Genomic DNA, 56,468 nt, shown 5'->3' with positions numbered 1-56,468 from the left:
GGTTGTAGGTCAACGATCGGCCTCCGATTGCTTGAGGTTGGAGGCGGTCGCGTGATCGAATGGGCGTGCCATCCGGGGAGTGTGTATGCCCAAGCAGCAGTACCAGGTCCTCGCAGACGAACTGCGGGGAAAGATTGAATCAGGCGAGTGGCCGCCCGGCACGAAACTGCCGAGCCGGTCGCAGCTCTGCAACGAGTACGGCGTGTCGGACACCGTGGTCGGCAAGGCCATGATGATTCTCCGCGCGACCGGGCTGACCGAGACGCTGGAAGGTGTCGGCGTGTTCGTAGCAGAGAAGTCGTAAAGATCCACTCGACTTTCAGGAAGTCGGGGTGTCCCGCTCCGCCGGATACCCGGCTTCAATGACCCGAGTGGATCATGGCCATTGAGCTGCGCCGGCGTCGGTCCGAGGAGGGCTGTCCCGCCAAGATCTGCGCTCTGTTCACAAAGCGGTAGCCTTGGAGGGTGCGAGTACGTGTCGAGCAGACCGCCTTACCCGGGATCGGGGTACGTCACGATCTGGTGACGGAGTCCGGACGTCGCCTGGGCGTCGTTTCCCACCGCAACGGCCGCCGTGATCTCGTTCTCTACGATCCCGACGACCCCGACGCCTGCCAGTCGGACATTCCGCTGACCGACGACGAGGCCGAGGCTCTGGCGGACATCCTCGGCGCGTCGCTGATGCTCGGCCAACTCTCCGGGCTCCGCGAGCAGGCCGCCGGTCTGCTCACCGAGCAGATCGCCATCACGGCCGGTTCCCCGTACGTCAACCGGAAGCTCGGGGACACCAAGGCGCGTACCCGCACCAGCGCCTCCATCGTGGCTGTACTGCGTGAAGGCGAAGTGATCGTCTCGCCACTCCCCTCCTTCCGCTTCACGGCCGGCGATGTGGTGGTCGTTGTCGGGACCCGTAGAGGTCTCGACGGCGTTTCCGCCATCCTCGCCGACAGTGACCCGGACGGCTGAGGCGGATGCACGATTCCACCACTCTGCTCGTCGAAGTCGGCGCGCTGCTGTTACTGCTTGGCGTCCTCGGTCGGCTGAGCCGCCGGGTAGGCCTGTCACCCATCCCCCTCTACCTGCTCGCCGGGCTGGCCTTCGGGCACGGTGGGCTACTTCCGCTCGCCGCCAGCGAGGAGTTCTTCGCGGTGGGCGCCGAGATCGGCGTCATCCTGCTGCTGGTGATGCTCGGCCTGGAGTACTCGGCCAACGAACTGGTTGGCAACCTCCGTTCGGCGGCCCCGGCCGGGCTGATCGACGGCGTGTTCAACGCGCTGCCCGGCGCGGCCTTCGCCCTGCTGCTCGGCTGGGACTGGATCGCCGCCCTGGTGCTCGGCGGCATCACCTGGGTCTCCTCCTCCGGCGTGATCGCCAAGGTCCTAGCCGACCTGGGACGACTCGGTAACCGGGAAACCCCGGTGATCCTGTCGGTCCTCGTGATCGAGGACCTGGCGATGGCGCTCTACCTGCCGCTGGTCACTGCCGTCCTGGCCGGCACCGGCCTGCTCGGTGGCGGCATCGCACTCGCCGTCGCGGTGGGCACGGTGCTGCTCGTGCTGGTCGTCGCCATCCGGTACGGCCACCTCATCTCCTCCGCCCTGTCGGCGAAGGACCCGGAGGCGCTGCTGCTCGGCGTACTCGGCCTGACCCTGCTGATCGCCGGGCTCGCGGCGAAGCTCCAGGTCTCGGCGGCGGTCGGCGCGTTCCTGGTCGGCATCGCGCTCTCCGGCCCGGTGGCGCACCACGCGACCGAGCTGCTCTCGCCGCTGCGGGACCTGTTCGCGGCGGTGTTCTTCGTCTTCTTCGGCCTGGTCACCGACCCACGGGACATCCCGCCGGTGCTGCTGCCGGCGCTCGCATTGGCCGTGGTCACCATGGCGACGAAGACGCTCACCGGCTACCTCGCCGCCCGCCGGGTCGGCATCGCGGAACCCGGTCGATGGCGGGCCGGCCTGGCACTCGTACCCCGAGGTGAGTTCTCCATCGTCATCGCCGGTCTCGCGGTGGCTGCCGGGAGCGTCGAGCCGCGGTTGGCAGCGCTGGCCGCGACGTACGTCCTGATCACCGTGGTGACCGGGCCGATCCTGGCTCGACTGCCCGACTTCCCGTGGTTCAAGCGGTGGCTGCGCAACCGCGCGGCGGCCCAACGGCGGGAGCCGATCCCAGTCGTCGACTCACTGCAGTGAGCTTCACCTGAACGCCGCAGTCTGACGTGGACTGTCACAGGAGCATCATCGGCCGTGCTGTCGATGCAATGGACCCGCCCGTGCCAACGGTTGCGGAATTGCTCCTCACGGGTACTACCGCAGCACCCGACGGCGGGTTACCGTTTCGCCGCAGCAGCCAGGGTCCGCAGGCAGCGTTGCCAAACGCGGGCGAGAGCGGAAGGTTGGCCGGTGAGCGTGCAGGAGTCGACGTTCCACGGCTTCGCCAACCCCGTCGATCCGACTCCGGCGGAGTTGCGAGCTTGGGCGTACAAGCCCGATTCGGTGCCGTTGGCCTCGATGCCACCCGACTGGGACCTGCTGGTCTCCGGCGACCGGCTGGTGTTGACACTCTTCGAGTTAGCGATGGATCCAACCTGCCCGGCCCGACGTTTCGCGCTGCACTGCCTCTACATCTACGCGGCCGACGGCATCCGGACGAACTTCCGCGCCCACCCCAAGCGCCGCTTCCGCAAGCTCGTCGAACAGGCCGAGCGTGACGGCGACGAGCTGATGAAGGTCTGGGCACACAACGGCCGGGTGCTGTTGGCCCGACCGGACCTCTTCGTCTACCGGGACTGGTGCGAGGGCGGCCTGGTCCGCGAGAACCGCCGCCTCGGCTGAGACGGCTCCCTCGTCAGCGGCTGTGGGATGGCTGTGCTGTTTGCAGCCCTTTGAAGCTGATGTCGCAAACGATTCAGCTCGAAAGGACCTGCGAGTCGGCCTGACGCCCAGGAGTCGGCGTCACCGGTCCTCGGTCGGAAACGGCGAACGAACTGGGACCCCCGATTACGGCCGCGGGCCGGGACCCCCGATCACGGCGAACGGGCCGGGACCCCCCGTGGGTCCCGGCCCGCACGTCGGTCACCGGTCAGTCCTGCTTGCGTTCCGTCTCGGCTCGGCCCCGTTCGCCGGCATGGTCGCCGTCTTCGGCGAACCGGCCCGCGATGACCCGGTCCCGGTAGGTCCCGTCGGTCACCTTGTCGAACTTCTTGCGGACGGTCTCGGCCAGGTTCTCCAACCGGTCCTCGGTCTGCTGGGCCACCTTCTTCGCCGGTTCCGCCATCGCTCCCCCTCGCCATGCCGGTAGGTCCGGATTAAGCCGATTGGACCCTTATCGACAGGCTAACCGAAGCGGCCCGGACCGCGCCGGGAATCCAGCGCGGTCCGGGCCGAGAAGACAGATCCGGGTGAGCGACAGGTCAGCGATCGGGCGTCCGGCGGGGACGCCACACCACCAGGGCGGTGGACGTGCGGTTGGTCGGCACCAGATCCCGGCCCGGGAAGCGAGCCAGCGACTCCAGCTCCGCCACCCGGCGGTACGCGGCGTCCAGCTCCGCCTCCAGCCGGGCCACCCGCTGCTGCGCCTGCTCCAGCAGCCGCTCCAGCCCGATGATCCGCTTGACGCCGGCCAGGTTGATCCCGTCGTCCTGGCTGAGCCGCTGCACCTCGCGCAGCAGCACCACGTCCCGGACGCTGTAACGACGCCCGCCACCAGCGGCCCGGCCGGGCTGCACCAGCCCCAGTCGGTCGTACTGGCGCAGGGTCTGCGGGTGCATCCCCGCCATCCGTGCCGCTACCGAGATCATCAGCACCTTGGCCTCGTAGGCAGGGTCGCCCGAACCGAGGAACTCGCCCGACATCCCGCTCACCTCCGCGTCCATTCCACCGGACTAACTGACTCGACGCACCCGTGCGTCGAGATGTTCCCGGGCCGCCGGCGGGGTCTGCTCGGCGAACGACTCCAGCGCCGTGCGCGCCTCGTCCGACAATCGGGCCGGCACCACCACGTCCAGCGTGACCAGCAGGTCACCAGCCTGCCCGTCGCGGCGGACCACACCCTTGCCCCGGGCCCGCAGCACCCGCCCGCTCGGCGTCCCCGGCGGCACCCGCAGGGTCACCGCGCCGTCGAGCGTGGGCACCCGCAGGTCCGTGCCGAGCACGGCCTCCGCGAAGGTGACCGGCACGGTCAGCGTCAGGTCGTCTCCGGTACGCCCGAACAGCTCGTCCGGCCGAACCTTGACGTGCACGAAGAGGTCGCCGGCTGGGCCACCGCGCTCGCCCGGCTCGCCACGCCCGGCCAGCCGGATGCGTTGACCGTCGGCCACACCGGCTGGGAAGCGCACATTCATGGTGCGGGTCTTGGTGACACCGCCGCTGCCGTGGCACTCCGGGCACTTCTCCTCGACCACGGTGCCGACGCCCTGGCAGTTGCGGCACGGCTCGGAGAAGCTGAACGACCCCTGGTTGCGGGTCGTGACGCCGGCACCATGACAGACCGGGCAGGTACGCGGCTGGGTGCCGGGCTTGGCCCCGTTGCCGTGGCAGGTGTCACAGACTCCCGGCGCGCGCAGCGTCAGGGGCAGCGTCACTCCACGCACCGCGTCGCCGAAGTCCAGCGCCACCTCGGTCTCCACGTCCCGACCACGGGCCGGACCGTGTGGTGCGGCCTGCCCACCGGCCTGACCGCCACTGAAGATCGAGCTGAAGAGGTCCTGGAAGCCGGCGCCGCCGAAGCGACGATCGCCGCCTCCGCCTCCGCCGCCGAACATGTCGGAGACGTCGAACGGCATGCCGCCGGGCTGACCCCCACCCCGGGCGTTGCGCCGGAACGCGCCCGAGCCGAACAGCGAACGCATCTCGTCGTACTCGCGACGGCGGCCGCTGTCCGACAGCACGTTGTACGCCTCGGACGCGGCCTTGAACCGCTCCTCGGCCTTCGGGTCGCCCGGGTTGTGGTCCGGGTGCGACTCCCGGGCCACCTTGCGGTACACCTTCTTGATGTCATCCGCGGAGGCGGCCTTGTCCACGCCGAGCACGGCGTAGAAGTCCTTCTCGATCCAGTCCTTCGAACTCACCGGTCCACCTCCTTCCGACCCTGGTGGCCCGGCCGTCCCGCCCACCGCTGAGCGGTGGGCGGGACGGCCCGGTCACTGTCTGGCACTATTCCGGATCCGCGACCGCGACCAGCGCGGGGCGCAGCAGCCGCTCACCGAGCTGGTAGCCGCGTCGCATGACCTGTACGCAGGTCGGCTCGCTGACGTCGGCCGAGGTCTGGTGCGCGACCGCCTCGTGCCGGGTCGGGTCGAACGGGTCGCCCTGCTCGCCGAAGGCGTTCAGGCCGAACTTGCCCAGCGCGGTGGTGAGTTGTTCCGCCACCGTGCCGAACGGCCCGACCAGGTCGCCGTGTTCCCGGGCCCGGTCCAGGTCGTCCAGGATCGGCAGCAGCGCGGCCAGCACCGAGCCGGTCGCCTGCTCCTGTACGAGGCTGCGGTCGCGGTCGACCCGCTTGCGGTAGTTGGCGTACTCGGCCGACACCCGCTGCAGATCCCGGGTCCGCTCGTCGAGCTCGGCCCGCAGCGCCTCCAGCTCGGCGCCGAGCGAGGTGCCCGTGCCGCCGCCGTCCACCGGCTGCGCCGGGGCGTCCACCACCGGCGGACCGGACGGCTCCGGCCCGTCGGTGGAGTTGACCTCGACCTCGATCTCGTCGACCACGACCTCGGCGTCCTCGACCAGACCCTCGGCCGGCACACCGGTCTCCGCGTCGGCGGCGGTCCCCTCCGGCTCGGCGGTGTCGACGAGCTTGCGGTTGTTGCGGATGACGACCCGCTCCCCGTCGCCGGTCGGCTCCGTGGTCGCGGAGCCACCCGGCGTCGACCCGGTGTCGCCCGGGTCGGCGGCTCGTGGCTTCTGCGTCATGCGGCTACCTCATCCCCTTCGCGGTGGAAACGTGTCGGAGGCCGACGGTCACTTCTTGCCGTCCTCGTCCACGATTTCCGCGTCGACCACGTCGTCGGCGCCGCCGGCCTGCGCGCCGGTCGCACCGGTCGCACCGGTCGCGCCGGTCGCACCCGGGCCGGGCTCGCCACCCGGCTGCTGACCCTGCTCGGCCTGCTGCGAGTAGAGCAGCGAACCGGCCTGCTGGGAGACCTGAGCCAGCTTCTCGTGCGCCGACTTGATCTTCTCGATGTCCTGACCGCCGAGGGCGCCACGCAGCTCGCCGAGCGCCTCGTTGAGCTGCTCACGGTTCTCACCGGGCAGCTTGTCGCCGCTCTCGGCGAGGAACTTCTCGGTCTGCCACTGGAGCGCCTCGGCCACGTTGCGGGTCTCGGCGTCGTCGCGGCGGCGCTTGTCCTCCTCCGCGTGCTCCTCGGCGTCCCGGCGCATCCGCTCGATGTCGTCCTTCGGCAGCGAGGAGCCACCGGTGATCGTCATCTTCTGTTCCTTGCCGGTGCCCAGGTCCTTGGCGTGCACGTTGACGATGCCGTTGGCGTCGATGTCGAAGGCGACCTCGATCTGCGGCACGCCGCGCGGCGCCGGCGGGAGGCCGGTCAGCTCGAAGGTGCCGAGCTTCTTGTTGTACGCCGCGATCTCCCGCTCACCCTGGAACACCTGGATCAGCACCGACGGCTGGTTGTCATCCGCCGTGGTGAAGACCTCGGAACGCTTGGTCGGGATGGTGGTGTTGCGCTCGATCAGCTTGGTGAAGATGCCGCCCTTGGTCTCGATGCCCAGGCTCAGCGGGGTCACGTCGAGCAGCAGGACGTCCTTGACCTCACCCTTGAGCACACCGGCCTGGAGGGCGGCACCGACGGCGACCACCTCGTCCGGGTTGACGCCCTTGTTGGGGTCGCGACCGGTGAGCTGCTTGACCAGGTCCGTCACGGCGGGCATCCGGGTCGAACCGCCGACCAGGATGACGTGCTCGACGTCGGAGATCTTGATCCCGGCGTCCTTCACGGCCTGCTCGAACGGGCCCTTGCAACGGTCCAGCAGGTCCTGCGTCATCCGCTGGAACTCGGCGCGGCTGAGCGTCACGTCGAGGTGCAGGGGGCCGGCCGCGCCGGCGGTGATGTACGGCAGGTTGATGTTGGTGGTGGTGGCGGCGGACAGCTCGATCTTGGCCTTCTCGGCTGCCTCGCGGAGCCGCTGGAGGGCCATCTTGTCCTGAGCCAGGTCGATGCCGTGCTCACCGCGGAACGTCTTGACCAGGTGGTCGATGATCCGCTGGTCCCAGTCGTCGCCACCGAGCTGGTTGTCACCGCTGGTCGACTTGACCTCGACGACGCCCTCGGCCAGCTCCAGCAGCGACACGTCGAAGGTGCCGCCGCCGAGGTCGAAGACCAGGACGGTCTGCTCCTTGGAGCCCTTGTCCAGCCCGTACGCCAGGGCGGCCGCGGTCGGCTCGTTGACGATCCGCAGCACGTTGAAGCCGGCGATCTCACCGGCCTCCTTGGTGGCCTGGCGCTGGCTGTCGTTGAAATAGGCCGGAACGGTGATCACCGCGTCGGTGATCTGCTCACCCAGGTACGCCTCGGCGTCCCGCTTGAGCTTCATCAGCGTCCGGGCCGAGATCTCCTGCGGGGTGTACTTCTTGCCGTCGATGTCGACGGACCAGTTCGTGCCGACCTCGCGCTTGACCGACCGGATCGTCCGGTCCGGGTTGGTCACCGCTTGGCGCTTGGCGACCTCACCGACGAGCACCTCGCCGTTGCGGGCGAACGCGACGATCGAAGGAGTCGTCCGCGACCCCTCAGCGTTGGCGATGACGGTGGGCTCACCGCCCTCGAGAACGCTGACGCAGGAGTTCGTCGTGCCGAGGTCGATACCGACCGCACGTGCCATCTTCGCTTCCTCGCTTCGTAAGGTTGTGCAGGTGACGGGCATCGCCCGTGGGCTGCTGGCGAGCACCGCCCGCAGCGGGCCCCACCACAAGTTGAGTGAACTTGACTCAATAGTGCCACGCGTTGGCCAATCGTCAAGTTGACTTGAGTCAACCCGACGCAACCCAGCCGTTATTACCGTCCGGTTGTCTTCCCTTGCATCGGTCGGGCACGCTTTAGCGGTGACGACGCACGGCGATCCCGCCACCCGTTCCGGTGCGCCCGCCGTCGCAGCCCGCACCGACCCGCCGGACGCCGCGGAGGAGCCGCCCGCCACCACCGGGGACGACAGCCTCCCCGGCGCACTGTCGGGCCTCCGGGAGGCGATCGGCGCGACCCGGTATCCCCTCGCGCTGCCCTCCGCCAACTCTGCCCGGCACAGCGCCACAGCACTCACCGACCAACTCGACGACTACCTGCTGCCCCGGCTCGCCCGGTTGGACGCCCCACTGCTCGTGGTGGTCGGCGGCTCCACCGGCGCGGGTAAGTCGACCCTGGTCAACAGCCTGGTCAAGGCCCGGGTCAGCGCCGCCGGTGTGCTCCGGCCGACCACCCGCTCACCGGTGCTGGTCTGCAACCCGTCCGACGCGGCGTGGTTTCGGCAGGGTGACCTCCTGCCCGGTCTGACCCGCACCACCGAGCCGAGCGACGATCCGCGCGCCCTGCACCTCGTCACCGCCCCGGCCCTGCCCGCCGGGCTGGCCTTCCTCGACGCGCCCGACATCGACTCGGTCGTCGACGCCAACCGGGCGCTCGCCACCCAGCTGCTGGCCGCGGCCGATCTGTGGCTCTTCGTCACCACCGCCGCCCGGTACGCCGACGCGGTGCCCTGGGAGCTGCTGCGCAGTGCCCGGACGCGCGGCGCGGTGATCGCCATGGTGCTGGACCGGGTGCCCGCCGAGGCCACCGACGAGATCGCCGCGCATCTGACCGGAATGCTCGCCGAGCAGGACCTCGGGCGTGCGCCGCTGTTCGTGTTGCCCGAGACCTGGGTCGACGGTCAGGGGCTGCTGCCCGAGGGAGTCACCGCCCCACTGGCCGACTGGTTCGCCCGGTTGGCCGCCGACGTGGACGCGCGGGCGGCGGTGGTCCGCCAGACCCTCGACGGGGCGCTGGCGGCACTCCACCCCGCCGTGGAGGATCTGGCCGACGCCGCCGACGAGCAGCTCGCCGCCGCCGACGGGCTGGACGAACGGGTCCGGGCCGCGTACCGGGGTGCCGAGCGCACCGTCGAGCAAGGGCTCCAGGACGGCCGGCTGCTCCGGGGTGAGGTGCTCGCCCGCTGGCAGGAGTTCGTCGGCACCGGCGAGCTGTTCCGCACGCTGGAGGCACGGATCGGCCGCCTCCGGGACCGGGTCGTGGCCGCCGTCACCGGTCGGCCGGCGCCCGCCGCCGAGCTGCGCAACGCCATCGAGTCTCAACTGGTGACGCTGCTGCGCGGGGTGGCCTCGGAGGCCGCCGAGTCCGCGTACACCGGGTGGAAGGCACACCCGGCCGGCGCCGGGCTGCTCGACCCGGCGCTCGCCCACCCGAGCGACGACCTGCCCGAACGCGCCGAGCGCATGGTCCGCGACTGGCAGCGCGGAGTGCTGGAACTGGTCCGGGTCGAGGGCGGTGACAAGCGGTTCGTGGCCCGCACCGCCGCGTACGCTGTGAACGCCACCGGGCTGGCCGTGATGATCGCCGTCTTCGCCTCCACCGCGTTCATCCCGACCGGGCTGGAGCTGGCCACCGGGGCCGGTACCACTGTCGCCGCGCAGGCCGTCCTCCAGGCGATCTTCGGCGACCAGGCGGTGCGCACCCTTGCCGCCAAGGCCCGCGCCGACCTGCTGGACCGGGTGCGGACGCTGCTCGACGCGGAGGCCGACCGCTTCCTGAGCCGCACCGCCGACGCCCGCCCCGCCGAGGACGCCGGCGACGGGCTGCGCCGGGCCGCCGGCCGGGTCGAGCTGGCCCGGCACCGCAGCGGCCTGTCCGCCGCCGACGAGGAGGGTTCCCGGTGAGCAACATCGCCGGCCGGGTACGCGAGGTGTTCCGCGGGGACCAGCGGGTCGACGCCGACGCGCTGATCGCCCGCCTGGACGCGGTACGCCGGTTCCTGACCGCCGTGGACGGTCTGCTGCCGGACGCCGACCTGGTGCCCGCGCACACAGTGGTCGAACGGGCCGGCACCCGGCTAGCGCTGTCCCGGGACCACACAGTGGTCGCCCTGGCCGGTGCCACGGGCAGCGGCAAGTCCAGCCTCTTCAACGCGTTGGCCCAACTGGAACTCTCGCCGGTCGGGGTCCGCCGGCCGACCACCGGCGTCACCCACGCCTGCGTGTGGGGGCCGCTGGAGGGCGCCAACCATCTGCTCGACTGGATCGGCGTACTGCCCCGACACCGCTTCGTCCGGGAGAGCGCCCTGGACGCGGACGACGAGACGGCCCTGCACGGGCTGATCCTGCTCGACCTGCCCGACTTCGACTCGGTGCAGCGATCGCACCGGCTCGAGGTGGACCGACTCCTGGGCCTGGTCGACCAGGTGGTCTGGGTGGTCGACCCGCAGAAGTACGCCGACCGGGTCATCCACGACAGCTACCTGCGCGAGTTCCACCGGCACCGCGAGGTCACAGTGGTCGTGCTCAACCAGGCCGACCGGCTGCCCCCGGCCGAGGTGCCCCGAGTCCTGGACGACCTGCGTCGGCTGCTCGACACCGACGGGCTGACCGGGGTGCCCCTGCTGGCCACCACCGCCATCGATCCGGCCGGGATGGTCGGGCTGCGCAACGCGCTGGAGCGCACGGTCGCCGAGCGGCAGGCCGCGTTGCGTCGGCTCGCGGGTGACGTCGACACGGTCGTCGCCGGCCTGGACGAGCTGGTCGGTTCGGCCCGGCCGTCGGGCGGGCCGGACGACACCGCCGTCAACGGGCTGAACCGGGCGCTGGCCGGGGCGGCCGGGGTGCCGGCGGTGACCGAGGCCGTGGAGCGGGCGTACCGGCACCGGGCCGGCGCGGCCACCGGCTGGCCCGTGGTGCGGGGCTGGCGGCGGTTGCGGCCCGACCCGCTGCGTCGGCTGCACCTGCCCGGCCCGACCGGCGACCAGGCCGACCCGGCGGAGAGCCTGGTGGCGGCCACCTCGGTACCGGACCCGACGGCCGCCCAGCGCTCGGCGCTCGGTCTCGCCATCCGCGCGGTGGCCGACCGGGCCGCCGCCGACCTGCCCGCCGCCTGGCCCGGGGCGGTGACCTCCGCCGCCCGGTCCCGCCTCGGCGACCTACCGGACGCCCTGGATCGCACGATCGCCGGCACCGACCTCGGCCTCGACCGTCGCCCGCTGTGGTGGCGGGTCGTCGGCGGTGTGCAGTGGTTGGTCACCCTCGCCGCCGTGATCGGGCTGGGCTGGCTGGTGCTCGGCTACGCGCTGCGGGCGCTCGGCCTGCCCGCGCTGGACAACCCGATGGTCGGCCAGGTGCCGCTGCCGACCGTGCTGCTGCTCGGCGGACTGCTGGCCGGGCTGCTGGTGGCGGCGTTGACCCGGCCGGTGGTGCGCTGGGCCGCCCGGCGCGCCCGGGCCCGGGCCGACCAGCGGCTGACGGCGCGGGTCGCCCAGGTGGGCGACGAGTACGTGCTGACACCGGTACGGATCGTGCTCGGCTCGTACGCGCAGGCACGCGACGCGCTGCGGGACGCCGCACGCCGCTGACGCTCCGCGCGGCTCGCTACCGCTCTGCGTACGCCTCAGGCGGCGTAGGGTCGGAGCATGGCCACGCCTCAGACCCCCTACGACGCGGTGCTGCACGCCGCACGCGACGTGACCAAGCTGGAGTCCGCTCTCGACGCCGAGATGCTCGGCAGCGCCCTGCTGGGCAGTGTCTACGCGATCGCGGAGACCGACCGCGACGCCGCCGTACGGGAGTTCGTCACCGGCTTCCTCGCCGCCACCGCCCGCCGCAGGGTCGCAGCGGCGACCACCATCCGGCAGGTCTTCGCCACGCTCGTCCCGACTGCCGAGGGCACCGATCGGGTGCGCCCGGGCAACCAGGCGCCCACCTGGACGGCCCAGCTCGGCCGGGTGCACCTCACCGGCACCTGGGCGTACGGAGACGTGTACGGCGACCAGACCTCCTACCTCGCGACCTTCGCCTACGACGACGAGTCGGGCGGCTCGGAGCACGCGCTGGTGGCCCTGGTGGACCACAACATCGGGATCACCAAGGACATCTTCGTGGGCGGGCCGGCCGAACGGATCCTGGACCAGGTCCGGCAGATGTGCGCCGACGACGAGCTGACCTGGTTCCGTACCGAAGATCCAGCCCGGTTCCGGGGCGAGGTGGCTCGCCATCTGGCGGTCACCGACGACCTGGGCGAGTTGCCCGGCGAGGGGTCACTCGCCACCGACCGAGCGTTGGTCGGGGCCCGGTTGGCGATGCTGCCCACCGCGGCCGCCCCGACCGGTCCGGCGGAGGTCGAGCCGCTCTCCGCGGCCGAGCGCACCGACCTGGTCCGGCGGTTCCTCGCCGCTCCGGAGGCTGCCCGCTTCGGGCTGGACGCCGTCGACGGCCCGGAGTTGGCCTCCCTGCACTTCTGCCTGAGCCTGCTGCTGGACCACTCGGCGAGCTTCCCGGATGCCGATCCGATGCGCTGGAGTCCCGCGGTGTCCGGGCTCTTCCTGCTCGACTGGGTGCACCGCCGGGCTGTGCTGGACATGGACGACGCGGCGATGCTCCCCCGGGTGCTGCGGGCCTGGGCGCGGTACGCGTCGCGCCAGCGCGGGCTGCCCGAGGCGGCGGCGACGCGCACCGACGAGGCGATCGAGGAGATGGTGCCGGAGTTCGCCCGCCTCTACTCGACCGGTGAGCGGCGCAGCGCGGCCACCGCCGCGGTGGCGCAGCTGATGGCCGACGGGGTTGACCCGGACGACCCGGCCGCACTGGACGCGTGGATCGAGGCGAACCGCCACCGCCTCGCCGACGACGGCGCCTGACGGCGTCCGAGGGTGGGCGGCTACGCGCCGCCCACCCGGGGCGGGTCAGCACAGCGGACCCTGGATGGGGCTAGCGCAGCAGGCCGAAGATCACCGCGGCGATCACGGCGCCGAGCGCACCTCCGGTCAGCACCTGCGCCACCGTGTGGTCCCGCAGCCGTACCCGGGACCAGCCGACCACCGCCAGCAGCGGTACGGCGACGACCAGCCGCGTCCCGAAGGTCAGCATCAGGATGACCAGCGTGCCGGCGGCCACCGCCGAGTGGATCGACATTTTCCACCAGTGGCTGACCGACACGGCGACGACGAGGCCGACGAGGCCGGACACCGCCAGTGCCAGCACCGGGCGGGGCGCGCCGAGCACGGCGAGCAGGGCGAGCCCCGCCGCAACCGAACCGAGGCCGACCAGCAGCGGCGCCCGGCGCTGCTCCCGGCGGCCGACGTGGTGGTCGGTGAGCCGGCCACGGCGGACCCCGCCGACGATGTAGGCGAACGGAATGCCGGTGACGAAGAGAGTGGCGAGCAGACCCCAGACGAGGCCCTGACCGGGGCGGCTGGCGCTGTGCCAGCTCACCGTGATGATCAGCAGCGACACGAGCACCGCCGGGGCGGTCACCTCGGTGACCAGCCGGGCGATCCGCAACCCCGGGCCGGGCCTGGTGGTGACCGGGCGGGGTTCCGCACCGCCGCCCACGCCACCCCCTCCGGTACGCGCCTACCGCCGGACGCCGCCGTCGCCGGACGGGCCGCGCCTGATCGTCACCGTACCGTCGGCGACACCACCGGGTACGTCGGTCCGGCCAGTGGCACCGGGCTGACGCGGGGCTTCGAGGCGACGGCCGACGGCGACGGGATCGCCGGATTGGGTCGGCGGGTCGGTATCGCGGGCGGCGTGGGTGTGGGGGCCGGGACGGACCGGGTGCTGGTCGGCACGGCGGTCGCGGTCGCGTCGTCGGTCGGCGTGGGTGTCGGCCCCAGCGTCGGGTCCAGTGTGGGCGTCGGGTCCACCGTCAGGGTCGGGGTCGGATCGGGATCGGCCGAGTCGGTCGGGTCCGGGTCGGTGGGGTCCGGGTCCGGCGAGTCGGTCGGGTCGGGGTCCGGCGGATCGGTCGGGTCGGGGTCGGTCGGGTCCGGGTCCGGCGGATCGGTCGGGTCGGGGCCGGTCGACGGCGGCGGAACGACGGGCGGGGGCACCGGCGGTGAGGTGCTCCGCGTGGGTCTCGGTGCCACCGGCGGGGCTGTCGTCCACCGGGCGGGCCCGGGATCGGCAGCGGCGGGCCCTTCCCGTTGACGCGACGGGGCGGCCGGCAGCCAGCCGCTGGTCGGGCCGACGCTGGGTGTGCCGAGCGGGGGAAGCGGCGGTTGGCTGGTCATCGGCATTGGGATCACCACCGGCCCGACGGACGGGGTCGGCATGAACGGAGTGCTGCTGTCCGGTAGGGCGGTGCTGCCCGGGGTGGCCGAGCCCGCGCTGATCGCGGCGAGGATGGGCATCGACGCCGTTCCGGCCAGCAGCGCGACGGTGAGCAGGTAACCGCGGGAGGGGCCACCGGCGCCGGCGGCCCGGTGGACACCGACCATCCGGCGATAGCCGCCAGCCGACCGGTGCCGACCAAGCGCTGGTGTGCCGGGACCGTCACCTGGCTCGTACACCGCACACTCCTAGTCGTCGGCCGTCGGAGGACATGAATGGACGCCGCCGGGGGCAAAAACCCGACAAATAACCCGATAGGCGCGATCCTGCGGGAATCAGCCTCGCGCAGTCACAGTGGGTCAGCCAACCTCCACCGCGTGTCGACACGCGGTGCTGCCCGAACGGTGACGAATCGTGCCGCAACGCATGGGAAACGCGGGCCGGCATGATGGCGACAAACGGCGTCAAAGCATGGGCGGTCGGATTGCGGAGGCAGGCGTACTGTGGGCGCGCTCACCTGCTCTGCGAATATGGAGCACGACGGCAACGCAGCCGTGACCTCCGCGCACCCTCGCGGCAGGCGCGGTTGAGCGCCGGCGCTCCCGATCCGGGTTCGGCCAGAACCCGGATCACGCCGTGCGGCAACCCCCACCGGGGCTAGGCGCGGCCGCCAGGAACCGGTCCGGCAGCAGCCGGGCAGGCGCACGAGTTGCGCGGCCGGGTGACCCCCCGGTGCCGACGCAGACACGACAGGGAGAGACCGATGGCAAAGGGCGACCCCGGGGGCACCACCCGCAGCAGGCGGGCTGCATCCCGCTCCAGGAAGGGCGCGGCCGGCGACCCCGCGCTGGTGCAGCTACTCACCCCCGAAGGCGAGCGGATCGACAGCGCCACCGGGCCGGACGGCACCGAGTACCGCGTCGACTTCACCGACGAGGAATACCGCGGTCTCTACCGCGACCTGGTGCTGGTCCGGAAGCTGGACGCAGAGGCGACCGCTCTCCAGCGTCAGGGCGAGCTGGGCCTCTGGGCCAGCCTGCTGGGCCAGGAGGCCGCCCAGGTCGGCTCCGGGCGGGCGCTGCGTACCCAGGACATGGCCTTCCCGACCTACCGTGAGCACGGCGTCCTCTACTGCCGGGGCATCGACCCGATCATGCCGCTCGGCCTGTTCCGCGGCGTCGACCAGGGCGGCTGGGACCCGAACGAGTTCAAGTTCAACATGTACACCATCGTCATCGGCGCGCAGACCCTGCACGCGACCGGCTACGCGATGGGAATCACCATCGACGGCAAGACCGGCACCGACGACGGCGAGGCGGCGATCGCCTACTTCGGCGACGGCGCCACCAGCCAGGGCGACGTGAACGAGGCGTTCGTCTGGGCCAGCGTGTTCAACGCGCCGCTGGTCTTCTTCTGCCAGAACAACCAGTACGCGATCTCCGAGCCGCTGGAGCGCCAGACCCGTGTCCCGCTCTACCAGCGGGCCGCCGGCTTCGGCTTCCCCGGCGTACGGGTGGACGGCAACGACGTGCTCGCCACGTACGCGGTCACCCGCACCGCACTGGACAACGCCCGCCTCGGGCAGGGCCCGAGCCTGATCGAGGCGTACACCTACCGGATGGGCGCGCACACCACCTCCGACGACCCGACCCGCTACCGCATCGCCAGCGAGGTCGAGGCGTGGCAGGCCAAGGACCCGATCGCCCGGGTCAAGGCCTTCCTGGAAAAGCAGCAGATCGCCGACGCGGACTTCTTCGCCGAGGTCGACGAGCAGGCCCGCCGCGAGTCGGTACACCTGCGCGAGCGGGTGCTCGAGATGCCGAACCCGGAGCCGGTGACGATGTTCGACCACGTCTACCCCAATGGGTCACCGCTGCTCGACGAGCAGCGCGCGAAGTTCAGCCGCTACATGGAGTCGTTCGAGGGGAGCGCCCACTGATGGCCACGGAGACGCTCACCATCGGCAAGGCCCTCAACACCGGTCTGCGCCGCGCCCTGGAGAACGACCCCAAGGTCGTCATCATGGGCGAGGACGTCGGCAAGCTCGGCGGCGTCTTCCGGATCACCGACGGTCTCCAGAAGGACTTCGGCGACCAACGGGTGATCGACACCCCGTTGGCCGAGTCCGGCATCATCGGCACCGCGGTCGGTCTGGCCATCCGCGGCTACCGACCGGTCTGCGAGATCCAGTTCGACGGCTTCGTCTACCCCGCGTACGACCAGATCGTGTCGCAGGTGGCAAAGATGCACTACCGCTCGGGCGGCAGGCTCAGCATCCCCATGGTGATCCGGATCCCGTTCGGCGGCGGCATCGGCGCGGTCGAGCACCACTCCGAGTCGCCGGAGGCGTACTTCGCGCACACCGCCGGCCTGAAGGTGGTGACCTGCTCCAACCCGCAGGACGCGTACGTGATGATCCAGCAGGCCATCGCCTCGGACGACCCGATCGTCTTCCTGGAGCCCAAGCGGCGCTACTGGGAAAAGGGCCAGGTCGACCTGGACGCACCGCTGTCCGACGCGTACCCCCTGCACTCGGCCCGGGTCGTGCGGCCCGGCACCGACGTCACCGTGCTGGCCTACGGCCCGATGGTGCGGACCTGTCTGGATGCGGCGACCGCCGCCGCCGAGGACGGCCGGGAGCTGGAGGTCATCGACCTGCGCTCGCTCTCGCCGCTGGACCTGACCGCGGCGTACGAGTCGGTGAAGCGCACCGGCCGTGTGGTCGTGGTGCACGAGGCGCCGTCCAACATCGGCCTCGGCGCCGAGTTGGCCGCCCGGATCACCGAGGAGTGCTTCTACTCCCTGGAGTCGCCCGTGCTGCGGGTGACCGGCTTCGACACCCCCTACCCGGCCGCCCGGGTGGAGGAGGAGTACCTGCCCGACCTCGACCGGGTGCTCGACGCTGTCGACCGCACCTACGGCTGGTGAGCGACATGTCCCGGATCAAGACGTTCAACCTGCCCGACCTGGGCGAGGGGCTGACCGAGGGCGAGATCCTGGCCTGGCTGGTCAAGGTCGGCGACACCATCGAGCTGAACCAGCCGATCGTCGAGGTGGAGACGGCGAAGGCGGCAGTGGAGATCCCGGCGAAGTGGGCCGGGCAGGTGCAGGCGATCCACCACCCGGAGGGCACCACGGTCGAGGTCGGCACGCCGATCATCGCGATCGACACCGACCCGGGTGCCGGGCCGCTGGAGGCGCCGTCGACCACGGCCACGCCCAGCGGTGACCTGCCCACCCCGTCCGCGGCCTCGCTGGCGGCGGTGGAGGTGGCACCGGCCGAGGGCATGATCGAGCCCGGCCTGATCGGCGGTGCGGCCCCTGGCGGGCGGACGGCGGTGCTGGTCGGCTACGGCCCGCGTACCACCGCCGCGAAGCGCCGCCCCCGCAAGGGCGCAGTCCCGGCACAGGCCGTGGCGGCTCCCGCACCGACCGCGCCGACTCCACCACCGGTGGTCACGCCGGTGGCGGCGCCGGCTCAGAACGGGCGGGCCGCGACGGCCACTGGCGGCGTGCTGGCCAAGCCGCCGGTGCGCAAGCTCGCCAAGGATCTCGGGGTCGACCTTGGCACGTTGACCGGGTCGGGGCCGCTTGGCTCGATCACCCGGGAGGACGTGCAGCAGGCGGCGAGCGGTGCGAGCGTGGTGGTTGCCGAGCCGATCGCGGCGACGACCGCGCCCAGCTTCGGCGCGGACCGGGAGCAGCGCATCCCGGTCAAGGGCGTCCGCAAGCTGACCGCCGAGAACATGTCCCGCTCGGCGTTCACCGCCCCGCACGTGACGGAGTTCCTGAGCGTCGACGTGACCCGGGCGATGAAGGCCTTGGACCGGCTGCGCGGCCGACGGGAGTGGCGCGACGTACGGGTCTCGCCGCTGCTGCTGGTGGCGAAGGCGGTGCTGCTGGCGGTACAACGGCACCCGATGGTCAACTCGACCTGGGCGGGCGACGAGATCGTGGTCAAGGAGTACGTCAACCTCGGCATCGCGGCGGCCACCGAGCGCGGTCTGATCGTGCCCAACGTCAAGGACGCCGGCCGACTCTCGCTGCGGGAGTTGGCGGACGCGCTGACCGACCTGGTGCAGACGGCGAAGTCCGGCCGCACCTCGCCGGCGGCCATGTCCGGCGGCACCCTGACCATCACCAACGTCGGCGTGTTCGGGGTGGACACCGGCACACCGATCCTGCCGCCGGGTGAGTCCGCGATCCTGGCCTTCGGCGCGGTGCGGGAGATGCCCTGGGTGCACAAGGGCAAGGTCAAGGTTCGCCAGGTCACCACGCTGGGGCTGAGCTTCGACCACCGGATCATCGACGGTGAGCTGGGCTCGAAGTTCCTGCGGGACGTCGGCGACTTTCTCACGGATCCGGAGGCGGCGCTGCTCGCCTGGACCTGATCGTTTCGACGCCAGCCACGGCCGGTGTGCCACGGGTTAACGCCCGGCACACCGGCCGTGTCCGTTGGGCAACGAAACCATCGGCCAGATGGCCTGTTGACCTTTGATTGTTAGGCAGGTGTCTCAGCTCACCTAATAATCGATGGAAGTTCGCCGGCTTTTGCTGTTGAATAGAGGCATCAGGGGCTGACAACCGAATAGCTAGGGGGACCCACCAATGAGCATGATCGAGCGAATCCGCAACCACCGCGACGCGACCCGCCGCGCCCGTGCCATCGAGCACGCGCTGCGCTCGGCGAACTCGCCGGCGGTTCGCGAGGAGATCCTCGTCATCGCCCAGCGTCACATGAGCTGACGCTCCACGACATTCCTCACCTCCTCCAGATCGATGGCCCACCCGGCCCACCCGGGTGGGCCATCGGCGTTTCCCAACCACCACCACCGGGATTCCGCCCTGCCGCAGCGCCCGGTACGGTGGGCTTCGGTCGCCGCCCGCCGACCCGGCAGAGGCCGAGCCGACAAAACTGCTCGACATCAACCGGCCACGGTGAGTGACGACCAGTGCTCCTTGGACGTGTCGTGCCACCACCCGATACCGTGCGGGGAGCCGGCACAGCGGTACGCCGGTGACGCCGGCAGCCACGCCGAGGAGACCGATCGGCACCGGCGAGCCGACATGTGATGGAGGAGGCGCACCCATGACGTCCGAGGGCCCGCACCGACCCGGCCAAGAGCCGGACGAGGTGTCACCGGGCGCCGGCGGACCGGCGCCGTACGGCGACCGCCCGGCGCAGCCGGACAACGGCCAGAACGCCGCCGGCCCCGACCTGGGCTGGGCACCCCCGCCCCCGACACGGCCCAGCCCGTCGGCGCCGGCATGGGCGGCCCAGTCCGAGCAGCCGCCGGCCCCCGCCTGGGGTGCCGCCGCCGCTGGGCAGCCCAACGACCCGGCGCAGCCCGCCTGGGCCGCCGGCGGTGGCGCGAGCGAGCCGCCACAGCAGCAGCCCGGCGCGTGGCCCGGCAACGATGGCGCGCCAGCTCCGGCGCAGCCCGACCCCTGGGCCGCGCAGCAGCAGGGCTGGACGCCCGCCGAGCAGGGCACACCCGCACCGACCTGGACCCCGAACGCCCCCGCTGAGCAGCCGGACTGGGTTCAGGCCCAGCCAGCCGCACGGGGTGCCGCGCAGGTTCCCCCGGCCACCGCCGCCTGGCCCGCCCAGGAGGACCCGGCCAGCGGCTGGGGCGGCGCGGCGCAGGCCAGCCCGCCCGCTGCCGACTGGCGCGCGACCGAATCTCCGCAATCCGATGCACCGCAGGCCGCCGCCTGGTCCGGCGGCGCCCAGCCGGACCAGGCCGCTGGCAACGGCGGCTGGCCCGCCGCTGGCGCCGCCCGCGACGACCAGCCGGTGTGGACGCCAGCGGAGCAGTCGCCACCGACCTGGGGCCAGCCCGCCGAGGCGACCGAGCAGCCCGCCCCCGGCTGGGGTCAGGCCGCCCAGCCGAGCCCGGCCCGTGGCGCCGCCCAGGTCCCGGCCCCGACGACGAACTGGCCCGCGCAGGACGATCCGGCCAACTCTGGCGGGTGGGCCGCGCAGCAGCAGCAGGCGCAGCCCGCAGTGTGGAACGACGGCAGCGACGCCCGGCAGGACCAGCCCGCGCAGCCGGCCGCCTGGGGTGAGGCCGAGGGCCGTCCGCAGCAGCCCGACTGGGTGCTCTCCCAACCCGAGCAGCCGACCGAGCGGCCGGAGCAGGCAGGGTGGACCCCTGCAGAGCCGAGCAACCTCCCCGCCCGCGCCAGCGCCAGCGTGCCGACCAGCGGCGGCGCGCCCAACTGGGCCGCCGGCCCGGACAACGCCGCCCAGGGCAACTCCGGCGGCGTGCCGGAGGTCGAGCCGTGGGCCCCCGGTGAGGTGTGGGGTCGCGCGGAGGCCGAGGCTTCCGCTCAGTCCCGCGGTGGTTGGGAGGCGGACCGAGGCGACGAGGCACCGGCCTACCAGCCTGGGCCCGCACCGGGCATCTCGCCGGCGAACGCGGTGCCGCTGCCCCCGCAGGAGCAGCGCGTCCCGGGTGCCAGCCTGGCTGCCGCCCCGCCCGCCGACTATGCGCCCCAGGCCCAGTTCGCTCCGGTCCCCGAGCAGCCCGCCTACGCCGAGCGGGAGACCCCGGACGCCGCCGCGCAGTACGGTGGCCGCTCCGAGGACGTCTCCGCGAGCGGCGCTGTGGTGCCCGCCCCGCGTACCTCTCCGGAGTCCGGAGCGGGCCGCGCGGTCGTACCTGTTTCGGACGCCGAGTCGGCGGCTGGCGCAGCGGCCCGGGCCACGGCGAGCGCTTCGGTGCCGCTGGCCAGCCGGGTGATGCCCCCGACCGACCAGGCCATCCGACCGACCGGCACGGGCACCCCGCAACCCCGGGTGTACGGCCGTCCGGCACGATCGGAGCCGGAGGCCGAGCCGGAGCCGGAGGCGTTCCAGGGCGACTCGGGCGCCGACCGCCAGGGTGCTCTGGAGTGGCAGAACGACGCGCCACGGCAGGCCACGCCCGACTGGCAGCACGAGGGGCAGCGGCAGATCGCTCCCGACTGGCAGAACGACGCGCAGCGGCAGCAGTCTGCACCCGACTGGCAGAACGACGCGCAGCGGCAGGCTGGGCCCGGCTGGGGCGGCGAATCCCCGGCCGATCCGCGCTTCGACGACCGGCAGCCGGCACCGAACGCGTTCAACGAGGCCCCGTCGGCGCCGCCGGCGTTCCCGCCCGGTGTGCCGTCCTTCGTCGACGCCCCGGGCAACAACAGGCCGGTGAACGGCACCCGCCCGCACTCCGGTGCCGAACCGCCGGCGGACCAGTTCGGCGGCCCCGGGTCGCCTGCCGCCGGTGCCGCCAACGGAACGGCGACCTTCGGTGCGCCGAACTTCGGTGCGCCGAACTTCGGTGGCCCGGGCTCCGGCGCGCCGGGCTCCGGCGGGCCGGCGACCGAACCGGTGCCGGGCGGCGGCTTCCCGCCGTCGTTCCCGCCACCGCCGCAGCCCGCGTCGTCCTGGGGCCAGGAGACCGGCCAGTCGGACCAGGGCCGGTTCGACGCGTTCAAGCCGGACGCCGCCGACGAGCCGAAGGTGGAGCCACCGACGCCGAAGGTACGCAACGGCAGGGTGCTGGCCGCGGTGCTGATCGCCGCGATGCTCATTCTGGCGGTGCCGCTCGGCCTGCTGCTGCTGCTCGGCAAGGTCGGCGGGAACGACACGCCGGCCTTCGACCCGGCGGTCGGCACCTGCGTGAAGCAGTCCGGGCAGGGCGGCGCCTCGGCGGCGGACTGCGGCGAGGCGGGCGCGTTCACGATCGTCTCGAAGGTGGACGCCAAGGAGAAGTGCACCGACACGACGCAGCCCCACGTGGTGCTGCCGGGTGAGGGCACCAACCGGGTGCTCTGCCTGAAGCCGGCCACGAAGTAGCTGCATCGACGGCGGGGTCACGGGCAGCCGTGACCCCGCCGTCGTCGTACCCGTAGGTGTTGTCGGCATCTCGGGCACAATCCGGTTGTGGAACGTGAGTTGGCGGCGGCGCTGGAGCCGATCTTGTCCGATCTTGGGAAGCCTGACGGGGTGCAGCCCGATCTCCGCGATGAACCGTGGCGAGACGACCCACAGACCGCCAGCGCCTTCCTCTACGCTTCCGACGGTTCCGGCCACGGGATCTCAATCGACCTCGGACTACCCGCCGTGACGCAGATCGTTACACTCGCCGACCAGGTTCAGGACTGGGCGGTGGAGGCACTGTGGTCACTGGGCCGTGCCACCAACTGGCCGCCCTGCCCCCAGCATCCCGAGAGCCACCCCCTGACGGCGGTGGTACGCGCCGACCGAGCGGTCTGGGCCTGTCGCACTCTTGGGACCGAGATCAGCGAGATTGGGACGTTAGGTAGCTAGGAGTCCTCGGTCGAGCAGAGGCGAGTCCGGATGTCGGTCCGGCGTCGTGACTCGCCCCCTTGACCGTTGGAAGCTGAGCAACCCGATACGCCGAGTACTGCACTCTTGAGCTGCCAACGATCGCCACGACGATCCCGAGCAAGGTCAAACAGGCTCGTCGATGCGCATGGCGAGTCACGTCGGCCGCTTCCCCGGGCGCGACTCCGGCAAAAGCAGGTGGCCTTGGGCTCTTGCCCCCGCGCGGACGAAGGAGCACCGACAGCAGGAACCGCGCGTACAGGTCGACCACCGGTCTGGGACGCGGCAGAGGTCCGCGAGTACGCCGCGAAGCGCCGGGAGCGTAACGAAGGCGGCGCAGGCTAGGGCGCTTGTCGTACGGGTCACGGCGGCTGGGCCCACGGGGCGTGGCAGGCTGACAGGCATGGGAACGACAGCGCGTGTACGTGCCCCCGAACTTCGCGGTCGGGGCTGGCTGAACACCGGTGGGCGCGAACTGAAGCTCGCCGACCTTCGCGGCAAGATCGTAATCGCGGATTTCTGGACGTTCTGCTGTATCAACTGCCTGCACGTGCTCGACGAGCTGCGCCCGCTGGAGGAGAAGTACGGCGACGTGCTCGTCGTGATCGGCGTGCACTCGCCGAAGTTCGAGCACGAGAAGGACGCCGACGCGCTCGCCGCCGCTGTGGAGCGGTACGGGGTGCACCACCCCGTACTCGACGATCCTGAGCTGGACATGTGGCAGCAGTACGCGGCACGGGCCTGGCCGACCCTGTCGGTGATCGACCCCGAGGGTTACGTGGTGGCCACCATGGCCGGCGAGGGGCACGCCGAGGGGCTGGCCCGGCTGATCGACGAGTTGATCTCCACCCACGAGGCGAAGGGCACCCTGCACCGGGGGAACGGCCCGTACGTCCCGCCGCCGGCACCGGAGACCGCGCTGCGCTTCCCCGGCAAGGCGGTGCTGCTGCCGAACGGCAACCTGCTGGTCTCGGACTCGGCCCGGCACTCCCTGGTCGAGATCGACCCGGACGGCGAGACGCCGGTGCGTCGGATCGGCTCGGGTGAGCGCGGCCGGGCGGACGGGCCGGCCGCCGCGGCGACGTTCTCCGAGCCGCAGGGGGTGTGTCTGCTGCCCACGCACGTCGCCGAGGTGGCCGGCTACGACCTGGTGGTGGCCGACACTGTCAACCACCTGCTGCGCGGCGTACGGCTGGAGTCCGGCGAGGTGGTCACCGTGGCCGGCAGTGGGCGGCAGTGGCGCGCCGAGGTCGACGACCACGCTCACGACGCGTTCGCCGTCGACCTCTCGTCCCCGTGGGACCTGGCCTGGTACGACGACAAGCTGATCATCGCGATGGCCGGTATCCACCAGCTCTGGTGGTTCGACCCGATCAAGCGGACCGCCGGCATGTACGCCGGCACCACGGTGGAGGCGTTGCGCGACGGCCCGCTGGCCGAGGCGTGGATGGCCCAGCCGTCGGGGCTCTCCGTCTCCGCCGACGGCACCCGGCTCTGGGTGGCCGACAGCGAGTCCAGCGCCGTCCGGTACGTCGAGAACGGTGTGCTGGGCACCGCCGTCGGGCAGGGCCTGTTCGACTTCGGTCACGTGGACGGTCCGGCGGAGTCGGCGCTGCTCCAGCATCCGCTGGGCGTGTGCGCGCTGCCGGACGGCTCGGTGCTGATCGCGGACACGTACAACGGCGCGGTGCGCCGCTTCGACCCGGCCAGCAACCAGGTCTCCACCGTCGCCGACGGGTTGGCGGAGCCGAGCGACCTGGTGCTCACGCCGTCGGGTGAGGTGCTGGTGGTGGAGTCCGCCGCGCACCGGTTGACCCGGCTCGCCCCCGGTGCCCTGTCGGCTGCGGGTGCCAGCACTGTGGACGGGCCTCGGCACCGCACCGAGCGCAAGCCGACCGACGTCGCGGCCGGCGAGGTCACCCTGGACATCGTCTTCACCCCGGCGCCGGGGCAGAAGCTGGACGAGACGTACGGGCCGTCGACCCGGCTGGTGGTCTCCGCGTCCCCACCGGAGCTGCTGGTGGACGGTGCCGGCACGGGCACCGAGCTGTCCCGCCGGCTGGTGCTCAACGGCGAGGTCACCGCGGGGGTGCTTCAGGTGACCGCGCAGGCGGCGACCTGTGACGCGGACGTCGAGCACGCGGCGTGCCACCTGACCCGGCAGGACTGGGGCGTACCGGTCCGGGTGGTCGACGGCGCCGTGACCCGGCTTCCGCTGGTGCTCCGCGGCCTGGACGCCTGACGCGATCGGAGGGGCCCAGTTGGGCCCCTCCGATCAGGCGAAGGGGGCCACTGTGATGTCGGCGTCGATCAGGGTGGCGCGGACGAGTTCGGCTGCGGAGACCGCGCCTGGGGTGTCGCCGTGCACGCAGATCGAGTCGACCGAGCACGGGATGACGGTGCCGTCGACCGCCACCACGCTGCGTTCGGTGGCCATCCTCGCCGCCCGTTCGGCGACCTGCTCGGGGTCGGTGATCACCGCGCCGGGGGTGCCACGCGGCACCAGCGCCCCGTTGGGCAGGTAGGCGCGGTCGGCGAACGCCTCGGCAACCACCGGCAGGCCCGCGCCCACGGCGAGTTGGGCGAGCGTCGAGCCGGGAAGGCAGAGTACGGGCAGCTCGGGGTCGTAACCGCTGACGGCGGCGACCACCGCCGCCGCCTGGGACTCGTCGGTGCTGGCCGCGTGGTAGAGCGCGCCGTGCGGCTTGAGGTAGCGGACCCGGGTGTGGAACAGCCGGCAGAACGCGTCCAGCGCCCCCAACTGGTAGGTCACCTCGTCGCGTAGCTCGGCGAAGTCGTACGCGATGTGCCGCCGGCCGAAGCCGGCCAGGTCCCGGTAGCCGACCTGCGCGCCCACCGCGACCCCGCGCCGCGCGGCGCCCTCGCAGACCCGCCGCATGGTGGACGGGTCGCCGCCGTGGAAGCCGCAGGCGACGTTGGCGGAGGTGACGAGGCTCAGCAGCGCCTCGTCGTCGCCGAGTCGCCAGATGCCGAATCCCTCGCCCAGGTCAGCGTTGAGGTCCATGGAATCTGACGGTAGTACCTGGCCGGGCCTGCGCGAGCGGGGTCACGTCGGTGACCACCCCGATGACGGGGTATCCACCGGTGGTCGGATGGTCCGCGAGGAAGATCAGGGGTTGTCCGTCCGCCGGCACCTGCACCGCGCCGAGCACGATTCCCTCGCTGGGGAGTTCGCCGGCCACCGCGCGGGGCAGCGCCGCGCCGGCGAGCCGCGCGCCGACCCGGTTGCTCACCGGGCTGACGGTGTACGCGCTGCCGAAGAGCCGGTCGAACGCGGTCGGCGTGAACCAGTCCTCGCGAGGACCGGGGCCCAGCGTCAGGTGCAGCTCCTCAGGCGGCGTGCGGCACACGGTCAGGTCCACCGGTGCGGGGGTGCCCACCGGATCACCGAGCGGCAGCAGGTCACCGTCCCGCAGCCGGGGCGGGCCGAGCCCGGAGAGGGTGTCGGTGGCCCGGCTACCGAGCACCGGTGACACGTCGATGCCGCCCGCCACCGCCAGCCAACTCCGTACGCCCCGCCGGGCGGGACCGATCCGCAGCACCGTTCCGGCCGGCACCGTGAGCGGGCGTCCGGTGTCACCGGGCCGGACATCCGCTTGGACGGGGACCTCGGCGCCGGTGACCGCCACCGTGGCCGCCCGGGTCAACCGCAGGATGCAACCGGTCAGGGTGATCTCCAGGCCAGCCGCGTGCTCCGGGTTGCCGACCAGTCGGTTGGCCAACCGCAGGGCACCCGGGTCGAGGGCGCCGGACCGGGGTACGCCCAGGTGCGCCCAGCCGGGCCGGCCCAGGTCCTGCACCGTGGTGAGCGCACCGGCGCGGAGCACCTCGATGGTGGCCGGGTGGGTCACGCCACCACCATCCGCACAGTGGTGCCCGGACCAAGTCGGGCCGGCGGGTCGGCGGTCACGTCGAACAGCACCAGGTCGGTCCGACCGACCAGCAACCAGCCGCCCGGGGAAGCGCCCGGGTAGATACCGGCGTACGGGCCGGCCAACGCGACCGAGCCGGCCGGCACCCGGGGACGGGGCGTGGCCAGCCGGGGCAGCGCCAACTCGGCGGGCAGCCCGGTCAGGTAGGGGAACCCGGGGGCGAAGCCGCAGAAGGCGACCCGGAACCGGGTGCTGGTCAACCGGTGCCGCACTGCCGGCACGTCCACGCCCCAGTGCTCCGCCACCGCCGGGAGGTCCGGCCCGTCGAAGGTGACCGGTACGACAACGTCGGCCCCGTCGTCGGCCCCGTCGTCGGCCCCGTCGTCGGCTGTGGCGTTGCGGTCTTGGGCGTCGGCGTCGGCGTCGGCTCCGGCGTGGGCTTCGGCTTTGGCGTGGGCTTCGGCGTGGGCGTGGGCGTGGTCTTTGGCGTGGGCGTGGTCTTTGGCGTGGGATTTGGCTTCGGCCTCGGCGTGGGCTTCGGCGTCGGCCTGGTTGGGGCGGGTGATCGCGGCGGTGACGGCGGACGCCCATCGGGTCAACTGCTCGGCCGTGGTGGTCGGGTCGTGCAGGCCGTCGAGCAGCACGGTCCGGGCCGCCGGCACGATCTCCACGGCGATCAGGTCGCCCCGCTCCCGACGCCGCCACAGCTCGGCCCGCCACGCTTCGACAAACGCGGCCTCCGGGATGTCGGCCACGGCTTCGGGGGTGTTGGCGGGGACGGTGCAGTCGAGTAGCAGGGCGTGCGCCCCGACGGGTCGGATCCGCATCCGCTCATCCTCGCCGATGTCGCGCCGATCCGGTGTTCACGTTGACGGTGCCGGGTGTCACCAACGCCACTACTTACAAGTAACCTACGGTGCCGTAACCTGATGGGGTGACCACCTCCGCCCCGCTTCGCCTGAAGCCGGTCGACATCGGTAAGCCCCGGATGCGCGGCTGGCTGCACACGTACGCCTTCTTCGTCGCCGTGGTCTGCGGCATCGTGCTCTGCTCGATCGCCGCCACCCGGCCGGGCTGGGCACCCCTGGTGAGCTGCCTCATCTACAGCCTGACGGTCTGCGGGCTCTTCGGCACGAGCGCGCTGTACCACCGTCGCGTGTGGTCAGAGCGCGGCTACCAGGTGATGCGCCGGATGGACCACTCGATGATCTTCGTGTTCATCGCCGGCACGTACACACCGCTCTGCGCGATGCTGCTCGCGCCCCGGCCGGCCACCGTGATGCTGGCCCTGGTCTGGGGCGGCGCGCTGGCCGGCGTGGCGGTCAAGGTGATCTGGCCGCACGCGCCGCGCTGGGTGTCCGCGCCGCTCTACCTGGCGCTGGGCTGGGTGGCGGTGGCCATGCTGCCGGAGATCCTGCACGGGGGCGGAGTCGCGGCACTGGTGCTGCTGATCGTCGGTGGTGCGATCTACAGCGTCGGCGCGGTCTTCTACGCGTTGCGCCGGCCCAATCCGTGGCCGACCGTCTTCGGCCACCACGAGTTCTTCCACGCCTGCACGCTGCTGGCGGCTCTCTGTCACCACATCGCGATCTACTTCGCGCTGTTCGCCTGACCAAACGGCCAGGACGCAGGCGCGGCCCGAAACGGCCACGACGCAGCCGGCCCAGCGAACGCAGCCCGGCGCGCGAACCCACCCCGGCGCGAGCGCAGCCGTCCTGGTCCCGGCAACGCCACTCGCCGGGAACACCACGGCGGCAGCGCCATGATCGTGCTCGATCATGGATGTAGTGGCCTCGCTCGCACCCGAAAGCCCTATTTCCTGGATCGAGCACGATCTTCGGCCGATCACCGCTCCCGGGATCGGGGCCCGCCCTCAAGATCCGCACAACTTCGGGGAAACTGCTGCCTCGACGCGCCCTCAAGCAGCAGTTTCCCCGAAAGTGTGCGGATCTTGGCAGGGGTAGCGGGGTGGCGGCGGTCCCGTCGCACACGCAAAAGCCGGGCGCACACGTGAGCCGGGGCCCACACGCGCGGGCGCACACACCAGCCGGACGCTCGCACCAACCGGACGCACACACCAACCGGGGCGCAGACGTGAGCCGGGGCCCCGCGACGCTGCGGGACCCCGGAGTGTGTGGGCGAGGATCAGACGGGTCGGCCCGGCCGACGAACCTCGCGGTACTCCTGCACGACCTGGTTGTCCTGGACCGGCACGACCCGGTCGGCCACCACGCGCTCCTCGCGTACCGGCGCGGCCACCGCCGGGCGGCGGCGGCTGTTCCAGAAGTAGAGGGTGGTGAGCAGGCCGGCGACGCCGGCGAGCATCAGCACCCAGCCGACCACGGCCAGGTCCAGCCAGCCCAGGTCGGCTTCCACTGCGAACGCGAAGATCGCGCCTAATGCGATCAAGAAGATGCTGCCACCAATGCCCATGTCTCGCTCCTCGGCTCTAACCTGGCGTACGTCGCGCCGCGGCCGTCGGTAGGGGTGCGGCATCCATCGACTTACCCAGGCACGGAGATCGCCAATCGGGCAAGCTGGGGGCATGACGGACGCCGACCCCGACACACTGACACTGGTGTTGCTGCGGCACGCGAAGGCCGAGCAGGGCAGCGACGCGGCGGACGACGCGGAGCGGCCGCTGAGCGCACGCGGGAACGCCGACGCGGCTGCGGCTGGGGCCTGGTTGGCGCACCATGGGCTGCTGCCCGACGTGGTGATCTGCTCGACGGCCCGACGCACCCGGCAGACCTGGCACGGGGTGGCGATGGGGATGACCGGTTCGCCGCCGGAGGGTGGCCCGACTGGTCCTCGCCCGACCGTCCGCTATGAGCCGGGTGCGTACGACGCGCACCCCGAGGAGTTGTTGTCGCTGGTCCGCACGGTGGACCCGGCGGCCCGCACGGCGTTGCTCATTGCCCACAATCCGGGCATCTCGCTGCTCTCCGCGCTCCTCGATCCCGAGGGAGTGGACGACGAGGGTTTGCGCACCGCCGAGCTGGCGGTGCACCGCTGCCCGCCCAGCTGGATGGAGTTGAGCAGGTCGGGAGCGCCGCTCACGGCTCGGCACACGGCACGCGGCTGAGCCACCCGCCGATCCGACGGGTGGCTCAGGGGTACGCGTTGTGCGGGGATCAGGACGGCGGCGCGGTTGGTGGCGGCGGGTCCGGCGGTGGCGGCATCATCGCCGTCGGATGAGACAGCCGGTTCTCCTCCACGATGAGGGTTCGAGCCCGCTTGCGCCGGTCCTGCCAGAACCAGACCGTGGTCAGTAGTACGGCCAGCCCGGCCAGGATGAACACCCAGCCGACCGCGCGTACGTCGATCCACCAGACGTTGGCTCTCAGCGCGAAGGTCAGGATCGCGCCGATCGCGATGAGAAAAATGCCGCTTCCTACACCCATGTGCGCTGCACTCCCCCGTGCGGTGGCTCTGGGCGTTCCCTTTCGAGGTCACGCGACGGTTACCCGCCACGCCAGCGGCATACCCGACCGGGCTCGGCCAATACGTGCCGTGGCCAGGGTGAGACGGCGACGGCCGGCGGGGCAGAAGCCCCACCGGCCGCCGGTGCCGGGTGGTGCGACCCAGCACAGAACCTAGAAGGCCTCCTCCGGGAGGTCCATGATGTCGAGGTCGGCACCCTCGATGATCCGCCGGTCGGCACCGATGCGGGGCAGCACCTCGCGGGCGAAGAAGCGGGCGGCGGCCACCTTGCCGGTGTAGAACGCCTTGTCGCTGGCGGAAACCTCGCCGGCCAGCGCCTTCAGCGCCACTTCGGCCTGCCGCTGCAGCAGCCAGCCGACCACCAGGTCGCCGATCGCCAGCAGGAAGCGCCGGCTGCTCAGCCCGACCTTGTAGAGGGCGCGGGTGTCGCCGCCCTGCGCCTCGCCCAGCCAGCCGGTCATCACACCGAGGATGTTCTGCACCTCGCCGAGCGCCTTGCCGAGCGCCTGCCGCTCCTCCTTGAGCTGGCCGTTGCCCGCCTCGGAGGAGATGAACTCCTGGATCTCGCCGGCGACCGCCATGAGGGCCTTGCCGTTGTCCCGAACGATCTTGCGGAAGATCAGGTCCAGGCTCTGGATGGCGGTGGTGCCCTCGTACAGGGTGTCAATCTTGGCGTCGCGGACGTACTGCTCCAGCGGGTAGTCCTGGAGGAACCCGGAGCCGCCGAAGGTCTGCAGAGCCTCGTGCCCGAGCAGTTCGTACGCCCGCTCCGAACCGACACCCTTGACCAGCGGCAGCAGCAGGTCGTTGACCCGCTTGGCCAGCTTGGTGGCCTTCTCGTCGCCGGCCGCCTCGGCCAGCGCGACCTTGTCCTGCCAGGTGGCGGTGTAGAGGACCAGAGCGCGAAGGCCCTCGGCGTACGACTTCTGCAGCAGCAGCGAGCGGCGCACGTCCGGGTGGTGGGTGATGGTGACCCGCGGCGCGGTCTTGTCCGCCTGCTGGATCAGGTCGGCGCCCTGCACCCGGTTCTTCGCGTACTCAAGGGCGTTGAGGTAGCCGGTGGAGAGGGTGGCGATCGCCTTGGTGCCGACCAGCATCCGGGCGTACTCGATGATCATGAACATCTGCCGGATGCCGTCGTGCTTGTCGCCCAGCAGCCAGCCCTTGGCCGGTACGCCGTGCTCGCCGAAGGTCAGCTCGCAGGTGTTGGAGACCTTCAGGCCCATCTTGTGCTCGACGTTGGTGGTGTAGACGCCATTGCGCTCGCCCAGCTCGCCGGTGGTCTCGTCGAAGTGGAACTTCGGCACCACGAAGAGCGACAGGCCCTTGGTGCCGGGACCACCGACGCCCTCCACGCCGACCGGACGGGCCAGCACGTAGTGCACGATGTTGTCGCTCAGGTCGTGCTCACCCGAGGTGATGAAGCGCTTCACACCCTCGATGTGCCAGGTGCCGTCGGGCTGCTGGATCGCCCGGGTGCGCCCGGCGCCAACGTCCGAGCCAGCATCCGGCTCGGTGAGCACCATCGTGGAGCCCCACTGCTTGTCGATGAAGAGCTTGGCCCACCGCTTCTGCTGCTCGGTGCCCTCGACGTGCAGGACGTGCGCGAAGGAGGGGCCGGACGCGTACATCCAGATGGGGGCGTTCGAGCCGAGCACCAGTTCGGCGAGGGCCCACCAGAGGGCGCGCGGCGCGTTGGTGCCGCCCAGGTGCGGCGGCAGGTCCAGGCGCCAGAACTCGGAGTCCATGAATGCCTGGTAGGACTTCTTGAACGACTCCGGGAGCGGCGCGGTGTGCGTGGCCGGGTCGAACACCGGCGGGTTGCGGTCGCTGTCCGTGTAGCTGGCGGCCAGGTCCTCGCGAGCGAGGCGATCAAGCTCGGAGAGGAAAGTGCGGGCGGTATCGGCGTCGAGTTCGGAGTACGGTTCCTGGCCGAACGCCTGGTCCGCCCCGAAGACCTCGAACAGGTTGAACTCGAGATCCCGGAGGTTGCTCTTGTAGTGGGTCATGCTCGCTGGCCCCGCTTCCGGACAGGTGTTACCGATCAGTAACCCCGACTGTATTACTCGCGGGTAGGCAGCGACAAGCGGATCACCCAAGTGACGGCGATTACACACCTGCGGCGCGGTCGGCCGGCTCAGCTCTCGGCGGCGCCGACCTCCCAGCTCGGGACGGCGACGGCCGCGCCGGTACGGGCACCCACGTACTCCATCAGGACCAGCGCGATGTCGTCGTCGAGCCGACCGTGCACCCACTCGACCAGGGCGGTCTCCAGCGAGGCCAGCCCGTCGGCGACAGTGCCATGGCCGAGCAGTCGCCAGGCCCGGTCGGCGGTCGGGAAGAACTCGCCGTCCCGTCGCGCCTCGCCGAGACCGTCGGTGAACAGCAGCAGCCGGTCCCCGGGCTCCAGGCGTTCGACCCGGGGGCGGACCACCGGCATGAACCCGAGCGGAGGCGCCGGGGCCGGCGGTTCCAGTGGGATCACCGCACCCCGGCGTAGCAGCAGCGGTGGCGGATGCCCGCAGTTGACGATCGTGAGGGTGCCTCCACGCTCCTCGACCAGTGCCGCCGTGACGAAGTCCTCGTCGCCGACGTTGCGGGCCACCGCGCGGTCCAGGTCGGCAACGACGGCCCGCAGGTCGGCCCGCTCGTAGGCCACATGCCGGTAGGAACCGAGGACGATGCTGGCCAGCCGGACCGCGTCCAGACCCTTGCCTCGCACGTCACCGATGATCATGCGGACGCCGTAGGGCGTGTCGATCGCCTCGTACAGGTCGCCGCCGATCTCGGCCGTCGCTGTGGAGGAGATGTAGCGTCCCGCGACCGAGAGCGTGCCGACCTGCGGCCCGAGCGGGCGCAACACCGCCTGCTGGGCCACTGCGGCGAGCTTGGTCAGCTCGACGATCCGCTCGGCCTGCCGCTGGCGAACCCAGGCCACCGCCACGGCCATCCCGGTGACGAGCGCGACCGCGACAACGCTGACCGAGGTGGCCAACGAGACCTTCGGCGCGACCAGCGCGAAGCCGGCGCCGATCACTGTCGCCGCGACGCCCACCCCCAGGACCACAAGCCAGGACGCCAGGGCGGCGGCGAGAACCGGCGCGGCCGCCAGGAGCGCGACGTAGTGCACCTTGCGGCCGTCCGCCGCCTCCACCGCCGAGACGATCGCGAGCAGAACGAGGGCCGCGCCGAGGCCGGCGCGGGATCCGGGGCTCAGCGGGCGACGGCCCGACTGGAGGAGTCGCGTGGGTACGAGGGACAGTTTGCCTGATCCACGTGAACCGGTGAATGAACCTGACCCGTCGTCCGAGGAGGTTCTGTCCGGCCGGCCCAGTCGGCCAGCCGAATCGGCGTCGCCGGTCCCGCTCAGCCGAGGACTTCGTAGCGGACGGTGAGCGCGCCCACGTCGACCGAGGCGATGCTGGCGAAGGCGGCCCGGGAGAGGTCCAGGCAGCGGCCGTCGATGAACGGGCCGCGGTCGTTGATCCGCACCGTCACCGACTTGCCGTTGGCCGGGTTGGTCACCCGGACCTTGGTGTTGAACGGCAGTGTCTTGTGCGCGGCGGTCAGCGCGTTGGGGTTGAACGACTCGCCGTTGGCGGTGAGCTGCCCGTCGGAGTAGAACGAGGCGCCGCAGGAACCACTCTCCAGCACCTTCGCCGCGGCCGTGGTCTTCTTGACGGTCGGCTTCGGCTTCGGCGACGAGGTGCGCTCCTTGCCCCGGGAGGCGGCCTGCTGCGACCGGGTCGCCGACGGGCTGGCGGTCACGCTGGGCGAGGCGCTGACACTCGGGGTGACGGCCGGGGAGCTGGGGGTGAGGCTGCTCGCGGCGGTGGTCGGGGTGAGGTCGAGAGCCACCTGGCCCGACTGGTCGGGGCCGGAGACCAGTTGCACGGCGCCCACAGTGCCTCCGACGGCGAGGGCGACGCCGACCGCCGCGGTGGCCACGATGCCCGCCGGGGAGGAGAAGATGCGGGTACGGGAGTGCTTGCCTGCCACCGGCCCGGTCCTTTCGTCGTCTGAACAAACCGGGTCGGACCGTAACGAGAGAAGCACTTCCGAAGTCAACGTGATCATGGTGGTATGCCCGCATTTACCCGGATACGTGTAGCCGATCATCCGACCCGGGGTGGGCCGGGTGGCCCGGGTGCCGCCACGCCCACCGCCCGTGCCGCAGGATGAGCGGATGCCCGCCGATCTGACCGAACGCCTGGCCGCCCTGTTCCAGTGGATCGACCCCGGCCCGGACACCAGTCACCTGGTCAGCGACATCTCCGGTTGGTGGCGGGACCCGGCGGTGCTGGCCGAGCTGGGGCCGGCCCTGGTGGCGCCGTACCGAGCCGCCCGGCCCACTGTGGTGCTCGCGCCGGCCGTCACCGGGCTGCTCCTCGGGCCGTTGGCAGCCACCGCCCTCGGGGTCGGCTTCGTGGCCGCCCACAAGCCGGCTGACGGGCGACTGCCGGCCGGGCCACTCACCTGGGCGCAGAGCCCACCGGACTACCGGGGCCGACGGATTGACCTCGCCGTACGGGACCAACACCTCGGCCCCGACGACCGGGTGCTGGTGGTGGACGACTGGGTACGTACCGGAGCGCAGCTACACGCCCTCTACGACATCTGCGCCGCCCGGGGCGCCGAGGTGCTGGGCACCGCCGTGGTGGCCGTGGACTGCCCGCCCGAGGTCGCGGCCGACCTACGGATCACCGGCCTGATCGACGCCGCGGATCTGCCCTCTTGACCTGAAGCGAGGTTCAACACCGACGATCGGCGGATGAGCGACGGAGTTCTCGACGAGGCGTACGAGCGGCTGCACCGCACCGGCCCCGAATACCAGGGCTGGCTGTCCAACCACGGGCCGATGGCCGTCGAGGCACTGGTCCGACACGGGCACCCGCACCGGGTGCACCGTTGGCTCGACGACTACCTCGGCCGCCTCGACGAGCTGCCCCGAGGGCTGCACCCGATCGACGACTGGCGGTTGGCGCTGGGTGATCCGAAGCGCGCCGGTGACTGGCTGGCCTACTTCGACAGGCAACTGCGCGAACACCCGTGGCGTGCGGTGCTCGGCACCTGGTGGCCCCGGTTGCTGCCCGGCATCGCCGCTGGCGCCACGCACGGTGTGATCCGGGTCGGGCACGCCGTACGCGCACTCGACCCGGACGACGGAAACCGACAGCGGCTCACCGAGCTGGGCCAGGCCCTCGGCTACTGGGCGGCCCGCTGGCAGCCGATCCCCGGCACCGACCGGCTGTTCACCGGCGATCCGGACCAGCCGGGCACCGACGACCTTGACGTGGCGGCCGCGCTGGCGGGGCTGCCCCGGATCGACGACCAGACCGGCGGCGTCCGGGATCGACTGGAGCAGTTGCCGGGCGTACCCCGATGGGAGCCGGCACTCGCGACGCTGCGCCCCGTGCGGAGCCCGGCCGAGGCGGAGCGCGGGCTCACCACGCTGGTGCACCGGGCCGGCCTGGACTACCTGCGCTTCGGACACGCCGCGCCGGTCATGCTGGTGCACGCGGTCACCGCGCCGACCGCCGTGCTGCGTACCCTGCCGGCACTGGACCGGGGTCTGTGGGCGCCGAGCCTCGCCGCGGCCTGGGCCGCGACGGCGGCCATGACCTCCGTGTACGCCCCAGCCAACGGCATCGCGCCACCGACAGTGACCCCCGCGACGCCGGCGGAGGTCTTCGCCCGCGCGGCCCGCCACGGCGACGAGCACGTGGTCAAGCTCGCCGACGCGATCCTCGACGCGTACGCGACCAGTGCTGACGAGCGGCTTCTCACCGCACCCGGCTACGCCGGCCAACTGATCTGAGCGGGTATTGCGGCGGCGGCCCGGGCCGCGCTGGCCTAGCCTCGGCAGGATGTGGCCTCGGATCGGTGAACTGCGCGCCCTCGCCCTCGGCACCCCCGGCGAGTTGCGGTCAACCCTGAACACCCTGGTGCTTGCCGGTGTGAAGACCGCGACGGCCGGCCGGCTCGCCGAGTACGCGGAGGAAGGCGAGGAGTTGGAGGACGTCGGCGAACGCCTGGCCCTGGTCGACGACGACAACGCACTGGCCGGCGTCGTGGAGATCACCGGAGTCGAGGTGGTCCGCTTCGCCGACGTGCCCTGGGACTTCGCCCACGCCGAGGGCGAGGGTGACCGCTCGATCGAGGAGTGGCGGGCCGGGCACTCGACCTACTGGGCGCGGCTCGGCACGCCGGTCGACGGCGACACCCCGATCGTCTGCCTGCGCTTCCGCCTGGTTTCCGGTGGCGAGGGCGCTGTGGCCAGCGGCGACCTCGGCACCTGACCGGCCGCCCCGGCCGGCTCGGTGTGGCGGCCTCAGCCGCGTAGTTGTGGCAGCAACCGCGTCGCCACGTCCACCAGGACCGCCTCGTCACCGGCGTACCAACTGCTGGCGCGCGGCCAGTGCGTCACCACGTCGGTGAAGCCCAGCTCGGCGGCCCGACCGACCTGATCGGCGAAGAACTGTGCGCTGCTGAGCGAGAAGACCGGCGCCGCGTCCAGTGAGAGGTAGCGGTCCAGACTGGCCGGGTCACGGCCGGCCTCGTCCAGGGTCCGGTCCATCCGCGCGGACAGCGCCGACACGCTGGCCCACCAGCCCGCCAGGTCGTTGTCATCACCGGTGCCGGTGGTCACCCAGCCCTGCCCGAAGCGGGCCACCAACCGCATCGACCGTGGCCCGTTGGCGGCCACCACGAACGGCACCCGAGGCTGCTGCACACAGCCGGGGTTGTTGCGGGCATCCACCGCGGCGAACCAGTCGCCACGCCAGGTGGTGCCGTCCTCCCGCAGGATCAGGTCCAACAACTCGGTGAACTCGGCGAACCGGTCGACCCGCTGACGCGGCGGCAGGGTCTCACCACCCAGCACCGCCGAGTCGAAGCCGATGCCACCCGCTCCCAGGCCGAGCAGCAGGCGGCCGGTGGAGACGTCGTCCACGGTGGTGATCTGCCGGGCGAACGCGGCCGGGTGCCGGAAGTTCGGCGACGCCACGAGGGTGCCCAGTCGAATCCGCGAGGTCACCGTGGCGGCTGCGGTCAACGTGGCCATCGAGTCGAACCACGGGCCGTCGACCAGGTCACGCCAACCCAGGTGGTCGTACGTCCAGGCGTGGTCGAAGCCCCACTCGTCGACCTGCCGCCAGCGACGCTGCGACTCCGCCCACCGCTGGTCCGGCAGGATCACGATGCCAATCCGCATGATCGCCACCCTAGTCGGGCCGGACATCCGCCCCCAGCATCACGCTGAGCAGAGGACGGGCCAGCGTCCGGGACACCTTCGCCGACCGGAAGTCGTAGATCCACCGTTGCGGCCAGCCCGTACCCTCCGGGGATGCCCACCGAAGGATCCGCTGCTGACCGCGTATCCCCGGATCGCCGGGCGCGTCGGGTCCGCATGATCCGCACGGTGGCGTTGCTGGTCGGGGTGATGGTTCCGTCCCTCGTTCTCCGCGAGCTGATCGAGGCCCGGTTCGGCCGCGGGCCGATCGCCGACCTCAGCGCGGTCGCGGTGCCGATGGCGGCGACCGCGTGGCTGGCGCCGTACGCCTCCTATCGGCGACGCGATGCTCTGCTCTGGCTGGTCGGCCCGGGCCTCTACTACTTCGCGGTGATCGCCTGGCGGGTGGCCCTCGCGCCCTACCGGGACTGGAGCCCCCGCCCGGAGGAAAGGGCCCTGATGCGCTGGTCACGGGATCCGGAACACGCCGGGACGTGGTACCTGACCGAGCCAGAGAGTGGCACGGGTCACACTTTTTCCCGGTAGGGACATCGCGTTCGGCTCCGACCCCTCGGGGAGCGGCACCCAGGCGGGGTGTCGCCCGAGGAGAGGACCAGAGCGCGATGACGAAGGTGACCGCACAACTGTCGGTGTCGGTGGACGGCTTCTACGCCGGCCCGCAGTTCGACGGGAACGGCAACTGGATGGACTCGGCGGAGAGCGCGAAATTCTTCCGGGTCACCCGGTGGGCGACCGAAGCGGCGGCCTGGCGCGAACGGCAGGGCTTCGCCGGCGGGGAGCAGGACACCAACTCCGAGGTGATCGCCGAGTCGTTCGGGGCGGCCGGCGCGTACGTGATGGGGCGCCGGATGGCCGACGGGGGTGAGATCCCCTGGGGTGAGGAGCCGCCGTTTCGCGCGCCCGTCTTCGTCGTCACCCACCGCCCCCGCCAGCGGCTGGTGAAGGGCGGGGGCACCAGTTTCACCTACGTCACCGATGGCGTGGCCAGCGCCGTCGAGCAGGCGCGCGCCGTGGCCGGAGGCAAGGACGTCGCGGTGGCCGGAGGTGGCAGCCTGGTGCGGCAGGTGCTCAAGGCCGGTCTGCTCGACGAGTTGGAGTTGCACGTCGTACCGGTTGTGCTCGGCACCGGCCTGCGGCTCTTCGACGCGGACCTCGACCTGGGTGACCGGGAGGGAATCGAGCTGACGCCGACCCGCGTCCTTGCCACCCCACAGGTGACCCACATCCGGTACGCGGTGCGCGGTCGCGCCCCGCTCGTGCTCGACGACCGGGGCCGCGGCGGTGGCCCGACGGTCACCGCGAACTGAATCACGGCCCATCGAAGGAAGGAGGAGACACCATGGCGCAACTGTTGCGGGTGCAGTGCTTCAACGTTTCGCGCGACGGGTTCGGAACCGGAGAGGGGCAGAGCCTGGAACGGCCCTTCGGTCACGCGGACCCCACCCCGCTGTTCTCCTGGCGTGCCGCCACCGCCAGCTTCGTGTATCGCACCGAGCCGGGCGGCACCCGTGGCCTGGACGACTACCTGACCCGCGACGCCGAGTGCAACATCGGCGCGGAGATCATGGGTCGCAACAAGTTCGGCCCCCAGCGTGGCCCCTGGAAGGACCATGACTGGCAGGGCTGGTGGGGGGACAACCCGCCGTTTCACACGCCGGTCTTCGTGCTCACCCACCACGTGCGCCAGTCGTTCAGCCTGTCCGACACCACGTTCCACTTCCGCGATGTCAGCCCGGCCGAGGCACTGGCCGAGGCGAAGCAGGCAGCCGAGGGTCGGGACGTACGCCTCGGTGGTGGGGTCGCGACCATCCGCGAGTTCATCGAGGCCGATCTGGTCGACACGATGCACATCGCCGTGGCGCCCGTCGACCTCCACCGGGGCGAGCGGTTGTGGGGCAGCCCTGACGAGTTGCTCGACCGCTTCCACCTCGAGTCGGTGCCCAGCCCCAGTGGGGTCACCCATCTCCTGTTCTGGAGGCGATGACCGCCCTCCTCCCCGGCACTGTCCGTCTAGAGCCGGGCCAGCACCAGCAACCGGTTGCCGTCGGGGTCGGTGACCCGCGCGGACCGCTCGCCCCAGGGCTGGTCGACCGGCTCCTCGGTGACTGTCGCCCCACCCGTGCGCAGCGCGCCCACGGCTGCGTCGCAGTCGTCGGCGTAGACGCACAACTCCCAGCGGTGCGAGTCGGCCGGCCCGCCAGCCTCCGGGTTGGCGGCCAGGCCGAGCTCGCTGCTGCCCAGCCGCAGAGCGACGAACTCCGGGGCGCCCTCGTCCGGGAACCGGTAGGTCAGCTCGAAGCCGACCACGTCCCGGTAGAACGCGATCAGTCGTGGCAGGTCAGGTGTCGTCACGATCGGGAAGGCTTCGGTGAACACGGACCACCTCCAGGCCGGACATTAGCCGGTGTCGAGGCCCAGCAGGAACCACCACGGGGGCGCGACAAGGAGAAACACGGTGTCAGTGGCCGTGTCAGTGCCATGACAGGGGGGTGACAGCCCAGCCGCCGATGGTAGTTGCATGACGAGTTCAGCGATTGCAGTCTCCGGGCTGCGAAAGGCCTACAAGGACAAGGTCGTGCTCGATGGCATCGATCTGGATGTCCCTGCGGGCACGATCTTCTCCCTGCTCGGTCCGAACGGGGCGGGTAAGACGACGACGGTGAACGTGCTGACCACGTTGGTGAAGGCCGACGGTGGGACCGTACGCATCGCAGGGCACGACGCCGCCACCGAGGCCAAGGCGGTGCGCGCGGCGATCGGTGTCACCGGTCAGTTCGCGGCGGTGGACGAACTGCTGACCGGCCGAGAGAACCTGCAACTGATGGTGGATCTCAGCCAGGTTCCGGGCAAGGACGGCAGGCGGGTCGTCACGGAGCTGCTGGAGCGGTTCGATCTGGTGGAGTCGGCACAGAAGCCGGTGTCGACCTATTCCGGTGGTATGCGCCGGAAGCTGGATCTGGCGATGACTCTGGTCGGCGACCCGCGGATCATCTTCCTCGACGAGCCGACGACGGGCCTGGACCCACGTAGCCGCCGCACGATGTGGTCGATCATCCGTGACCTGGTGGCCGACGGCGTGACGATCTTCCTCACCACTCAGTATCTCGAGGAAGCCGATCAGCTCGCCGACCGGATCGCCGTCCTCGACCAGGGGCGTCTGGTCGCCCAGGGCACGCCCGACGAGCTCAAGCGCCAGATCCCCGGCACTCACGTCCGGCTCCGGTTCACCACCGTCGCCGAACTCGACGCGGCCGCCCGGGTGCTCACCGACTCCACACGGGACGACGAGGCACTGGCGCTGCGGGTTCCCAGCGACGGCGGAACAGCCTCGCTGCGGGCCCTGCTGGACCGCCTCGACGAGTACGCGATCAGCGCCGAAGGGTTCTCCGTGCAGACGCCGGACCTCGACGACGTTTTCCTCGCCCTGACGGGCAGCCGCATCCAGGAGGTTTCCGCGAAATGAGCACCAAGTCCCACTCGATCGTCATGCTGCGTCGCAACTTCAAGCACATCGCCCGGAACCCGACCTCGGTGTTCAACGCGGTCCTGATGCCTATCGTGATCATGTTGATGTTCGTGTACATGTTCGGTGACGCCTTCAACGTCGGTGTCGACTACATCGACTACGCGACTCCCGGACTGATGCTGTTGGCGGTCTGTTACGGGTTGGGGGCCACCGCAACCGCTGTGAACTCCGACATGACGAAGGGCATCATCAACCGGTTCAAAGTCATGCACGTCTCCCGCGGTGCGGTGCTGACCGGTCACGTCGTCGCCAGCGTGCTGACCAACCTGGTCGCCATCGCCGCCCTTGTCGGGGTGGCCTTCCTGCTCGGATTCAGCCCGTCGGCGAGCCTCCTCGGCTGGCTCGGCGCGATCGGCGTCATCGTGCTGCTCGGCTTCGCCGCCGGCTGGCTCACTGTCGCCCTGGGTCTTTCGGCGAAGTCTCCGGAAACGGCGGGGCTGGCCTCCGTACCGCTGGTCATGCTGCCGTTCTTCAGCAGCGCGATCGTGCCGGCGGACAAGATGGGGCCCGGGCTGCGGGAGTTCGCGGAATACCAGCCCTTCACGCCGATCATCGAAACCCTGCGGGGGTTCCTCAACGGAACGCCGTCCAGCGGTGACCTGATCCCCGCCCTCGTCTGGTGCGTCGGCATCGCTCTCGTCGGCTACCTGTGGGCGCGATCCACGTTCACGAAGCGAGCGTGACCGCTACCAACCGGTTCCAGTCCGTCCGACTGCCTTCCCGCGCCGCCTCTGCGAAGCTCGCTTCGCCGAGGCGGCGCCGTATTTCCCGCTCGATCCGGGCCACATCCGGCTGGGAATGATCCTGCCGTCCGCGCACACCGGTGCTCGCGGCGAGCAGCCGCGCGGCCTGCTCATGCTGGTCACGGCGCAGCGCCAGGTCCGCGACGCCGACGAGTACCCGCGCGATCGAGGGCGCGTGTCCCGTCGCGGCTGCCGCCTCGCAGGCCAAGGAATGGTGTCTGCGCGCCTCACCGAGATCGTCCGCGACATAACCGAGCAGGTCGTGAGTCACCACGCGGATGTGCGCCTGCTCCGCCTCGTCGCGCAACACTGTCGTCGCGACACCGACCTGGCGGGCCACCTCGTCGGCATGGCCACGCCAGCGAGCGAGTTCCGCCTGTGACAGGGCCAGCACTGCCAACGCACCCGGCCACGTGACCCGCGCCGCGCATCGCCGCGCCTCGGCCATGACAGCCGCGCTGGACTCCTCATCACCAAGCAACCAGTACAGCTGAGCCTGCCGGGACCGTATCCGGATGATGTCCTCGACGGTGCCGACCTCGGTGACGACCGCGGCGGCCTCTTCGTAGTGCTCGCACGCACCGGCGAACTCACCGCGTACGGCAATCAACTCCGCCAGCTCGGTCAGGGCGAAGGAGATCCCGAACCGTTCGCCGAGTGCCCGGAACTCGGCGAGCGCCGCCACGAGATACGCCTCCGCATCCCGACCGTCCTGGCCGAAGATGATCCGCATCTTGCCGAGTTGCAACCGGGCCAGTGCGCGTACCCAGGGATCCTCGTCGTTCAGCAGCGGTTCCCATGCGGCCAGGATCGCGTCCGGGGCTCGCAACATGCGTTCCAGCGGGACGACGAGCGCCATCCCCGGGTGGCTGCCGTGACTGCGTTGGCTGAACTCGTACGCCTTGTGGATCCACTCCGCCGCATGGTGTTCGTCGCCCGGTCCCGAGTTCACGAAGAGCACGACGAGCGCGTACACAGTGGCCCGGATCTCGTCGCTGACCTCACCAGGCGTCTCAGTGGCCGCCGTGATCAGCTCCATGCCTTCGGTCCGGTGGCCACCGAGCCACCAGTACCAGCCGGCGCCCGCGGCCAGTCGCATGGCCGCGGGCGCTTCACCGGCGGCGAGGGCCCCGCGCATCGCGGAACCGATGTTGTCGTGCTCAACTTCGAGAGCGGCGAGCCATTTCACCTGGTCCGCGCGGCGAAGCTGCGGCTCGGCGGTCTCGGCCAGTTCGGTGAAGTACGTCAGATGCGCGTGGCGCGCCAGGTCCGATTCCCCCGCCTCGACGAGGCGGTGCGCGGCGTACTCCTTGATCGTGCCGAGCATCCGGTAGCGCAGGGTCTCGTCGCCCTCGGCGACCAACAGCGACTTCTCGGCCAGCGCGGTGACCAGTTCGAGCACGTCCTCCGGCTCGACCTCGTCGCCGGCGCAGACCCGTTCGGCCGCTTCCAGACTCACCCCGCCCGAGAACACCGAGAGCCGGCGCAGGACCGCCCGTTCCGCGTCGGTCAGCAGCTCCCAACTCCAGTCGACCACCGCGCGCAGCGTTCGGTGCCGGGGCAACGCGGTACGGCTTCCGCCGGTCAGCAGACGGAACCGATCGTCGAGCCGCCTGGCGAGCTGGTCGATGGACATGGTGCGCAACCTGGCGGCGGCCAGTTCGATCGCCAACGGCATCCCGTCCAGCGCCCGACAGATCCGCGCCATCGTCGACAACGTGAGATCGTCGACCACCAGATCCCTCCGCACCGCGACCGCTCGGTCCCGCAGCAACCGGACAGCGGGAGAGGTTTCGATCTCGCTGGGGTCGGCGTCGACGTCCGGCAAGGCCAGTGGCGCGACCGGCCAGAGCGCCTCGCCAGTGATGCCGAGCGGTTCCCTGCTCGTCGCGAGGATCCGCAGTCGCCGACACTCCCCGAGCAGCCGGTCGGCGAGCACCGCCGCCGACTCGATCACGTGCTCGCAGTTGTCCAGGATCAGCAGCGCCTCCCGCTCGCGGATCGCGGCGACGAGCCGGTCGATCAACTCCATGCTCGGTGCCTCGCCGAGCAGAGCGTCCCGAAGTCCGAGCCCCGTGAGCGTCGCCTGCACGACGTCACCGTCCGCGCCGATGGCGGCGAACTCGACCAGCCAGGCACCGTCCGGCAGGTTGTCGAGCATTCTGCGCGCGGTTTCCGTGGCCAGCCGGGTCTTCCCGGAGCCACCCGGCCCGATCAGGGTCGTGAGCCGGTGTTCGGCGACGAGCGCGCCGACCTCGGCGACGGCCTCGTCCTTACCGATGAAGCTGCTCAACTCGGCGCGAAGGTTGGTCTTCCGGTTCTCCTCGCGGCGTTGCACCTCACCCCGCAGGAGCGCGACGTGCAACGCCGCGAGTTCCGGTGAGGGATCGACGCCCAGCGCGTCGGCCAGGGCCTCGCTCGTGCGCTGATACACGAGCAGCGCCTCGTTGTCTCGGCCGCTCGCCGCGAGGGCCCGCATCAACGCGAGAACCAGCCGTTCCCGCACCGGGTGCGCGGCCACCAGGTCGGTCAGCTCCGCGACCAGCTCCGGCCCGCGGCCGAGGCTGACCTCCACGTCGAAGCGATCCTCCAGGGCGGTCAGACGCAGCCTGTCGAATCGGGTGACCGCCGCGTCGAGCGCGATGCTGTCGACAAGACCGACGTCCTGCATCGCCGCACCGCGCCACAGGTCGAGGGCCTCGCGCAGCCGCCGTACCCGCTGCGGGCCCTCGTCATCGCGAGCCAGGCCAACGAGGCGTTCGAACCGTACGGCGTCGACGACGTCGGGTCCGACCAGCAACCGGTAACCGTCCGTCTGTCCCTCGATCGACCCCTCCGGCAGCGCCTTCCGCAGCCGGGAAACCAGGCGGTGCAGGGCGTTCGCCGCGTCGGAGGGCGGATGTTCGCCCCAGATCCAGTCGACGAGGGTCCCCTTCGGGACCACGTGGCCCGGGTTGAGCGCGAGGGCGGTCAACAGCCCGCGCAGCCGCGCGCCCGGCACGTCAATGAGGGTGCCGACGTCCGTGCGAACCTCGAATGGACCAAGCATCCCGACCTGCACCTGGCAGATCTTGCCATGAACATGAGAAGCGTCCGTGTCGCCCGCCAGCGGCTGTCGGGGCGGAGGAGAAACGCGTGAAGCTCCTGGAGCCCGTTCCGAAATGAGATGCGCACCGGCTGGCCGACCTGTTGGATCTCGACATGGCGCATGAGTTCGTTCGTCCTCGGAAAGCACGCCCGGGGGACCACCTCGCGGTCCTCTCGCCGTCCTTCGCTGCGCCCGGTGCCTATCCCGGGATCCACGAGCAGGCCATGCGACGGCTTGCCGACCTGACCGGCCTCGTCCCGGTCGAATACCCCACCACCCGCCAGGTGGGTGCGAGCGCGGCAGCGCGGGCGGCGGACATCAACGCCGCCTTCGCGGACCCCCAGGTACGCGGCATTCTCGCCGTCATCGGCGGCGACGACCAGATCACCGTCATCCCCCACCTGGACGGCGACCTGGCCCGCGCCGACCCGAAGCCGTTCCTCGGCACCAGCGACAACACCAACCTGCACCACTGGCTCTGTGGCCTCGGCATCGCCAGCTTCTACGGCGGATCCTCCCAGGTGCACCTCGGCCCCGGGCCTGCCGTCGACGACATCCACGTCCGGTCGCTGCGGGCGGCACTGCTCACCGGGGAACGGCTGGAGATCACCGACCCGGGTGAGTCCGAGGACATCGGCATCGACTGGGCAGACCCGCAGGCGTTGAAGTCGTTCGGAGAGCGCGAACCGACGGAGCCGTGGAGCTGGTACGGGCCGCCCCGCGCGGTCACCGGCCCCACCTGGGGTGGCTGCCTGGAGGTCATCCAGTGGATCCTGACGGCGGGACGCTTCCCCTTTTCCCCGGAGGCCCTGCACGGTGGGGTGCTGATCATCGAGACGTCGGAGGAACTTCTCCCCGCACGCGAAGTCGGCTGGATCGTCCGATCACTGGGTGAACGCGGCTTCCTCAGCGCCGTCGACGCGGTCCTGGTCGCCCGTCCGCCGGTCTCCGACCACACCCGTCGACCCCCGGCCGCCGATCGGGCACGGCTACGCGAGCAGCAGCGCGACACTGTCGTCGACGTGGTGAGCCGATACAACCCCGAGGCGGTCGTCTGCGTCGGGGTCCCATTCGGCCACACCAAACCACAGTGGATCCTTCCCCACGGCGGCCCGATCACCGTCGACGGCGTGGAACGCCGGATCTTCGCCGACTACCGATAGGGCCGTCCTTCCTCGCCGCACGAACGTGGTCCCGAGACTGAGAACGGGAGCTTGCACACCACGCCCGTCGACTCTGCTGTTGGCCGAGCTCGATGCCGTTCTGTGGGTGCGGCGTCCTCCTGCGGCGGGCTGCGAATCCGGTGGACCGGCACCCATCGTCGTTGGAAACTGCGGGGATGGAACCGACACAGACGGCCCTCATCGTGCCGATACCCGAGGCCGAGGAGGCGGTGGGCCGGTTCCGGGCATCGCTCGACCGGGCCGCCGGGTGGGGCGTGCCAGCGCACGTGACAGTCCTCTACCCGTTCCTGCCCCCGCAGCAGATCGATGAGCAGGTCTTGGCGGTGCTGCGCGAGACCATTGCCGGGATACCGCGGTTCGAGGTCGCACTGACGCACGTCGGCTGGTTTGGTGACACGGTCGTCTGGCTTGCTCCGCAGCCAGATCGCCCGTTCCGGCAGCTCACTGCGGCGGTGTGGCAACAGTTTCCCGAGGCGCCGCCTTATGCCGGGGCGCACGGTGACGTGGTGCCACACCTGACCATCGGTCACGACGCCGCCAAGCCCACGCTGAGCCACGCCGCGGAAACCATCTCCGCACACCTGCCGATCCGCACAGCCGTCGACCGGGTCCGGCTCATCGCCGGAACGCCGGACGTCAGCCCTTGGCGCACCGTCTGCGAGATCCCGCTGAGCGACACACCATCTGCGCCGGCTGGTACGGGATTCGAAGCGGCCCCAGTGAGAAGTTGAGGCCCGGCACGTGGTCCCGTTGCTGGGCCGCCGGGTGCTCGTGGTCCAGGAACATCGAAGGCCCTGACCGGGACTCACGTCCTGATCAGGGCCTTCGCAGTGGAGCGGGTGACGGGAATCGAACCCGCACTGTCAGCTTGGGAAGCTGATGTTCTGCCATTGAACTACACCCGCAAGCGGCACCACTGTACCCGAGTCGTCGAACCCGTGCACCCAGGTACCCCCGCCGGCCGCAGGTGTCCCCGTACCGCTCCGCCCGGGTTGATCCACTCGGCTTTCTGGAAGTCGGGGCATCCGGAGCGCTGGGACACCGCGATTTTCTTGAAGTCGAGTTGATCACCGCAGGCGGCGGGCGGCGGTCTGGTACGGGTGCCCTGGTGCCGGCTCCGTTACGACGGAGCCGGCACCGATGATCTTCCGGCCGTGGTCAGGCGGCCGTGCACTGGACGTCACGGCTGAGGCGGGTCGGGCGGGCCTGCGGGACGGCGAGGGGCGCGGCCACCGCCGACGGGGCGTTTGGGTCGAGCCAGACCCGAACGGCCGGCCGACCCGGCGCGAGGCCCGGGATGCCAGCGATGTGCTGCTCGCGGCGGGTGAGCATGGCCACGTCGACCGTGAACTCGAAGAGCCGCCAGTCGACCTGCGGCTCGGCCCGGGCGCTGTGCGCCAACTGCGCCACGAGGACCGGATCGGTCACCGGACGGGCACGCCCCGCCACGTACGCCTCGTCGTCGCTCTCCTCCGCGGGGAACGAGTGCAGCGCGTAACGGCCGTCACGTTCGAGGTCGCGGCGCTTGGGCGAGTCGATGATGAAGCAGAACAGCCCCTCGGCGGTGATGACCGGGGAGACCGGATGGACGCGGGGCCCGCCGTCGGCACGGACCGTGGCCAGATAGCCGAAGCCCGGCCCGTATTGCTGGAGGAGAACGCGGATCCCGTCGGCGAGTCGGGGCTCGTCGGCGGCGAATTCGGACCAGGAAGCCATGTGGGCATTCTATCGAACAAATGTACGAGCAGCGACCTCGACGCGCTGGTCACCGGCACCGAATCCGGGCACTTTTGGCTACGCGGCTATGGTGGTCCGATGCTGCTCTCCGACCGTGACCTGGTCTCCGAGATCAAGGCCGGCACGCTGGGCTTGGAGCCGTTCGAGCCCACCCTGGTCCAACCGTCCAGCATCGACGTCCGACTCGACCGGCTGTTCCGGGTCTTCAACAACCACCTCTACACCCACATCGATCCCGCGATGCAGCAGGACGACCTGACCTCGGCGGTCGAGGTCCCCGACGGCGAGCCGTTCGTGCTGCACCCGGGGGAGTTCGTGCTCGCCTCGACGCTGGAGGTCATCTCGCTGGGTGACCAGCTCGCCGGCCGACTTGAGGGCAAGAGCTCCCTGGGCCGGCTCGGGCTGCTCACGCACTCCACCGCCGGCTTCATCGACCCGGGCTTCTCCGGTCACGTGACGCTGGAGCTCTCGAACGTGGCGAACCTGCCGATCACCCTGTGGCCGGGCATGAAGATCGGGCAGCTCTGCATCTTCCGGCTCTCCTCACCGGCCGAGCACCCGTACGGCTCGGTGGTCTACGGCTCGCGCTACCAGGGCCAGCGGGGGCCGACGCCCAGCCGCGCCTGGCAGCACTGGCGCACCTGGCCAACCCGCTGAGCTAGAACCGAGACGACGAGGGCCCGCCGCGACCGATCGCGACGGGCCCTTCGATCACTCGGGGTCAGCCTGGACGGCCATAGCTGTGGATCGGGCCGTCGTCGACCTTCTTCATCTTGACCGGCTGGCCGGCCTGCGAGGCGTGCACCACCCAGCCGCCGCCGACGTACATGCCGACGTGGTGGATGTCGCTGTAGTAGAAGACCAGGTCGCCGGGGCGCAGGTCTCCCTTGCTGACGTTCTTGGTGACCCGGCTCTGTGCGGCGGCGTTGTGCGGCAGCGACACGCCGGCCTTCGCCCAGGCGGCCAGCATCAGCCCGGAGCAGTCGTACGAGTTCGGGCCCTCGGCACCCCAGACGTAGGGCTTGCCGATCTGCGCACAGGCGAACTTGACAGCGGTGCCCGCGGCGCCGCCGGGGTAGCTGCCCGGGCAGGGCGCCGGGCGCAGCGGACCGCCGCCGCCGCTGCCGTACACCTTGAGGCGCAACTTCTGTAGGCGGTCGATCTCGTCGTTGATCTGCTTCTTCTTCGCCGCCAGCTGAGCTTCCGTGCGGCTCAGCTGGGCCACCATCTCGTCCAGTGGCGCCTTCTGCGCGGCCAACTGGTCGCGCAGGTCGGCCACCTGGCGTACGTCCTTCTGCTGGTTGTGCGCGAAGCGGTCGAGCATTTCCAGCTGGCCGACCACCTCGCTGGGCGACCGGCTACCCAGCATCGCGTTGACGGTCGAGACGTTCTCACCCATGTAGGCGCGCACGGCCAGGGCGCTGACCTTGTTCATCGCGGCGTCGACCTGGCGCTCGAGCGGAGTGATCCGGGCGGCCAGCGCGTCGGCCTGCTTGCGCTTCGCGGCGAGGTCGGTGCGGGTGGCGTTGTGCCGTTCGATGATCGGTTCGAGCTTGTTCCAGTCGGCGTCGATCTGGCGCTCGATCTCGGCGACGGACGGGTCGGCGTGAGCCGCCGTGGCACTGCCGGTCAGAACGACGGCGATGCCGGCCAGCGCGGCGAGTGCGGTGGTGAAGCGGGACCAGCGTGGGCGCGGCACGATCGACGCCGGGCCGGCTGATGCCGACCGCTCGGACGACGGCCGCGGGGCATGGAGTGCCACCGGGGTTCCGTACTCCTTCTTCCTGACCGCCTACCGGGTTAGCTGACGGGTTCGGGCGGGAAGTCGGCGCCCTACCGCAGTGGCTGCGGATTCACCCCGAGGGACCTGGGTCCCCGGTTCGTTTCGGAAACGACTCGGCGGTGTCGGTCCGTTACCGCCCGGGCTGGGCGGAGCTGCTGTCGGGCCGACGAATGACCAGAGTAGAGACGCTTGTTACCGATCCGCAACCCGTGCGGCAGTGACACTCCGTACGGATTGGACTAGGTCACCGACCGTGTGTGAAGAATTCTTTCCGCATGCTTCGATAGATGGAAAGGTATTGACGCGACCTCCCGGACGGCGCGATGGTGACCTGACCTCACTCCGCGAGAATCTAGGGGGTTCGATGCACCATCCAACCCTGTCGACCGGCTGGCGCGCGCTGCTCGCCGTCACAGTGATCGCCGCCGCGACCACTGTGCCACTCTCCGTCGACCCGGCCGCCGCCGCGCCCACCACCGACCGCCAGCAGCAGTACGCCGCAGCGGCCACCGAGTACGGCGTGCCGGCCGTCGTGCTGCTCGGCGTCTCCTACCTGGAGTCGCGCTGGGACACCAACGCCGGCACACCGAGCACCAGTGGCGGCTACGGCCCGATGCACCTGACCGACGCCCGGCACGTGGCCGCCCTACCCGGGCGCGGCCACCACGACGCCGGTGCCGAGGACCCACGCGGCGACGACTCCCGTCCCACCCGGGTGCCCGCGCCCCGGCCGGTCGAGGCACCCGCGCCGTCCACCGCCGCGTTGCAGACCGTCGACACCGCCGCCACGCTGACCGGCGCCACCCCCGAGGCACTGCGCACCGACGCGGGCCTCAACATCCGGGGTGGGGCTGCGCTGCTGAGCGCGTACCAGAGGGATCTGGGCGCGCCGGTCGGCGCGGACACCGACCCGGCGGCCTGGTACGGCGCGGTCGCCCGCTACTCGGGCGCGGACAGCGCCGACGCCGCGGCGGCCTTCGCCGACGAGGTCTTCACCACCATCGGCGCGGGCGAAGTCCGGGTGACCGACGACGGCCAGCGGATCACCCTGCCGGCCCGTGTGGTGCGGCCCGAGCGTTCCTGGTTGGACCGGCTGGGCCTGCGCCGCCTGGCCCGCCCGGACGGGGTGGAGTGCCCCCGCACCATCTCCTGCGAGTGGATCCCGGCGCCCTACGAAGCGTTCGGCGACGGGGACTACGGCAACCACGACCTCTCCGATCGACCCGCCCGGCAGAAGATCGAGTACATAGTCATCCACGACACCGAGGCGAGTTGGGCCACGACCCTGAAACTCGTCCAGGACCCGACCTACGTGAGCTGGCACTACTCGCTGCGCTCGGTCGACGGGCACATCGCGCAGCACGTGAAGACCAAGGACGTCGGCTGGCACGCCGGCAACTGGTACGTCAACGCGAAGTCGATCGGGCTGGAACACGAGGGCTTCGCGGCGCAGGGCACCTGGTACACCGAGGCGATGTACCGGACCTCGGCGAAGCTGGTCCGGCACCTGGCGCTGCGGCTGGGCATCCCACTGGACCGCCAGCACATCATCGGCCACGACAACGTGCCCGGCACCATTCCCTCGACAGTGCGGGGAATGCACTGGGATCCGGGCCCGTACTGGGACTGGACGCACTACTTCGACCTGCTGCACGCACCTCGACTGGACACCGGCACCCCGGCCACCGGAATGGTCCGGATCGACCCGGACTACACCACCAACCAGCCGGCGTTCACCGGCTGCGTCACCCCGGGCGTGCCCTGCGCGCCACGCGGCTCCTCGGCGGTGGTGCTGCGCAGCGCACCGTCCGCGGACGCGCCGCTCGTCAACGACATCGCGCTCCGCCCGGACGGCAGCCCGAACACGATGACCGTGTCGGACCACGGGGCCCGGGCATCCGCCGGGCAGACATACGCGCTGGCCGGGCGGCAGGGCGACTGGACGGCGATCTGGTACCTCGGGCAGCGGGCCTGGTTCCACAACCCGGCGTCCGCGCCGACCGCCAGTTGGACCGTCGGCGTCGTGGCCACGCCGAAGCCCGGCCGGACCACCGTTCCGGTCTACGGACGGGCGTACCCGGAGCAGTCCGCGTACCCGGAAGGGGTGCCCTACCAGGCGATCTCGCCGCTCCAGTACACCCTGGCCGCCGGGCAGCGGTACGCCGTCGGCGCGGTGCTGGCCGGCGAGTACTACCGGGCCAGCACGTTCGACGGCTCCTCGCCCGGCGACTGGACGGTGATTCGCGGCAAGAACCGGTACGCGCAGATCCAGTTCGGCCACCGGATCATGTACGTCGACCTCGCCGACGTGCAGCTGTTGCCGTCCCCGGTCGGCGCGCCGCGCTGAGAACCACGAAGGCCCCCGGTCGGTGACCGGGGGCCTTCGTGTCGCGCGAGGTGGATCAGCCGGGTCTGCGGAATCCGGCGACGGGCATGGTGTTGATGCTGGACACCTGCACCGGCTTACCGGCACGTGGCGCGTGCACCATGGTGTTGTTGCCCAGATAGAGCCCGACATGACTCAGGCCGGAGAAGAAGAAGACCAGGTCACCGGGGCGGGCATCGCCGCGCGAGATGGCCTTGCCCTCGTTCCACTGGTCACCGGTGTGGTGGGTGAGGTAGATCCCGGCCGCCTTGTAGGCGTACTGGGTCAGCCCCGAGCAGTCGAACGAGTTAGGCCCGGTGGCACCCCAGACGTACGGCTTGCCGACCTTGCCGCAGGCGGTTTTGATCGCGGTGCGTGCCGCCGCGCTGACCACGCCGTTGATGGTCGGGCAGGCCGCGGTCTTGACAGTGGTCTTCGGCATCGACGCCTCGAGCTGCTTGATCTCGGCATCGATCTGCTTCTTCTTGGCCGCCAGCTCGTTCTGCTGCTTGGTCTGGGTGACGATCAGCGCGTCCAGCTTCTGCTTCTCGCCGTCGTACTTGGCCCGCACGGCCAGCACACCCTCGACCTCCTTGCGCTCCTGCGAAGCGAGCCGGTCAAGGATGGTGAGCTGCTCGGTGAGCGTGTCCGGCTTGGCGCTGACCAGCAGCGCGCCGATGTCGTGCGACGGGCCGGAGATGTAGTAGCGGGAGGCGAGGTCGCCAACCCGGTTGAGCGCCAGCTCGCTCTGAAGCGACAGCGGCTCGATCTTCTTCTGCAGGCTCGCCGACTTCTGCCGGTTGACCTTCAGCTGCGCCCGGACCTTGTTGTACTGCTCGATGGTGGGCTCCAACTGCTCCCACTTCTTGTCGATCTGCGCCTCGATCTCGTCGACCGTGGGCGCGGCATGTGCCGGCGCGGTCAGCAGACCGGCGCCGACCGCCGCCGCGGCGACCAGGATCAGCACCCGGTGCGCGACGCGGCGCAGGCCACCAGAGCGAGCAGACGCGTTCAGGTCGTGACGATGAGGGGGCATGGTTGCCACCGGCACCGACTCCTTTGCAACCGACCGCCGGGCGCCTCGCGTGAGGGAAGGGCCGAGGCAGACGACCCACAGCGGTCGGTGCCCCACATTAGGGAAGCTGCGGGCGGTAATCAAGGCGAGCGCGGTAACCATCACTGTCGTGCAACCGCTTGCACACCAAGGGTATTCGTCCATCACCCAACGATTGCGGTCAATACATCGTCAAGAGTGACCACACCGAGTGGCCGTCGCCCGTCGCTGACCAGCACCATGTGCCGCCGTTCGCGACGCATCGCCAGCAGCAGGTCGGCCAGCGTACGGTCCGGCGGCACCACCGCCAGCGGCCGGTAGACGTCGGCCGGCACCGGGGACCGGCGGCCCTGCCCGGCGTACCCGAGCACGTCCTTGACGTGCACAAAGCCGAGCACCCGACGGGTCGACCGCTGCACCACCGGGAACCGGGACCGGCCGGTCCGGGTCGCCAGCACCTCCAGTGACGCCGGCGAGACGTCCTCGGCCACCGTCACCACCGTCGACCACGGTTGCAGCGCGTCCGCCGCCGTCCGGGCGTGCAGGGCCAGCGCGCCGGTGATCCGCGCGTGCTGCTCCGCGTCGAGCAGCCCCTCGGTGCGCGCCTGGGAGACCAACCCGGCCAACTCCTCGGCGGTGAACACCGTCTTCACCGCCTCGGACGCCTCGATCCGCCAGAACGCGAGCACCCGCCGGGCCGCCCATTTCATCGCGAGCAACAACGGTTTGGTGGCCACACAGAATGCCAGCATCGCCGGACCGAGCCAGAGCGCGGAGACCTCCGGACCGGCCAGCGTGATGTTCTTCGGCACCATTTCACCGACGACCGTGTGCAGAAAGACCACCACGCCCAGTGCCAGCACGAACGCCACCGGGTGCACCGCCCGCTCCGGCAGGCCGGCCGCGTGGAACGGCGGCTCCAGCAGGTGGGCCAGGGCCGGTTCGGCGATCGCGCCCAGACCCAGCGAGCAGACAGTGATGCCGAGCTGCGCGCCAGCGATCATCAGCGGGATCTGGTTCATCGCCGACAACGCCCAGCGGGCGCGTTTCGACCCGGCGGCCAGCGGCTCGATCACCGTCCGGCGCGACGCGATGAGCGCGAACTCGCTGCCCACGAAGAACCCGTTGCCGAGCAGCAACAGCACTGTCACCAGCAGCTCAGTCATCGTCGTCCGGATCCGCCGGGCGCAACACCCGGACCTGCTCGATCCGGTGCCGCTCCACCTCGACCACTGTGAACTCCCAGCCGTCCGTCTCGACCGTCTCGCCGGCGAGCGGGATGTGCCCGAGCTGGGCCATCAGGAACCCGGCCAGGGTCTCGTACGGCCCCTCGGGCAGCCGGAAGCCGGTCTGCTCGGCCAACTCGTCGGAGCGGAGCACACCGTCGACCAGCACAGTGCGCTCACCGCCCGGCACTGTCAGCTCGGCCGACCCGTTGTCGTCCACGCTCGCCGGGTCGAACTCGTCGGCGATCTCTCCGACCAGCTCCTCGACGAGGTCCTCGACGGTCACCACGCCGTCCGTGCCGCCGTACTCGTCGACCACGATGGCCAGGTCGGCCCCGGCCGCCTTCAGCGCGGCCAGGACACCGTCCAGGTTCAGGCTCTCCGGCACATACACCGGCTCGCGGGCCACCGAGCCGACCCGGGTCGACGCGCGGTCGGCCAGCGGCACGCCCAGCGCGTCGGGCACACCGGCCACACCGGTCACCAGGTCCAGGGTCTCCTCGTACACGGGGAACCGGGTCCGCCCGGTCCGCCGCGACTCCTCCAGCAGCTCGGCCACGGTGGCGGTGGCACGCAGCGCGACCACGTCCACCCTGGGGGTCATCGCCTCTGCGGCCCGCTTGTCACCGAAGCGGATGGTGCGACGAAGCAGCATCGCCGTGTCGGTGGGCAGCGCGCCGGCCCGCGCCGAGATGGCCGCCAGCAGGCCCAGCTCCTCCGGCGAGCGGGCGCTTGCCAACTCCTCCTGCGGCTCCACGCCGAGCGCCCGGACCAGTCGGTTCGCCGAGCCGTTCAACCCCCGGATCACCCAGCCGAACGTCCGGGAGAAGGTGTGCATCGGGCCGGCCGTGGCCAGCGCCGCCGGCATGGGCCGGGCCAGCGCCGCGTTCTTCGGCACCAACTCGCCGAAGAGCATGGAGATCAGCGTGGCCAGGGCCAACGCGAGGAACGGGGTGAGCCGCTCGGTGCTGTCCCCGGCCAGCGGGCGCAACAGCGGGGTGAAGAGCCGGGCCAGGGCCGGCTCGGCCAGGTAGCCGGTGAGCAGCGCGGTGATGGTGATGCCGAGCTGTGCCCCGGAGAGCTGGAAGGAGAGTTCGCGCAGCGCCGTGCGTACCGTCAGGGCGGCCTGGTCGCCCGCGGCGGACCGCCGGTCGATCTCCGCCCGGTCGACCGTGACCAGGGCGAACTCGGCCGCGACGAAGAACGCGTTGCCCGCGGTCAGGGCTACGAAGCCGACCAGGGGCAACAGCGTCGTCAAGAGTAGGCCGTCGATGAACAGATCCCAGGGGTACGCGTCTCAGCCGCCGATCGGCGCGGTCTCCTTGCCGCCCTGCGGCTGCTCGGGCTTGACCGAGCGGAGCAGCACGCTGGCCACGTCGATCACCTCGACCTGTTCGCCGGCACCCTTGCCGTTGACCCCGTCGTTGAGCATGGTCGAGCAGAACGGGCAGCCGACCGCGACCGTCTTCGCCCCGGTGGCCATGGCCTCCTCGACGCGGTCCACGTTGATCCGCTTGCCGATCTTCTCTTCCATCCACATCCGGGCGCCGCCAGCACCGCAGCAGAAGGAGCGTTCGCTGTTCCGCGGCATCTCGGTCAGGTCGCCCGCGATGGCGTCGCCGAGGACCTCCCGGGGGGCCGCGAAGACGCGGTTGTGCCGACCCAGGTAGCAGGGGTCGTGGTAGGTGACGCCGCCGTCGACCGGCTGCACCGGCGTGAGCTTGCCGGTGGCGACCAGGTGCGCGAGCAGTTGGGTGTGGTGGACCACCTCGAACTCCCCGCCGAGCTGCCCGTACTCGTTGCCAAGGGTGTTGAAGCAGTGCGGGCAGGTCGCGACGATCTTGCGCTTGGCCTTGTCCCGGCCCTCGAACGCCTCGTTCAGCGTCTCCACGTTCTGCTGGGCGAGCATCTGGAAGACGAACTCGTTGCCGATCCGTCGCGCCGGGTCGCCGGAGCAGGTCTCGCCCTCGCCCAGGATCGCGAACTTCACGCCCGCCTCATTGAGCAGCGTGGCCACCGCGCGGGTGGTCTTCTTGGCCCGGTCCTCGAACGCGCCGGCGCAGCCGACCCAGAACAGGTACTCGAAGTCGTCCACCTCGCCGACCCGGGGCACCTCGAAGTCCAGGCCCTTGGTCCAGTCCTCGCGGGTGTTCTGCGGGGCGCCCCACGGGTTGCCCTTGTTCTCCAGGTTGCGCAGCATCACGCCGGCCTCGGAGGGGAAGCTCGACTCGATCAGCACCTGGTAGCGGCGCATGTCGACGATGTGGTCGACGTGTTCGATGTCCACCGGGCACTGCTCCACGCAGGCGCCGCAGGTGGTGCAGGACCAGAGCACGTCCGGGTCGATGACACCGCCCTCCTCGGCGGTGCCGATCAACGGCTTGTCGGCCTCGGCGAGGGCCAGCACGTCCAGGTGGGCGAGCTGCGCCTGGGTGGCCTTCTCCTCGCCGGTCAGGTCCTTGCCGCCGCCGGCCAGCAGGTAGGGCGCCTTCGCGTACGCGTGGTCGCGCAGGCTCAGGATGAGCAGCTTGGGCGACAGGGGCTTGCCGGTGTTCCAGGCCGGGCACTGCGACTGACAGCGACCGCACTCGGTGCAG

General features: G+C 71.1%; 51 protein-coding genes, 1 tRNA gene and 1 riboswitch (1 of these 53 only partly in view). Of the genes, 27 read left to right on the top strand and 25 right to left on the bottom strand.

Annotation, left to right across the window (positions count from 1 at the left end):
* Positions 1-85: 85 nt before the first annotated feature.
* The 4 genes from FB453_RS19335 (at position 86) to FB453_RS19320 (ending at position 2,828) form a co-directional block, all read left to right on the top strand.
* On the top strand, positions 86-304 hold the full coding sequence (locus FB453_RS19335; RefSeq protein WP_145792085.1) for a winged helix-turn-helix domain-containing protein: 219 nt from the start codon (positions 86-88) through the stop codon (positions 302-304).
* 161 nt (positions 305-465) lie between these two features.
* Positions 466-966 carry a cation:proton antiporter regulatory subunit gene (locus FB453_RS19330; protein ID WP_145792083.1) on the top strand — a complete coding sequence of 167 codons (501 nt, stop codon included), beginning with the start codon at positions 466-468 and terminating at the stop codon, positions 964-966.
* A gap of 5 nt (positions 967-971) precedes the next feature.
* Positions 972-2,186, top strand: coding sequence for a cation:proton antiporter (locus FB453_RS19325; protein WP_145792081.1), 1,215 nt, complete (start codon positions 972-974; stop codon positions 2,184-2,186).
* A 210-nt stretch (positions 2,187-2,396) separates the two neighbouring features.
* Positions 2,397-2,828, top strand: coding sequence for a hypothetical protein (locus FB453_RS19320; protein ID WP_112677468.1), 432 nt, complete (start codon positions 2,397-2,399; stop codon positions 2,826-2,828).
* 247 nt (positions 2,829-3,075) lie between these two features.
* Here the strand turns inward: FB453_RS19320 and FB453_RS19315 are convergent, their stop codons facing one another.
* From FB453_RS19315 to dnaK, 5 genes are all read right to left on the bottom strand, one after another.
* Positions 3,076-3,270: a hypothetical protein gene (locus FB453_RS19315; protein WP_145792079.1), complete on the bottom strand. Its 195-nt coding sequence runs from the start codon at positions 3,268-3,270 to the stop codon at positions 3,076-3,078.
* Between the two features lie 136 nt (positions 3,271-3,406).
* Positions 3,407-3,847 carry a heat shock protein transcriptional repressor HspR gene (locus tag FB453_RS19310; protein ID WP_030332087.1) on the bottom strand — a complete coding sequence of 147 codons (441 nt, stop codon included), beginning with the start codon at positions 3,845-3,847 and terminating at the stop codon, positions 3,407-3,409.
* A 30-nt stretch (positions 3,848-3,877) separates the two neighbouring features.
* Positions 3,878-5,062, bottom strand: coding sequence for a molecular chaperone DnaJ (gene dnaJ / locus FB453_RS19305; RefSeq protein WP_145792077.1), 1,185 nt, complete (start codon positions 5,060-5,062; stop codon positions 3,878-3,880).
* Positions 5,063-5,147: 85 nt separating this feature from the next.
* Entirely contained in the window at positions 5,148-5,903 is a 756-nt protein-coding gene (gene grpE / locus FB453_RS19300; RefSeq protein ID WP_145792075.1) for a nucleotide exchange factor GrpE, read from the bottom strand.
* Positions 5,904-5,951: 48 nt separating this feature from the next.
* Complete coding sequence (gene dnaK / locus FB453_RS19295) at positions 5,952-7,829, bottom strand: molecular chaperone DnaK (RefSeq protein WP_145792072.1); 1,878 nt, start codon at positions 7,827-7,829, stop codon at positions 5,952-5,954.
* A gap of 220 nt (positions 7,830-8,049) precedes the next feature.
* Between dnaK and FB453_RS19290 the strand changes: the two genes are divergently transcribed.
* Genes FB453_RS19290 through FB453_RS19280 form a run of 3 tightly spaced genes read left to right on the top strand, consistent with a single transcriptional unit; the run spans position 8,050 to position 12,833 of the window.
* Positions 8,050-9,870 (top strand): ABC transporter, encoded by a 1,821-nt coding sequence (locus tag FB453_RS19290; protein ID WP_145792070.1) that lies wholly within the window; start codon positions 8,050-8,052, stop codon positions 9,868-9,870.
* A complete protein-coding gene (locus FB453_RS19285) occupies positions 9,867-11,552 on the top strand; it encodes a GTPase (protein WP_145792068.1) in 1,686 nt (561 codons plus the stop codon). Before FB453_RS19290 ends, FB453_RS19285 begins: the two co-directional genes overlap by 4 nt.
* A 57-nt stretch (positions 11,553-11,609) precedes the next feature.
* A complete protein-coding gene (locus tag FB453_RS19280) occupies positions 11,610-12,833 on the top strand; it encodes a hypothetical protein (RefSeq protein WP_145792066.1) in 1,224 nt (407 codons plus the stop codon).
* A 70-nt stretch (positions 12,834-12,903) separates the two neighbouring features.
* Here FB453_RS19280 and FB453_RS19275 read toward each other — a convergent pair whose 3' ends face one another.
* Together FB453_RS19275 and FB453_RS19270 are read right to left on the bottom strand one after the other, a co-directional pair.
* Complete coding sequence (locus tag FB453_RS19275; RefSeq protein ID WP_145792064.1) at positions 12,904-13,527, bottom strand: phosphatase PAP2 family protein; 624 nt, start codon at positions 13,525-13,527, stop codon at positions 12,904-12,906.
* Between the two features lie 65 nt (positions 13,528-13,592).
* Positions 13,593-14,486: a hypothetical protein gene (locus FB453_RS19270; RefSeq protein WP_145792062.1), complete on the bottom strand. Its 894-nt coding sequence runs from the start codon at positions 14,484-14,486 to the stop codon at positions 13,593-13,595.
* Between the two features lie 524 nt (positions 14,487-15,010).
* Here FB453_RS19270 and pdhA point away from each other — a divergent pair.
* The 6 genes from pdhA to FB453_RS19245 all read left to right on the top strand — a co-directional run bounded on the left by pdhA (position 15,011) and on the right by FB453_RS19245 (position 24,818).
* Positions 15,011-16,186 carry a pyruvate dehydrogenase (acetyl-transferring) E1 component subunit alpha gene (gene pdhA / locus FB453_RS19265; protein WP_091396226.1) on the top strand — a complete coding sequence of 392 codons (1,176 nt, stop codon included), beginning with the start codon at positions 15,011-15,013 and terminating at the stop codon, positions 16,184-16,186.
* The gene (locus tag FB453_RS19260) at positions 16,186-17,175 is read left to right on the top strand and encodes an alpha-ketoacid dehydrogenase subunit beta (protein ID WP_145792060.1); all 990 of its coding nucleotides are present in this window, start codon (positions 16,186-16,188) and stop codon (positions 17,173-17,175) included. The genes pdhA and FB453_RS19260 overlap by 1 nt, the downstream gene beginning before the upstream one ends.
* Positions 17,176-17,180: 5 nt before the next feature.
* Complete coding sequence (locus FB453_RS19255; protein WP_145792165.1) at positions 17,181-18,638, top strand: dihydrolipoamide acetyltransferase family protein; 1,458 nt, start codon at positions 17,181-17,183, stop codon at positions 18,636-18,638.
* A gap of 217 nt (positions 18,639-18,855) precedes the next feature.
* Entirely contained in the window at positions 18,856-18,993 is a 138-nt protein-coding gene (locus FB453_RS34275; RefSeq protein WP_165435866.1) for a hypothetical protein, read from the top strand.
* Positions 18,994-19,336: 343 nt separating this feature from the next.
* The gene (locus tag FB453_RS19250) at positions 19,337-22,084 is read left to right on the top strand and encodes an LppU/SCO3897 family protein (RefSeq protein WP_145792057.1); all 2,748 of its coding nucleotides are present in this window, start codon (positions 19,337-19,339) and stop codon (positions 22,082-22,084) included.
* Between the two features lie 895 nt (positions 22,085-22,979).
* Positions 22,980-24,818, top strand: a complete 1,839-nt coding sequence (locus FB453_RS19245; protein ID WP_145792055.1) for an NHL domain-containing thioredoxin family protein — start codon at positions 22,980-22,982, stop codon at positions 24,816-24,818.
* 33 nt (positions 24,819-24,851) lie between these two features.
* Here FB453_RS19245 and FB453_RS19240 read toward each other — a convergent pair whose 3' ends face one another.
* The 3 genes from FB453_RS19240 to FB453_RS19230 are packed head-to-tail and all read right to left on the bottom strand — an operon-like array spanning position 24,852 to position 27,296.
* On the bottom strand, positions 24,852-25,601 hold the full coding sequence (locus FB453_RS19240; protein WP_145792053.1) for a 5-oxoprolinase subunit PxpA: 750 nt from the start codon (positions 25,599-25,601) through the stop codon (positions 24,852-24,854).
* Positions 25,585-26,448: a 5-oxoprolinase subunit C family protein gene (locus tag FB453_RS19235; RefSeq protein ID WP_145792051.1), complete on the bottom strand. Its 864-nt coding sequence runs from the start codon at positions 26,446-26,448 to the stop codon at positions 25,585-25,587. Before FB453_RS19235 ends, FB453_RS19240 begins: the two co-directional genes overlap by 17 nt.
* The gene (locus FB453_RS19230) at positions 26,445-27,296 is read right to left on the bottom strand and encodes a carboxyltransferase domain-containing protein (protein WP_145792048.1); all 852 of its coding nucleotides are present in this window, start codon (positions 27,294-27,296) and stop codon (positions 26,445-26,447) included. The genes FB453_RS19235 and FB453_RS19230 overlap by 4 nt, the downstream gene beginning before the upstream one ends.
* A 107-nt stretch (positions 27,297-27,403) precedes the next feature.
* On the opposite strand from FB453_RS19230, the gene trhA reads away from it, so the two are divergent.
* A complete protein-coding gene (trhA, locus tag FB453_RS19225) occupies positions 27,404-28,081 on the top strand; it encodes a PAQR family membrane homeostasis protein TrhA (protein ID WP_112601190.1) in 678 nt (225 codons plus the stop codon).
* Between the two features lie 533 nt (positions 28,082-28,614).
* Here the strand turns inward: trhA and FB453_RS19220 are convergent.
* Entirely contained in the window at positions 28,615-28,902 is a 288-nt protein-coding gene (locus FB453_RS19220; RefSeq protein ID WP_091396272.1) for a DUF6458 family protein, read from the bottom strand.
* Between the two features lie 112 nt (positions 28,903-29,014).
* On the opposite strand from FB453_RS19220, the gene FB453_RS19215 reads away from it, so the two are divergent.
* Positions 29,015-29,554 carry a histidine phosphatase family protein gene (locus FB453_RS19215; RefSeq protein WP_145792046.1) on the top strand — a complete coding sequence of 180 codons (540 nt, stop codon included), beginning with the start codon at positions 29,015-29,017 and terminating at the stop codon, positions 29,552-29,554.
* A 49-nt stretch (positions 29,555-29,603) separates the two neighbouring features.
* Here FB453_RS19215 and FB453_RS19210 read toward each other — a convergent pair whose 3' ends face one another.
* The 4 genes from FB453_RS19210 to FB453_RS19195 form a co-directional block, all read right to left on the bottom strand.
* The gene (locus tag FB453_RS19210) at positions 29,604-29,873 is read right to left on the bottom strand and encodes a DUF6458 family protein (protein WP_030487564.1); all 270 of its coding nucleotides are present in this window, start codon (positions 29,871-29,873) and stop codon (positions 29,604-29,606) included.
* A 192-nt stretch (positions 29,874-30,065) separates the two neighbouring features.
* Positions 30,066-31,922 carry an acyl-CoA dehydrogenase gene (locus tag FB453_RS19205; RefSeq protein ID WP_145792044.1) on the bottom strand — a complete coding sequence of 619 codons (1,857 nt, stop codon included), beginning with the start codon at positions 31,920-31,922 and terminating at the stop codon, positions 30,066-30,068.
* 128 nt (positions 31,923-32,050) lie between these two features.
* The gene (locus FB453_RS19200) at positions 32,051-33,175 is read right to left on the bottom strand and encodes a PP2C family protein-serine/threonine phosphatase (RefSeq protein WP_112586070.1); all 1,125 of its coding nucleotides are present in this window, start codon (positions 33,173-33,175) and stop codon (positions 32,051-32,053) included.
* A 104-nt stretch (positions 33,176-33,279) separates the two neighbouring features.
* The gene (locus tag FB453_RS19195; RefSeq protein WP_186718383.1) at positions 33,280-33,912 is read right to left on the bottom strand and encodes a septal ring lytic transglycosylase RlpA family protein; all 633 of its coding nucleotides are present in this window, start codon (positions 33,910-33,912) and stop codon (positions 33,280-33,282) included.
* A 187-nt stretch (positions 33,913-34,099) separates the two neighbouring features.
* Between FB453_RS19195 and FB453_RS19190 the strand changes: the two genes are divergently transcribed.
* Genes FB453_RS19190 through FB453_RS19180 form a run of 3 tightly spaced genes read left to right on the top strand, consistent with a single transcriptional unit; the run spans position 34,100 to position 36,212 of the window.
* Complete coding sequence (locus FB453_RS19190; protein WP_145792042.1) at positions 34,100-34,651, top strand: phosphoribosyltransferase family protein; 552 nt, start codon at positions 34,100-34,102, stop codon at positions 34,649-34,651.
* A 33-nt stretch (positions 34,652-34,684) separates the two neighbouring features.
* Complete coding sequence (locus tag FB453_RS19185) at positions 34,685-35,731, top strand: questin oxidase family protein (RefSeq protein ID WP_145792040.1); 1,047 nt, start codon at positions 34,685-34,687, stop codon at positions 35,729-35,731.
* 49 nt (positions 35,732-35,780) lie between these two features.
* Entirely contained in the window at positions 35,781-36,212 is a 432-nt protein-coding gene (locus tag FB453_RS19180) for an ASCH domain-containing protein (protein ID WP_145792038.1), read from the top strand.
* A gap of 32 nt (positions 36,213-36,244) precedes the next feature.
* Here FB453_RS19180 and FB453_RS19175 read toward each other — a convergent pair whose 3' ends face one another.
* On the bottom strand, positions 36,245-37,153 hold the full coding sequence (locus FB453_RS19175; RefSeq protein WP_145792036.1) for an LLM class flavin-dependent oxidoreductase: 909 nt from the start codon (positions 37,151-37,153) through the stop codon (positions 36,245-36,247).
* Positions 37,154-37,258: 105 nt separating this feature from the next.
* On the opposite strand from FB453_RS19175, the gene FB453_RS19170 reads away from it, so the two are divergent.
* From FB453_RS19170 to FB453_RS19160, 3 genes are all read left to right on the top strand, one after another.
* Positions 37,259-37,690, top strand: a complete 432-nt coding sequence (locus FB453_RS19170; protein ID WP_145792034.1) for a hypothetical protein — start codon at positions 37,259-37,261, stop codon at positions 37,688-37,690.
* Between the two features lie 77 nt (positions 37,691-37,767).
* Positions 37,768-38,472, top strand: coding sequence for a dihydrofolate reductase family protein (locus tag FB453_RS19165; RefSeq protein ID WP_145792031.1), 705 nt, complete (start codon positions 37,768-37,770; stop codon positions 38,470-38,472).
* Between the two features lie 32 nt (positions 38,473-38,504).
* Positions 38,505-39,149, top strand: a complete 645-nt coding sequence (locus FB453_RS19160; protein WP_145792029.1) for a dihydrofolate reductase family protein — start codon at positions 38,505-38,507, stop codon at positions 39,147-39,149.
* Positions 39,150-39,175: 26 nt separating this feature from the next.
* On the opposite strand, the gene FB453_RS19155 is transcribed toward FB453_RS19160, so the two are convergent.
* Positions 39,176-39,541 carry a VOC family protein gene (locus FB453_RS19155; RefSeq protein ID WP_112586050.1) on the bottom strand — a complete coding sequence of 122 codons (366 nt, stop codon included), beginning with the start codon at positions 39,539-39,541 and terminating at the stop codon, positions 39,176-39,178.
* 142 nt (positions 39,542-39,683) lie between these two features.
* Between FB453_RS19155 and FB453_RS19150 the strand changes: the two genes are divergently transcribed.
* Both FB453_RS19150 and FB453_RS19145 read left to right on the top strand, forming a co-directional pair.
* Positions 39,684-40,628 carry an ATP-binding cassette domain-containing protein gene (locus tag FB453_RS19150; protein ID WP_145792026.1) on the top strand — a complete coding sequence of 315 codons (945 nt, stop codon included), beginning with the start codon at positions 39,684-39,686 and terminating at the stop codon, positions 40,626-40,628.
* Positions 40,625-41,374: an ABC transporter permease gene (locus tag FB453_RS19145; protein WP_112586046.1), complete on the top strand. Its 750-nt coding sequence runs from the start codon at positions 40,625-40,627 to the stop codon at positions 41,372-41,374. Before FB453_RS19150 ends, FB453_RS19145 begins: the two co-directional genes overlap by 4 nt.
* Here the strand turns inward: FB453_RS19145 and FB453_RS19140 are convergent.
* The gene (locus FB453_RS19140; RefSeq protein WP_145792024.1) at positions 41,358-44,495 is read right to left on the bottom strand and encodes a BTAD domain-containing putative transcriptional regulator; all 3,138 of its coding nucleotides are present in this window, start codon (positions 44,493-44,495) and stop codon (positions 41,358-41,360) included. The genes FB453_RS19145 and FB453_RS19140 overlap by 17 nt on opposite strands.
* 251 nt (positions 44,496-44,746) lie before the next feature.
* Here FB453_RS19140 and FB453_RS19135 point away from each other — a divergent pair, with 251 nt between their 5' ends.
* The gene (locus FB453_RS19135; RefSeq protein WP_486480335.1) at positions 44,747-45,685 is read left to right on the top strand and encodes an LD-carboxypeptidase; all 939 of its coding nucleotides are present in this window, start codon (positions 44,747-44,749) and stop codon (positions 45,683-45,685) included.
* 161 nt (positions 45,686-45,846) lie between these two features.
* Positions 45,847-46,437: a 2'-5' RNA ligase family protein gene (locus tag FB453_RS19130; RefSeq protein WP_486480334.1), complete on the top strand. Its 591-nt coding sequence runs from the start codon at positions 45,847-45,849 to the stop codon at positions 46,435-46,437.
* 100 nt (positions 46,438-46,537) lie between these two features.
* Here the strand turns inward: FB453_RS19130 and FB453_RS19125 are convergent.
* Both FB453_RS19125 and FB453_RS19120 read right to left on the bottom strand, forming a co-directional pair.
* Positions 46,538-46,611 (bottom strand) — tRNA-Gly (locus FB453_RS19125).
* A gap of 253 nt (positions 46,612-46,864) precedes the next feature.
* The gene (locus tag FB453_RS19120) at positions 46,865-47,422 is read right to left on the bottom strand and encodes a pyridoxamine 5'-phosphate oxidase family protein (protein ID WP_112586041.1); all 558 of its coding nucleotides are present in this window, start codon (positions 47,420-47,422) and stop codon (positions 46,865-46,867) included.
* 99 nt (positions 47,423-47,521) lie between these two features.
* Here FB453_RS19120 and dcd point away from each other — a divergent pair, with 99 nt between their 5' ends.
* The gene (dcd, locus tag FB453_RS19115; protein ID WP_030332009.1) at positions 47,522-48,100 is read left to right on the top strand and encodes a dCTP deaminase; all 579 of its coding nucleotides are present in this window, start codon (positions 47,522-47,524) and stop codon (positions 48,098-48,100) included.
* Between the two features lie 64 nt (positions 48,101-48,164).
* Here the strand turns inward: dcd and FB453_RS19110 are convergent, their stop codons facing one another.
* The gene (locus FB453_RS19110; RefSeq protein WP_145792020.1) at positions 48,165-49,205 is read right to left on the bottom strand and encodes a C40 family peptidase; all 1,041 of its coding nucleotides are present in this window, start codon (positions 49,203-49,205) and stop codon (positions 48,165-48,167) included.
* A 13-nt stretch (positions 49,206-49,218) separates the two neighbouring features.
* Positions 49,219-49,355, bottom strand: a riboswitch (cyclic di-AMP (ydaO/yuaA leader).
* 235 nt (positions 49,356-49,590) lie between these two features.
* Here FB453_RS19110 and FB453_RS19105 point away from each other — a divergent pair.
* On the top strand, positions 49,591-51,573 hold the full coding sequence (locus FB453_RS19105) for a peptidoglycan recognition protein family protein (protein ID WP_145792018.1): 1,983 nt from the start codon (positions 49,591-49,593) through the stop codon (positions 51,571-51,573).
* A 55-nt stretch (positions 51,574-51,628) separates the two neighbouring features.
* Here FB453_RS19105 and FB453_RS19100 read toward each other — a convergent pair whose 3' ends face one another.
* From FB453_RS19100 to FB453_RS19085, 4 genes are all read right to left on the bottom strand, one after another.
* Positions 51,629-52,642 (bottom strand): C40 family peptidase, encoded by a 1,014-nt coding sequence (locus FB453_RS19100; RefSeq protein ID WP_186718381.1) that lies wholly within the window; start codon positions 52,640-52,642, stop codon positions 51,629-51,631.
* A gap of 167 nt (positions 52,643-52,809) precedes the next feature.
* Entirely contained in the window at positions 52,810-53,811 is a 1,002-nt protein-coding gene (locus tag FB453_RS19095) for a hemolysin family protein (RefSeq protein ID WP_112601088.1), read from the bottom strand.
* Positions 53,804-55,129 carry a hemolysin family protein gene (locus tag FB453_RS19090; RefSeq protein ID WP_258401669.1) on the bottom strand — a complete coding sequence of 442 codons (1,326 nt, stop codon included), beginning with the start codon at positions 55,127-55,129 and terminating at the stop codon, positions 53,804-53,806. The genes FB453_RS19095 and FB453_RS19090 overlap by 8 nt, the downstream gene beginning before the upstream one ends.
* Before the next feature lie 39 nt (positions 55,130-55,168).
* On the bottom strand, positions 55,169-56,468 hold the 3' portion of the coding sequence (locus FB453_RS19085; RefSeq protein ID WP_145792012.1) for a (Fe-S)-binding protein. The gene runs 899 nt beyond the window's last position; 1,300 of the gene's 2,199 nt are visible here — the last part of the coding sequence; its start codon lies off the right edge, out of view; it ends in the stop codon at positions 55,169-55,171.

It is taken from the genome of Micromonospora sp. CNZ322, from assembly GCF_007827755.1.
Note: the sequence above shows the minus strand (reverse complement) of the source record. Positions and strands in the feature narration are given on the sequence as shown.

What these genes read in the sequence shown, in the direction of transcription:
- FB453_RS19135 (WP_486480335.1), top strand. Translation starts at nt 44,747, where the DNA reads ATGCGACGGCTTGCCGACCTGACCGGCCTCGTCCCGGTCGAATACCCC.
- FB453_RS19255 (WP_145792165.1), top strand. Translation starts at nt 17,181, where the DNA reads ATGTCCCGGATCAAGACGTTCAACCTGCCCGACCTGGGCGAGGGGCTG.
- FB453_RS19310 (WP_030332087.1), bottom strand. Translation starts at nt 3,847, where the DNA reads ATGTCGGGCGAGTTCCTCGGTTCGGGCGACCCTGCCTACGAGGCCAAG.
- FB453_RS34275 (WP_165435866.1), top strand. Translation starts at nt 18,856, where the DNA reads ATGAGCATGATCGAGCGAATCCGCAACCACCGCGACGCGACCCGCCGC.
- FB453_RS19160 (WP_145792029.1), top strand. Translation starts at nt 38,505, where the DNA reads ATGGCGCAACTGTTGCGGGTGCAGTGCTTCAACGTTTCGCGCGACGGG.
- dcd (WP_030332009.1), top strand. Translation starts at nt 47,522, where the DNA reads ATGCTGCTCTCCGACCGTGACCTGGTCTCCGAGATCAAGGCCGGCACG.
- FB453_RS19245 (WP_145792055.1), top strand. Translation starts at nt 22,980, where the DNA reads ATGGGAACGACAGCGCGTGTACGTGCCCCCGAACTTCGCGGTCGGGGC.
- FB453_RS19150 (WP_145792026.1), top strand. Translation starts at nt 39,684, where the DNA reads ATGACGAGTTCAGCGATTGCAGTCTCCGGGCTGCGAAAGGCCTACAAG.
- FB453_RS19165 (WP_145792031.1), top strand. Translation starts at nt 37,768, where the DNA reads ATGACGAAGGTGACCGCACAACTGTCGGTGTCGGTGGACGGCTTCTAC.
- FB453_RS19315 (WP_145792079.1), bottom strand. Translation starts at nt 3,270, where the DNA reads ATGGCGGAACCGGCGAAGAAGGTGGCCCAGCAGACCGAGGACCGGTTG.
- FB453_RS19175 (WP_145792036.1), bottom strand. Translation starts at nt 37,153, where the DNA reads ATGTCCGGCCCGACTAGGGTGGCGATCATGCGGATTGGCATCGTGATC.
- FB453_RS19170 (WP_145792034.1), top strand. Translation starts at nt 37,259, where the DNA reads ATGCCCACCGAAGGATCCGCTGCTGACCGCGTATCCCCGGATCGCCGG.
- FB453_RS19095 (WP_112601088.1), bottom strand. Translation starts at nt 53,811, where the DNA reads ATGACTGAGCTGCTGGTGACAGTGCTGTTGCTGCTCGGCAACGGGTTC.
- FB453_RS19120 (WP_112586041.1), bottom strand. Translation starts at nt 47,422, where the DNA reads ATGGCTTCCTGGTCCGAATTCGCCGCCGACGAGCCCCGACTCGCCGAC.
- FB453_RS19230 (WP_145792048.1), bottom strand. Translation starts at nt 27,296, where the DNA reads ATGCGGATCCGACCCGTCGGGGCGCACGCCCTGCTACTCGACTGCACC.
- FB453_RS19280 (WP_145792066.1), top strand. Translation starts at nt 11,610, where the DNA reads ATGGCCACGCCTCAGACCCCCTACGACGCGGTGCTGCACGCCGCACGC.
- FB453_RS19215 (WP_145792046.1), top strand. Translation starts at nt 29,015, where the DNA reads ATGACGGACGCCGACCCCGACACACTGACACTGGTGTTGCTGCGGCAC.
- FB453_RS19185 (WP_145792040.1), top strand. Translation starts at nt 34,685, where the DNA reads ATGAGCGACGGAGTTCTCGACGAGGCGTACGAGCGGCTGCACCGCACC.
- FB453_RS19190 (WP_145792042.1), top strand. Translation starts at nt 34,100, where the DNA reads ATGCCCGCCGATCTGACCGAACGCCTGGCCGCCCTGTTCCAGTGGATC.
- FB453_RS19145 (WP_112586046.1), top strand. Translation starts at nt 40,625, where the DNA reads ATGAGCACCAAGTCCCACTCGATCGTCATGCTGCGTCGCAACTTCAAG.
- FB453_RS19105 (WP_145792018.1), top strand. Translation starts at nt 49,591, where the DNA reads ATGCACCATCCAACCCTGTCGACCGGCTGGCGCGCGCTGCTCGCCGTC.
- pdhA (WP_091396226.1), top strand. Translation starts at nt 15,011, where the DNA reads ATGGCAAAGGGCGACCCCGGGGGCACCACCCGCAGCAGGCGGGCTGCA.
- dnaK (WP_145792072.1), bottom strand. Translation starts at nt 7,829, where the DNA reads ATGGCACGTGCGGTCGGTATCGACCTCGGCACGACGAACTCCTGCGTC.
- FB453_RS19205 (WP_145792044.1), bottom strand. Translation starts at nt 31,922, where the DNA reads ATGACCCACTACAAGAGCAACCTCCGGGATCTCGAGTTCAACCTGTTC.
- FB453_RS19220 (WP_091396272.1), bottom strand. Translation starts at nt 28,902, where the DNA reads ATGGGCATTGGTGGCAGCATCTTCTTGATCGCATTAGGCGCGATCTTC.
- FB453_RS19335 (WP_145792085.1), top strand. Translation starts at nt 86, where the DNA reads ATGCCCAAGCAGCAGTACCAGGTCCTCGCAGACGAACTGCGGGGAAAG.
- FB453_RS19240 (WP_145792053.1), bottom strand. Translation starts at nt 25,601, where the DNA reads ATGGACCTCAACGCTGACCTGGGCGAGGGATTCGGCATCTGGCGACTC.
- FB453_RS19180 (WP_145792038.1), top strand. Translation starts at nt 35,781, where the DNA reads ATGTGGCCTCGGATCGGTGAACTGCGCGCCCTCGCCCTCGGCACCCCC.
- FB453_RS19260 (WP_145792060.1), top strand. Translation starts at nt 16,186, where the DNA reads ATGGCCACGGAGACGCTCACCATCGGCAAGGCCCTCAACACCGGTCTG.
- FB453_RS19250 (WP_145792057.1), top strand. Translation starts at nt 19,337, where the DNA reads ATGACGTCCGAGGGCCCGCACCGACCCGGCCAAGAGCCGGACGAGGTG.
- FB453_RS19210 (WP_030487564.1), bottom strand. Translation starts at nt 29,873, where the DNA reads ATGGGTGTAGGAAGCGGCATTTTTCTCATCGCGATCGGCGCGATCCTG.
- grpE (WP_145792075.1), bottom strand. Translation starts at nt 5,903, where the DNA reads ATGACGCAGAAGCCACGAGCCGCCGACCCGGGCGACACCGGGTCGACG.
- FB453_RS19325 (WP_145792081.1), top strand. Translation starts at nt 972, where the DNA reads ATGCACGATTCCACCACTCTGCTCGTCGAAGTCGGCGCGCTGCTGTTA.